This window comes from Phaeodactylibacter sp. (genome assembly GCF_040219495.1).
In the GTDB taxonomy this organism is placed as follows: Bacteria; Bacteroidota; Bacteroidia; order Chitinophagales; family Saprospiraceae; genus Phaeodactylibacter.
In genome coordinates this window covers 1-49,356 of sequence record NZ_JAVJSK010000122.1, presented here as the reverse complement: position 1 = coordinate 49,356, position 49,356 = coordinate 1, and the positions used below count along the sequence as shown (strand labels likewise).

Here is a 49,356-nt window from a genome sequence, read left to right as displayed (position 1 = left end):
AAAGACTACCGTATAACTGCCCGGGGGCAAGCCCGTGAAATTAAATTGGCCATTCGCGTCGGTCATCATAACGGCGCCAGACCCTGTATAGGGGGCTCCCTGCACGCCATTTACGCAAGTGAACAGGGAAACCGTTACATTCGGTACTCCCACTTCGCCACCATCTAACTGTCCATTACCATTGGTGTCTTCCCATACGGTACTGCCTAAGCTGGCGGGCAGATAGATGCCTGCATCAATGGTGTAGTTTGTTTCACCGCTACCCAGTGTAATGATGTCAGTCTGCCCGTCATCGCCGGCGTCGCTGTCTACCGTGTCATCCATGCCCGCATTATCAGCAGGGGTGATTTCGTAGCCACCAGGAGTAATGAACTCTACGATAAAGTTAGCAGGGCCGAGGCTGTCAAACAGGTACAAGCCATTTGCATCCGTCATAGTGGTCTCGATCAGGTCGCCGTTTTCTGTCAGCAGGTTCACGGTTACGTTTGCTACCGGCGGCTCGCCCATTTCCTGAATACCGTTGCCATTGAGGTCTTCCCAAACGTAGTCGCCCAGCTCACCGAGAGGTGGGTTAGGGTCACACTGCGGTGTAACCGATGGGTAAGTCACAACAGTAGAGTCTAAAACCTCTGCCTCAAAGCGGAGGCGAAGCGAAGGCCGCAGTCCATCATCGACCAGCTCCCAAACACCATCAACCAGCTCCCAGCCCGGCCAGTCAACAGGAGTACTGTTATCCAGAATGGTGCCTGGCCAAAGCAGGGTACCAGACAGTGGCTGATTCATTAGTACGCTGACTACGGTATCAACATCCGGATCTACCCAAGTGACGGTAACCCCGGTTCCGGGCGTAAAGCCAATAGGAGAAATCTCGTAGTTGACGTTGATGTAGCCATCTACGCAAACCTCTTCCGTTTGAATATCAATAGCCGGAATAAAGAAGCCTGCATCCACGTCCGGGTTGTTGTCTCCGGCATTTAAAGTATAAGTGATGGTATTGCCGGTACCCGCATCGGCGTCGCTATCGAGGGTATCATCGCCACCTGCGCCCTGTGTGGTAGGTACCAGTTCGTTAGGTGTTGTAAAGTTGAGCATGTAATCGCCAGGGAACAGGCCGGAGAACATATACATGCCTGAACCGGTGGTGGTCGTACTTGCCGTGAATGGATTGCTATTCAGGTCTATACCAGAGATACTCACTTCGGCACCTGCAATACCCGGCTCTCCGGTATCCTGAATACCATCGTAGTTGAGATCTTCCCAGACAAAGTCACCGATTTTGGCGAAAGCCAGGTAGTAGTCTTCCACCTCCCCGTCATTGGCGGGGCCGGTAGCACTTAAGCCCCCAGCCGAACTCAGCCGAACGCGTACGAAGGTTTCCAGGTTGGGGAAGGTAGCGGAAGCGGGCACATCAAAACAGTAGTTTGTGGTATTCGTTCCAGTTCCAACAATTGGCTCGGTAAAGGCTACTTCTTCGCCGCTGCTAAAGCTGCCGTTGCCGTCAAAGTCGACCCACATCTGCAGCGCGGCAAGGCTGCCGGTATTATTGGTTGCGGTAACTTCCACGCAGGCTTCGTTGCCCGGCACCATTGGAGTAATGAAACGGATGCCGTCTTCGTCATCGTTGACACACTCACTGAAAGAGGCTTCGCCCATTTCGGTTTCCACCCCGCTGCCATCGTCACCTCCTGTTCCGGCACCAGCGGAAGGCGTACCGTCCACGCCTGCTTGTGCCTCAGGCGAACCATCCAACTCGGAGTCAACGCAATCTCCCAGGAACAGGTCGTCATGAATGATATGGAAAGCGCCATTCTGACCCAGTGTCGTACCGTAGGTATCCGGCACATCTCCGAAGTCCCGGTCGCGCGGGCCTTCGAAGCTGCTCATATCCATGCAGCTGTTGTTGAAGGAAGCAGTCACTTCGTGTAATTGCCCATCGCAGGTTTTCGTGAAGGATGCCAGGGTCTGCGCTACCCCATCCGCCCGGTTGGGCAGGTTTAGCGTTTGAGTAGCCGGGTCAAATGCGGAGTTGCCGGAAATACTAATATTCATATTACCCGTACCGTTATAGTAGGTACCGATAACGTTGACGGTGTAGGTGCCATCGTCCCGGCAGTTGTCTTCAATTTGGATATCGGTAATCTCCAGGTAGCAAGGTTCATTGAAGCGGCGCTCACCGGCGCAGGTACCATCGATCATATCGCCCATAGGGTTAATGAAGCGGGCTTCGATATCAAAAGACTCGCCGTTGCAGATTAGTCCGTTGAAAGTGAAGTTGTAAGTGCCATCTTCCGCAATGGGGTCAAAAATTTGACTTTGCGGCGTTCCATTGTCCATAAAGAACACCTCAAGGCGTGTTCCGGTCCCTGTGGGTGCACCGCCAATTTCCACCGTTCCGGTCAGGTCGTAGGTCAGATTGCCCATGCCATCATCTGAGCACGCTGTGGCATTGATATTCGCAAGGTTGAGGGTCGCGGGCGCTTCCACCGTACCAAAGGCTTCGCAGCTGAGATCAATATCATCTTTGACTTCAAACATCAGGTCGCCACCGGATATTGGGAACGGCCCGAATTCATCGCCTACAGGGTGTTCTACACCATAGTTCAAGTTAGGTACGATGTCAATTTCTTCTCCAGCAGCATTCATCACCTGTAGGGTAAAGGTGCCGCTGTTATCTTGCATATCAGATATTTCCTTATTGACCAAAAGTGTCCAGGTATAGCGGTCGTCATTGACCTGAGCTGTATTGCGGTTATCACAGATCACCATTACCTCTGGGAAAAGCTCACAGTCTGTTGCGGACAAGCCTAAGTCCAGGGTTGTGTCAATATTCTGTCCCACCTGTGTCAGTAATGGTGTCACGTCCGTCATAAACATGGTAGTCTGATCGGCATCGCTGTCAATCGAATCGTCACCACCAACATTAAGGAGAGTTGGCATATTAACAGGAGGGACCAGTCCTAGAGGGAAGGTCGTTTCATCAAAAACAGCATAATACTGCCCAGCGCTCAGGTTAGGGAACAAGTAGTATCCAGGCTGTTCAAAATGGTCATCAGCCGTCAGTTTTGTTCCAATAAAAACGTCATCGCCACTGCCCGGGGTGGCATCTTTAGTTCCCACCAGGCGATAGAGGCTTACTTCGACTCCATTGATGCCAAGGCCCGAGTCTTCATTTTGCAAACCATCCCCGTTATCATCAGACCAGACATAGTTGCCAACCGAAACGGTGTCAGGCTTAATAACGATGCCGACCTTATTAGGCTCTGCGATGAGGAAAAACTCTTCGCCAGGTGTATCTGTACGCCGCCCCTGATAAGCCAGGGAATTCCAGGCGATTGCATCAACCGGTGCTTCAACAGGTGACTGTGTTCTAAACTCTATTTCCACAGAGGCTCCGGGCCCCAGCGGGTCAGGCAGGAAGAACTTTAGGGCCTGCGTTTCCGTAATGTCTACAGGCGGAGTAGTGCTCCAGAACGGGCCAGTACAGCCACTGGGCTCAAATGGTGGGCTAAATCCGCCCCGGCAAGGGTTAAGCTCTATAGAATATTGTACTGTTGCATTCATCGGTACAGATACAATTTCTACAAAATTGGTTCGCCATTCACTCTCGCGGTCAGCTGGAAAGGAGATCGCTCTGTCCCCGATATAGGGCAGAATGTCAATGATGCTAATGTCTTTTACTGCTACATTACCCGTATTCTGAATAATCAGTTTCCAATCTGCGATACCGCCCTGGAAGGTCTGGCCGATACCATTAAGGTTATCTAGTGTGGGGTTGGGGCCATTGGGGTTAAAGAAAATGAAATCGGTATCACAGTCTCCTCGGACCCCTTTCCGTGAGGTGGTTTGCACCAAAGCATTAACGGTAAATGTTTCACAAGCCTGAAGTGGCAAGTCGGTTCGGATATCACCTCCGGTACCCGTAACGGTAAAGCAGTTTTGCAGTGGGCCCGGAGGGAATCCTTGTGGAATGGTTACATCATAAGTGATCTCATAAAATTCAGAATAACGGCTACCAGGGGCTGCACCGCTCAGGGTGTCCCATTCGAAGGTGAGGGTACGGTTACCGCTGTCGTATTCCATGCCATTATTATCAGCAGGAGAAAGCCCCCCACCATATTGGATGGTACCCGGCACCAAATCCAGCCCTACAGGGAGCGCATCAACAACAACAACATTATTCACATCAAGTGGCCCCTGATTACGGAAGCGCAACCGGAAGGTAATGGTATCTTGCGGGTCACCGATGGTGCCGTCCAGTGAGGCTTTTGTTAGATCAGTAGGACCCATTGGGGGGATGGTGATGTTGTCACCGCCCCCGGGCAGTGGTGCTTCAGGAGAGATATCCACATCATCGCCATCTATGTTAAAGGTATTATTGAGTGTAGAGCTTCCAGGGCCATCTGCGACCTCTGTGACCTCCACGGTATACTGTAAGGTATAAGTCTCACCACAGTCGTCACCACTCATAACATCAGAGCCTGGCAGATCAATACCGGTGAAATCCCAGGTAAGCGTATTAGCCATTTCGTTAAACGCAGGCGTTCCTATATCTGTGATATTAGAGCTATAAGCCACGGAGCCGGGCACCAGGGTGAGGCCGGCGGGCAAATTGTCTGTTACCAAGCCATTCACTAGGGGGTCAGGGCCACAAACATTAAAAGAAAGCGTATAAGTGACTTCCTGCCCGACAAAAAAGACGTTGCCGGAAGAAGACTTACTGGGCGACCCCGGTCCAACGGGAGGGATACGAGCAACGTTGGTGCCATCGTCACATACATCGCTCGGTAAGGGGTTGCCCTCGTAGTCTGCGGTGACTTCCACCTGTGGTACAATGCAGGTGTAGACCATATTGGGGCAAGATACATAGGTTGGGTTAGTGATCCTGGGGTTCGCTCCTGCTACAGCGTTGCCCTCCTGATCAATAGACAGTACCTCGTAAGCGATTTCGATCCCTCCGATGGGGCCAAACGCGGGAGGAACCGTCCCGTACTCGAAAGTCAGGTTTGTCAGGAATTCTCCTCCTCCAAGTGCGGGCGGAGCAAAGCCACCGGAAGAGCCATCCAGGGTGGTGTTGAAAGTACCCAGCGTATTTGGGCCTCCAAGGTTGGTTTCGTAGGTAACTGTTACCGGAATACCCGCGAATAAATAAGTGGAAGGCGCGATATTCGTTATGTCTATTTCCTTTGGAATAGTAATACTAGCTGTGAAATTGTCTACTTCCACGTTACCGGTCACATTCGCGTTAGCAACATAAACCCCCTCTTCCTCAATTTCAAAGGTACTCATGCTTACACCGCACTGTATGAGCGGATTAGGAGACGGCAAACTACCATTGAAGGTATCGGTATCATCGACATCAACCGGGCAATCGGAGATGGTTGTCCCATTCAGTTCTGCATCAATAGAAAAATTATCACTAAAGTCATAAGGAGGAGCGAGGAATTCCAACACTAAGGGAAAGGAAGTTGTCCCCGAGGCATTGCTCACGTCCCAAGTCAGGGTAGTACCAGACTGCATACAGCCGGAGCAATTAACCACATTAGTACTAATCGGAATCTCTGCTGTGAGCGTGGCATTATCCAACGCGATAAAGCCTGTCATCATGGAAGGGCTGATTGCCACCTGAAACAATGAAGTGGCCCCTGGCACACCAATAGTCACGGCATTCACATTCACATTCCATTCCTCATTCGGTGCACTTACCGTAATAGGCACCTCGTCATTGACCGGGCTATTGTCAGCGTCGTCAGCTGAGAAGGTCACCGAAGCCGGAATGACGGTACCATCACATACCTGGCCCGGAGGAATAATTAGTTCTAACGTCAATATCCCTGAAGCTCCTGCTTCCAGCGGATTTTTCATATTTATGCGAAAAGTAGGGGTCCCCATGACATCTACAATTTCGGTACTTAAGACTTCGGTATTGCCAAAAAAGCTAAGTACCTCAATACCGTTAGGCAGAGGTATATCGATAACGGGGTTGTCCGCATCTTCCACCAGGCTTTGGGTCGCGTAGGTAATGGTGTACGTGAAGGCGACTCCTGTTTCGGGGGTCTCATCGCTCACCAAAATACCAATATCCAAAATCAGCCCATTGGGCATGCTAAGGTTCTCACTTTCCTGATGAGAAGCAGTATTTTTTTGTACTGCACGCTCAGAAGAAACAAAAGAAATAAGGTCTGGACTAAGCGCTAAAAGAGTGGTGGCAAGCAGGGCAATTGCTGCGAATAATGTTAGAAGTGTTTTCATGATTGCTATGATTTGTGCAATTTTTTTCAGCAAAGTTCAACTTCTGCTGGTGTAACTAGGTCGAAACATAGAAATTCCCTCCTGATCAGGGAAGGGGTATCCGATTGTAAACCTGATTGGTATCTTCATTTAACAAGGACATATAAAAGAATATACCAAAAATCATGCCAATAACACCCCATTTGATGATCGGTAGGATCATACAGGGGGCAATAAAAATTTAGTGTAGTTTTCTGAAAGCGTCTACGCACTACAATGCAGCGCGCTGTTGATTAACCCAAAATGTATAAGCTTTGAAATGACAGCAATCCTAGTATTGAAACTTATCAATAGCCCGGGAGCTTTTCGGAAAGACCACCTTTTTCGGGTCGGGCACGTCATACAGACGTCTTTTCCCAAAAATGAGATTACCGCCAAAACAAGATCGTGTTGTTCAGAAGTGTGAATACAAAGTTAGACAGTGTGGTGGATACAAACCCGACAACATAGTATACAAACCCGACAATTTGCTTTTGAGAGCGTGTTGGAGCTTTAGTAATCGGTCTGTCCCGATGCACCGGGACACTTTTTTGCTTACACTTCGTCTCGAAAATCCTTCCCGCAAACTGCGGGACAGGCTATCTAGCTCAGGCTAAACTCCGGTTTTCGTGCCTCGTATAACCAAAAAATGGTTAGTTTTCGACTAAAAGACAAAAGTCCCAACACGCTCTAAAATGATCCGTAATTCTGAGATTAAGCACAAAGTCCCCCACCATCTTGTTACTTTAGAGGCAGTAGAAGACCCAATTTACCAAACCAAGCGTTCCTTACATTGCACAAATATCAAAAAATACTATACATACTGCTGGGGCTCCCTGTGTTCTTACCTGCTCAAATCTGGTCTGACTATGATTTGCTGATTAAGTCGGTTAAAGGCGAGGACGGGTTAACGAATCTATATGTGCACCACACCCGGGAAGATAAGCAGGGGTTTGTTTGGATATCTACAAATGGGGGCTTGTTTATGTATGATGGCAAGCGTGCTCAACCGGTCATTACAAAATTGGGTGAGAATTTATTCAGAGCAGGGCGGGCTTACGAGGGGCCCGGGCAATCTATTTGGGTGATCCGGAAAGGGTACCCGATATTATCCAATCAGCCATACAATGACGACGGATTTGCGGTTTGGAGCAGCGCACAACAAAAGCTATTATCTACCGACAGTATTTTAAACCAAACCGGCTTGCCGTTCCGGCAAGCCTCCCTGGAGGCTATTGCCGGAACGGATGAAAATGACATTGTTTTTCTACTCAGCGATGGGCGGATTCTCACCTTTGATGGTCAGTCTTACCACGAGCTGTGCCAAGTTCAGCTTGATACAAGATGTACTGATTTTTATACCGTTGGCCAGACGTTGTTACTCACTACAAAGGAAAAATGCCTGGCGATTGACTTACCCGATAGAAAAGAAAGACAACCACAGATCCGGTCACTCCCCCTTCTTAATCATCAGCCCTGTAGATATCAATGCGATACAAAAGACAGTACCACCCGGATTCAGTTTTATAATTTGCCAGGCGAACCCACTATCAATATACCGAAACTTGCAGAGATGCCTTTGGCAGTGGCCTATACTCCAAAGCAGTTATTGTGGATAGTCACCTCAAATGAGATAGCCGTTTATGCTCCTGCCCCTGGTAAGCCCGCTGCCCGTTACGAAAAGGTGACCTCTTCAGCGGTGAATTTATCCGCCTCTGTATTTCAGGAACTCAGGGTAGATCACGAGCAACAGCAGGCCTGGATTGCATCCGCAGATGGGGTCATCCTTATACAGTTGAAGCTCAGATGGTTCGAACCCTTTTACAGTTTCCAAGATAGTGTCATTGATCCCAGAGGGTTTACTTCCGATCCGCACGGTGTACTGTACTTCATTGAAAACTGGCTTTTCAAGTATGATACAATGGTAACGGTCGAAAATAAAGACATCCCTACTTGCTTACACTTGCGGTATGAAGATGGGAAACTTTGGTGTAGCCATTTCTCACCAAGAATTACCCAGATCAACCTCAAGGACCAAAAGCTTACTACATTTGAATACTCCCAGCAGAAACCACTGGACGCCACGACCTGGACACACCGGTCCAGCCATAGCGGCGAGTTATTCGTTGGCTCCACCAGAGGGCTTTTACATAAGTCAGCTACCGCAGACACGCTTGCTAAGGTTACCACAAAAACACCGGCTGACGAGGCTGAAATCCGGTATATCCATGAAAACCAAGCAGGGCTTTGGCTTTGTACGACTTCAGGTCTCTTTCTTTATGACGAAGAGGCCGATACCTGCCTGAGCTACCAGTTCGTTACCGGCCAAACAGCGCTTAACCACCTTTATGAATCGCCAGACGGTAGCTTCTGGCTCGCTACATTTGGCCAGGGGCTGTACCATTGGCAACCTGATGCCTCGGGTACAGCAGATCAATACAATTACCAGAAGGGGTTCTCTGACGAACAAATACTGGCTGTTTATGCCGATCAGAAGGGCTTTCTCTGGATGCCGACCAATTATGGCTTAATTCGGTTTCACCCGGACAGACAACAGCTTTATACCTTCACAACTGCAGATGGGCTTCCGAATAACGAGTTCAATCTATATTCCCACCATCAAATGGACGATGGTACGCTTGTATTCGGCACCGTAGCAGGCATTATTAAATTTGACCCGCTGCGAATCCCGGAGGGTATTGAAAATACCGCAAAAGTACAACCCACAAGCATTGAAAAAATAAAACCAGACAACCAACTGCAATCTATCCCTTTAGAGGTATCATCCGTGCGCCTGCGCCCTTCAGGCAGACAGCTCAACATACAGTTCGTGCTTTTGGATTACAGCTCCAAAGAGATGGAACATTTCGATTACCGTTTAATCGGGCAAAGCAATCAATGGGTCCCCATGCAGCGTTCCACGCTGGAGCTTTCGAGCATACCGCCAGGGCAATTCACCCTTGAGGTAAGAGGCCGAAAGGGTAAAGAAGCTTATTCGTCTTCCGTATACCGGTTAAGCATCAACGTACCGCCGCCATTCTACCAGACTGCGTGGTTCATCCTGACTTCGGTTGCTGCTTTGGTATTGTCTTCTTTTCTATTCTTCCGGTGGCGGACTCAGCGCCTGCGCAGAGAACGCCTTGAGCTACAAAAGGAAGTCCAAAAACGCACTCAAAAAATTCAACAACAAGCGGTTGCCTTACAAAAAATGAGCCAGATCAAGACTACGCTGATCACGAATATAGCTCATGAACTCAGAACGCCTCTAACGATGTCTTCGGGGGCTCTGCAGCTCCTGAGGAGTGGGCAGCACCCCAAACCGGAAAGTGGTCTAAGAACCATAGAGCACAACAACAAAAGGCTTATACACCTTATCACTCAATTGGTAGACGTTAATAAGGAAGAAAAAGGGTTACTGAAATTACAAATCGTGCCCACCGACCTGAAAAAACTACTACAAACTATACACCTCAGCTATGAAGACAGCGCCGTTATCCAACAGATCGACTACCAAATGCACCTGGATGAACGGCTAGCTCCATCCTACCTGGCAGACCCAATCAAAGTGGAATATATCCTCCACAACCTGCTCTCCAATGCCTTCAAATTCACCCCTAAAGGCGGGTCTATTACCTGTTCGGTAGCGCCAAGTCAGAACAGGCCGGGCATCGGTATAGAGGTAAAAGATACCGGGCCGGGAATTCCGGAGGCATTGCAGCCCCGAATCTTCGAACGCTTTTTTCAGGCAGATTCAACGGCGGGAGGCATGGGCATTGGCCTTGCTATCGTGAAAGACTATGTGGCTGCTATGGATGGTGAAGTCCAACTGGAAAGCAGCTCCGGGGCAGGCACCCTGATCAGGCTTTACCTTCCGTTCCATCCTGCTACCACCGATATAACGGCAACCGCAGCCACTCAGCCAGAGAACAGCTACGTGGCCGCCGCCTCTCGCCTAGTGGACGCTGAAAAAGAAAAGCCCTACATTTTAATCGTTGAAGACAACCCGGAGGTGCAGGCACTGCTCATCCTTGTTTTCCAGCACCAGTATGAATTGGCAACTGCGAGCAATGGCCAGGAAGCTCTGGATCACCTGAGGCATTCAGGGAGAGTACCGGCACTGGTCATTACCGACCTTATGATGCCAAAAGTAGACGGTATCACTTTCATAAAAAAGCTGAAAGCCGACAAGCAACTCCAGCTGGTCCCTATTCTTGTTATTAGTGCCAAAAACGACCCCTTGTTCAAAATCAAGGTCCTACATATTGGTGTGGACGACTATGTGCAAAAGCCGTTCAATGTGGAAGAACTAAGAGCGATTGCCAGCACACTGCTAAAAAATTCAGCTGCCCGCCTGAAGGTACAGACGGTTTCGCAGGAGCAAGAAGAAGCTACGGGGGTACCCTTAAAAGATAAAGAGTCTAAACAACACGAAAAAGAGTGGCTCGGTCAAGTTGAACAGGTACTGTGGGAAATGGTAGACAAAGGCATGGAGATGAAAATCAAAGACCTCGCCCAGGAGTTACACACGAGTGAGCGGCAGCTTCAGCGGCAAATAAAGCAGCTAACCGGCCTTACGCCACTGGAATACATCAATGAAGTGCGCTTGCAAAAAGCCAGGCAGCTCATTAGCGAAGGGGCCTATTCTACTGTTTCAGAGATCGCTTATCGCTTAGGCTATGCGTACCCCAATTACTTTTCCAGAGTATTTACAAAACGTTTTGGGCAGCCTCCTTCCCACTTTTTTAAAGACTAACCCCCTGCCGGGCGGAAACAGGTGTTACTATTCGGAGACTTAACGTCTACTTTATCGGCATGCACTGGTTTGGAAGCCTTTGCTTTCCTAATTTTGTAATATTCCACTCACTTAAACAAACACCTGATGGAAAAAATGTTATTGCTCACGCTGGCGGCTTTGCTTTTTGCAACAACTGGCGTGAACGCGCAAACAACCGAAGAACTGCAAGCTGAAAAAGCGGTCAAAAGCGCAACACTCGACTCCCTGAAGAAAGACCTGAAAGCACTCGAAAAGCAGGTCAGCAAGCTGGAATCCGATGTATCGGGCCTCACAGATCAGCTCACTCCTTATCCTCGTTGGAAAAAGGGCCTGCTCGGTAATATCGGTTTAAACTTCAGTACCTTTAACGATTGGCTCCCAAAAGACCAGCCCAGTACTTCTGCCGTCAATATTGGCCTGACCTCCACTGCTTTTATCAACGGCGACTGGGAACATGCTTTCTGGCGCAACAGTGCCAACCTGACCCTGGGCTGGCTCAAGTTTGACGATCGGGATAATTCCGAGGATAATGCTAACTTTCAGGTAGCTTCAGATAACTTCAACCTGGTTTCCCTCTATGGCTTCAAACTATCGCCAAAATTTGCTATTTCGACCCTGGGGGAATACCGGACTTCCATATTAGAAGGCAAACTGAACAATCCGGGCTATCTGGATCTTGGCGTGGGTGCCACCTGGACGCCCGTCACAGACCTCGTCGTTGTTGCTCATCCTCTGAACTACAATTTTGTGTTTTCTGATGAGGAATTCGACTTTCAGTCTTCCCTCGGTGCTAAAATTGTAGCCGACTATACCAAGACGATTGTCAAGGGCCTGAACTGGAAGTCCAACTTATCTGCTTTCCTGAGCTATGAGAACCAGGACTATTCTAATTACACCTGGGTAAACACTTTGAGCACTGCCTATAAAGGTATTGGTATCGGGCTGGATATTGGCCTGCGCAATAACAAGCAGGAGGCACTGGCTGCCGGACGGACTGACAACCCTTTACAGACCTACTGGATCCTTGGCTTGAGCTATGCGATTAGCTCCAATTAAACGCTGTCCCTAACAGGTAAAGAGCAACGCCAGGTGCAAGTTTTTGCACCTGGCGTTTTTTTTTGCCCCAGTTGTACAAAACCGGACTTCCATCATTCCACCCACTTCTTGGTTCCATAAGTATGACCTCCATAAATCAGAAAAGGCAAGCCTCTTCCGAGACCTGCCTTTCCTGATTTTCATTAAAGATGTAAATGGACCGGGAGGGTAATTACTCTTCCTCCTCAGTAGCCGCTGCAGATGTTGCAGCTGCTGCAGTAGCCGCTGCGGCTGCAGTTTCAGCACCTTTGCCTTTTCCGGAGCCACCACGACGACGGCGGCGACGGCCACCACCTTCGCTTTTGCCCACAGTGTATACTTCGTTGTAGTCAACAAACTCGATCATAGCCATTTCAGCGGCATCACTGCGGCGGAAGCCTGTCTTGATAATACGAAGGTAGCCACCCGGGCGTTCTCCGACTTTCTCAGCGATTGGACCGAAAAGCTCCGTAACTGCTGTTTTGTTTTGCAAATAGCTGAACACGACGCGACGATCGTGAGCACTCCCTTTCCGTGCCTTGGTCACGAGGGGCTCAAGATATACACGAAGCGCTTTAGCTTTGGCCAGCGTCGTGTTGATACGCTTGTGCTCAATGATAGCAGAAGCGAGGTTGCGCATAAGGGCTTTACGGTGCCCTTCCTTGCGGCCGAGATGGTTGAATTTCTTACCGTGTCTCATTGTAGAGATTGATTTACATCGTGACACCTACTTTTCGGGAGCCATTTCAGGCATAGACCACAGGTCGGTCCGCTTGGAAAAGCAGTAATCACAGGGTTATAAAAAATGAGGAGCAGTGCCGGTAAGGGCACTACACCACCTGTTGAATCCTTATTACTCTTCGTCGAGCTTGTACTTGGAGAGGTCCATGCCGAAGGTCAAGCCTTTGTCCTGCAGCAATTCTTCGATCTCTACCAGAGACTTCTTACCAAAGTTACGGAACTTGAGCAGCTCGTGCGTATCGTACTTCACCAGCTCAGCCAGTGTGTTGATCTTAGCCGCCTTCAGGCAGTTGTAAGCCCGCACAGACAGGTCAAGATCTTCCAGGGAAGTCTTCAGCAACTTACGCATGTGTAAGATGTGCTCGTCGACGATATTTTCTTCACGGGTAGAAGCATCATCAAAGGTGATGTTCTCATCGGTAATCAGCATAAGGTGCTGAATGAGGATACGGGAAGCCTCTTTGATGGCATCTTCCGGATGAATAGTGCCGTCTGTCTTGACATCGATAGACAGTTTTTCGTAGTCTGTCCGCTGTCCTACACGCGTATTTTCCACACGGTAAGCAACGTTTTTGATGGGCGTGTAGATGGCATCCACAGGAATTACACCTATTGGTGCATCCTTAGGCAGGTTTTCATCCGCCGCCACATAACCGCGGCCTTTGCTAACGGTAAGTTCCACTTCCAGGTTAACGAAAGGCTCCATCTGACAGATCAGGAGGTCCGGGTTCATGATTTTGAAGACATTGGTATGCTCCTCGATATCCCCGGCCCGGAATTCTTCCTTACCGCTAATAGTCAGGTATACTTTCTCAGAGGCAATTTCCTCCTCGCTCAGCAATTGCTTCAAGCGAACCTGCTTGAGGTTGAGGATGATTTCCACCACGTCTTCAACGACACCACGGATTGTAGCAAACTCGTGCTCAACGCCCGCAATACGGACGGCAGAAATCGCAAAGCCTTCCAGGGAAGACAACAGCACACGCCGCAGGGAGTTACCTACGGTTTGGCCAAAGCCCGGTTCAAGTGGTTTGAATTCAAAAAGCCCTTCAAAGTCGTTGGCTTTTTGCATTACAATCTTGTCCGGCTTCTGGAAATTTAGGATACTCATATATTTGACCTTGGTTCTTTAAGTGGAAGAATAAAACAGGTGCAGAAACAGTTACCTATCTACGCCTAAAAAGCACCCTCCTAACGGAAGGCACTTTTTAGCTTTTTCGTATATGTTATTGCGCTGAAACAGCACAGTAGCTGTCCATTTGCAACAGGATATTACTTAGAGTACAGTTCTACAATCAACTGCTCGTTGAGTTTTTCCGGAATCTGCTCGCGCTCTGGATACTCCAGGAATTTGCCTTGCATGGTATCAGGGTTGAACTCCAGCCATGGGAATCTGCGGGTGTCACCTTTTGTAGCAACCGCATCTCTAACGATCTCCATACCCTGCGACTTACCACGGACACCAATGACATCACCGGGGCGAAGTGAACAGGATGGGATGTTAGTGATTACACCATTCACCATAACATGGCGGTGGGTAACAAGCTGACGTGCAGCGCGGCGTGTTGGAGCAAGGCCAAGACGGAAAACCGTATTGTCCAAGCGAGACTCCAGTAAGCGGAGCAGCTCTTCACCGGTAACACCTGAACCACTGCTGGCTCTTTCAAAGAGATTACGGAACTGACGCTCCAGTACTCCGTAAGTGTACTTTGCTTTTTGCTTTTCCATCAGCTGCAGGGCGTAGTCGGACTTCTGCTTGCGCCGACGACCGTTACCGTGCTGCCCGGGAGGATATTTCTTACGCTCGAATGATTTATCGGCACCGAAGATCGGCTCACCGAACGCTCTTGCTTTTTTTGTCTTTGGACCAGTATATCTCGCCATCAGAATAAACTATTTTCAATTGATTAAACCCTTCTGCGCTTAGGAGGACGACAACCGTTGTGAGGAACAGGAGTAACGTCTTTGATACGCGTTACTTTGATACCTGCCACATCAATTGCCCGGATCGCAGCCTCACGGCCCGAACCTGGTCCCTTAACGAATACTTCTACTGAACGGAGCCCTGCATCATAAGCAGTGCGAGAAGCATCAGCCGCTGCAACCTGCGCAGCATAAGGTGTATTTTTCTTGGAACCGCGGAAGCCTGCCTTACCAGCAGAAGCCCAGGAGATCACCTGACCACGCTTGTTGGTCAATGAGATGATAATATTGTTGAAGGTAGCCTGAATATAAGCCATCCCTTCAGACTCTACTTTTATAGTCCGCTTCTTAGTCTTCTTTGCGGCTCCTTTTCCTTTTCCCTTTGCCATTGGAAATTAATTTACAAGGTTTCGTATCTACAGCGGATGAACTGCTGCACGGAGCAGCCATCATGTGCCTTGACGAAAATGATTACTTAGTTACCTTCTTCTTGTTCGCGACAGTCTTACGCTTACCCTTACGGGTACGGGCATTGGTCTGTGTACGCTGCCCACGAAGAGGCAAGCCTTTACGGTGGCGCAAACCACGGTAGCAACCAATATCCATCAAACGCTTGATGTTGGATTGTACCTCAGAACGCAATTCACCTTCAACGGTGTGTTCGTTGGTGAGAATATCCGTAATAGAACGGACATTTTCATCAGTCCAATCTTCTACCTTTACGTGCTCATCGATACCTGCCTGATCAAGAATTTTAACCGCTTTGGAGCGGCCTATTCCATAGATATAAGTCAGGCTAATGACACCGCGCTTGTTACGAGGCAAATCGACACCTACAATACGAGCCATTTTACGCTATTTAAATTGATTCAGTTAATGCAGATCAGCGGGCTGAGTTACTAGCCTTGACGCTGCTTGAACTTAGGATTCTTCTTGTTGATAATGTAGATCTTGCCTTTACGGCGAACGATCTTACAATCGGCGGAGCGTTTCTTAACAGATGCTCTAACTTTCATAATGGTCGTTTTTCTGTTTAGAAAAGTAATATGCAAGATAGCATTACTTGTAACGATACGTAATCCGTCCGCGTGTCAAGTCATAGGGCGACATCTCTACAGCCACCTTATCACCTGGAAGAATACGGATATAATTCATACGCATTTTACCGGAAATTGTCGCAACAATCTCGTGGTCGTTTTCCAGCCTTACCCGAAACATAGCGTTCGACAAAGCTTCCTCAATAATACCGTCTTGCTTGATTAAGTTTTTCTTAGACATACTCTAAATTTCGGTGTGCAAAGATAATCATTTTTATCTGACTTTCATGGATATAGCCACAAAAAATCAAAATCATCCCTTAACACCGATATCAGCAAACTGTGCCCAGCAGGCTATATGGCTTCAGAGATCACCCCCACATATTGAACATTGGGGTTACGCTCTACCGCTTCTTCTATGATGCTGTGATCAGACAGCGGTTGCGGGCCTGACTTCAGCACCACGATGGAATGTTCGTAGTGTGCGGATGGTTTGCGGTCTTTAGCGTAGATCGTCCAACCATCCCGTTCGGTGCGGACTTCTTTGCGCCCAAGGTTTACCATTGGTTCAATAGCGATGACCAGACCATGTTTCAGGACCGGGCCCCGGCCACGTTTGCCGTAGTTGGGCACTTCAGGCGCTTCGTGAAGCTCCCGACCGATACCATGCCCGACTAATTCCCGGACAATACCGTAACCATGTTCTCTCTCCGCATACTGTTGCACTGCAAAGCCGATATCTCCAATACGATTGCCAATGACAGCAGCATCAATACCTTTGTAAAGTGAGGTATTGGTTACCCGGCAAAGCTCCATAACGGCTTCGTCTACTTCACCGATTGGAAAAGTATAAGCCGAGTCGCCATGAAAGCCATTCAAATGCACGCCACAGTCTACAGAAACAATATCTCCATCTTTGAAAACTTGCTCCTTAGTAGGTATGCCGTGTACGACCTGCTCGTTTACAGATACGCAAAGGCTGCCGGGGAATCCCTGATAACCTTTGAATGAGGGTACCCCACCGTGGTCCCGGATCAACTCCTCAGCTGCTTTATCAATTTCAGCACCGGTCATACCGGGGCGAAGCATACTGCCAACGTTCGCAAGCGCCATACAAACAATACGGTTGCTCTCCTTTAGCAGTTCAATCTCTTCATCTGTTTTATAAAAAACCATCTAGCTAGATCTTGCTTTTTTTAGGAATGCCCTGTTACTCTCCAGGTTGTCTCTCCAGGCACTTTATACATGCTCTGTGAATGGAAAAAAACTACATTCCTTTTAGCACCATACCGCTACAGGGCACATTGGGCTCTGCAGCGGTACGGAACATATAATCTTCTTCAATTCTTTCCCTTAACGGTAGGGACCGGCAGACTTTTAAAGGTCTTGCCTTACATATTAGCACCGATGCCCTGCATCCGGCTACGTCCCTGAATTTTACCAGACTTCACGAGTCCGTCATAACGGCGCATCAGCAAGTGGCTCTCAATTTGCTGCAGCGTATCGAGCACCACCGCTACGAGGATCAGCAGAGAAGTACCGCCGAAGAACATAGCAAATGCGATGTTGACACCGAATCCTGCTGCAAATGCAGGCAAAATAGAGATAAGCCCCAGGAAAATAGAGCCGGGCAGTGTGATACGGGTCGTTACCGCATCGATAAAATCAGCCGTTGGCTTACCTGGCTTAATCCCAGGAATAAAGGCATTCTGACGCTTGAGGTACTCTGCATATTGCTGCGGGTTAACCAACAGTGCAGTGTATACATAAGTAAACAGTACCACAAGGACAAAATAGATGATATTATATGGTGCGGAAGTAAAGTCGTTCAATGCCCGAAGAATGGGGCTTGTTGCCAGATCGCTACCTTCGCCGGCAAAGAACTGCGCAACCGTAGCTGGCAGGAACATCAGGGCCTGTGCGAAGATAATCGGCATCACACCGGAAGCATTCACCTTCAGTGGAATGTAGTCACGGGCACCCTGTGCAGGCATCTGATTGGACCCACGGCCCACCATGCGCTTAGCAAACTGAATCGGGATACGGCGGACACCCTGCACGATCAGTACAGTTGCCATTACGATTCCGAACAAGGCAGCCATTTCAAGCACAAAGATGATCAGGCCATTGTTCTCCAGTTGAGATTGGAATTCGAAAATCAGGGCCTGAGGCAATGTGGCAATGATACCAATTGTAATGAGGAGTGAGATACCGTTTCCAATTCCGCGATCTGTAATCCGCTCACCCAACCACATGGAGAATACTGTACCCGTGGAAAGGATGATGATATTGGAGATCCAGAAAACGCCAAGTGGAATGGTAGGGTCAACGGCTCCAAGACTGTTGATGTAAGTCAGATAGCCCCCACCCTGAACCAGAGTAATCGCTACAGTAAGCAGTCGGGTAATCTGATTCAGCTTCTTACGGCCGGACTCTCCCTCTTTTTGCTGAAGGCGCTGGAAATAAGGCACTGCGAAACCCAACAGCTGTATAATAATCGAAGCTGTGATGTAAGGCATGATGCCTAGCGCAAAAATAGCGGCGTTGTTGAAAGCGCCGCCAGTAAAGACGTTGATCAGCCCGAGCAGGTCATTTGGCGAGTTGTTATTCTGTGTAGCGCTATCTAACACATCCGGAATAACACCTGGCAGCACGATATAGGAGCCGAAGCGGAAAACAAAGAGCATACCTAAGGTAAAGAGGATGCGGTTGCGCAACTCTTTGATTTTCCAGATATTCTGTAAAGTAGTGATTAGCTTTTTCATCTGCGTAATTTTATAGCCTGTCTACCACATAGAAGAGCAGCTATTCGGCTCTTCTCAAAACCTCAGGGAGCGATTTTTATTGTTGCCCCCAAAAATAAAGCACCGTATAATACGGCACAATAAGCTTACTCAGCTACAGTAGCAGTGCCACCAGTTGCTTCAATAGCGGCTTTAGCCGACTTAGAGAAAGCGTGAGCAACTACTTCGAACTTACCTTTAAGTTCGCCATTACCCAGTACTTTGACCAAATCAGGTTTGTTTACCGCACCAAGCTTTACCATGGTTTCCAGATCAAACTTCTCCACGCCATACTTATCAGCCATAGCCTGAAGCGTATCCAAGTTTACAGCAACATACTCCTTGCGGTTGTGGTTATTGAAGCCAATCTTAGGCAAACGCATTTGGAGCGGCATCTGGCCACCTTCGAAGTTGCGCTTATTCTTGAAGCCGGAACGAGATTTAGCGCCTTTGTGCCCGCGGGTAGCGGTACGGCCATGCCCAGAACCTATGCCTCTTGCAATTCTCTTGCGCTTTTTTACTGCACCTTCGGCAGGCTTTAAGCTATGTAGTTCCATTACGATTATCGTTTAATCCTTTTAAAGAATGATTTGCAAAGATATCCGCTATAACGGGCTTTACAAACTTTTTCCTTAAGCTTAAAAAATGTTTAGTCCGCAGGCTCGACCGTGACTAAGTGACTAATCTTGCTCACCATCCCCTTAATCTGAGGAGTTTGCTCAACAACGACGCTTTGGCGGATTTTTTTCAATCCCAGCGCCTGCATCGTTGCTTTTTGCCTTTTGGAGCGGTCAATTACACTTTTTACCTGAGTGATCTTGATCTTACTCATTACTTCAGCTTTTTTTTCTGCTTTCGGCAGGGCCCGTTTGCAGGGCCTGCAGGCAGATGCGGATGATTATCCGTTGAATAGTTTTTCCATTGAGATATTACGCTGCTTGGCTACTGCCATTGGGCTGCGCAACTTATTGAGTGCATCGATGGTCGCCTTTACCACGTTGTGTGGGTTAGGAGAGCCCATAGACTTCGCCAGTACGTTGTGTACACCAGCAATCTCCAATACTGCACGCATCGCACCACCGGCAATTACACCGGTACCGTCAGCAGCAGGCTTAATCAGTACGCGACCTGCGCCATACTTGCCCTTCTGCTCGTGAGGGATTGTACCGTTGTGCAGCGGTACCTTAACGAGGTTCTTCTTCGCGTCATCAACTGCCTTAGAAATCGCCTCGGAAACGTCACGGGCTTTACCCAGACCATGACCAACTGTACCGTTACCATCGCCTACGACAACGATAGCGGCAAAACTGAAGGTACGACCACCTTTGGTTACTTTTGCAACGCGGTTAAGGTTGACCAGTTTTTCTTTCAGTTCGGTTTCAGCGGGCTTAACCCTGTTGGAACTTCTCTTTGCCATTACTTATGTTGTTGTAGATGATTATAAATGCAGACCACCTTCGCGTGCGCCTTCAGCAAGCGCTTTTACGCGGCCATGGTACAGGTAACCGCCACGATCAAATACGGCTCTTTCGACATTAACTGCCTTCGCACGTTCTGCCAAAAGCTTACCTACCTCTTTAGACTGCTCTGACTTCTTGACCTCCTTAGAAACGGATTCTTCACGGGAGCTTGCTGAAGCCAGCGTGTGCCCCTGAATGTCATCAACGAGCTGAGCGTAGATATACTTATTGCTACGATAAATGTTAAGACGTGGTCTTTCTGCCGTACCGGTAACTTTGTTCCGGATACGCCAGTGGATCCGCTTGCGTCGATTACGCTTTGAAAATTGCATGATTCACTTAATTTTTAGCCTTAGTGTAAGGATAAAGTTTCCAAACCCAAGACCCAATATATGATAAACAGTGAACGAGTGTTCAATTACTTGCTTGCAGACTTACCAGCCTTACGGCGAACCTCTTCGCCTGCGAAACGGATACCCTTGCCTTTGTAAGGCTCAGGCTTACGGTAAGAACGGATTTTGTTGGCGACTTCACCCAGCAGCTGCTTATCGTGCGACTCCAGGCGTACTACCGGTGCCTTACCCTTCTCCATTGCAGTGGTGACCTTCACCTCGTCCGGAAGTGCAAACATAATAGGGTGAGAATAGCCGATAGTCAGCTCTAGCAGCTGCCCGGTATTCGCTGCACGATAACCTACACCTACCAGCTCCAATTCCTTCACAAAACCATCCGTTACACCAGTTACCATATTGGCAACCAGTGAGCGACTCAGGCCGTGCATGGCACGGTGACGCTTTTGCTCAGTTGGGCGCTTGACAGTGATGGTACCATCCTCAACAGAGATTTCCATTTCCGGATCGATCTGCTGAATCAACTCACCTTTAGGTCCTTTTACCGTTACCAGATTACCTTTGCTCACGTTAATTTCAACGCCACCTGGCAAACTGATCGGTGCTTTTCCTATCCTTGACATTTTTACTGTATTTTGGAACTTTCAAACAACGATGAAAGTGGCTTAGTAAACGTAGCAGAGCACCTCTCCACCAACATGCTCAGTGCGGGCCTGCTTATCCGTCATAACGCCCTTAGAGGTAGAAATGATTGCAACACCCAGTCCGTTGATGATACGTGGGAGATCGGCTGCTTTCGAATACTTACGCAGACCACAAGTACTGATACGCCCGAGCTTGCGGATGACCGGCTGCTTGGTACGTGGATCATACTTAAGAGCTATACGGATAGTACCTTGTCCGTGGAAACCTTCTTCCTCAAACTTGTACTTGTGGATAAAACCCTGATTGTAAAGGATTTCAGTAATGCTCTTCTTCAGCTTAGATGCAGGGATATCAACGATACGGTGGCCCGCCTGCTGTGCATTGCGGATACGCGTAAGGTAGTCTGCTATTGGATCTGATACTGCCATTTTATCCTGATTATAGAAGCCGTCAAAACCCTAAATACTTTTCAGGCTTGCAGACGGCTATTGATTGACTTCGATAAAGTTACCAGCTCGCTTTTGTAACGCCAGGGATTTTACCGTCCAGCGCCATCTCACGGAACTTCACACGGCACAAGCCGAACTGACGCATATAGCCTTTAGGTCGGCCGGTCAGCTTACAGCGGTTGTGCAGACGGATTGAGTTGGAGTTACGAGGGAGCTTATCCAGCTCTTCCCAGCGTCCTTCCTCTTTAAGCTGCTTGCGCAAGGCGGCATACTTAGCCACCATTCTTTCTCTTTTCCGTTCGCGAGCGATGATTGATTTCTTAGCCATTATAAATAAATTGCTATGATTAAATGCTTAGTTGCGTTGGTTCTTGAATGGCATGCCCATCATTTTCAACAGCGCCAGTGCTTCTGCATCAGTTTTTGCTGTAGTCACGATGGTAATGTCCATACCTGTGATCTTATTTACCTTGTCCATCACAATCTCAGGGAAGATGATCTGCTCTGTGATACCCATGGAGTAGTTGCCACGGCCGTCAAAGCTTTTGTCATTTACACCCCGGAAGTCACGTACACGAGGTAGCGCAACGGTGATCAGGCGATCCAGGAATTCGTACATACGTACGTTGCGGAGGGTCGTCCGGGCGCCGATTGGCATGTCATCCCGCAGCTTAAAGTTAGAAATAGACTTACGGGCTTTAGTAGGCACTGCGCGCTGTCCGGCGATGATAGACATCTCTTCTACCGCATTATCGACCAGCTTCTTATCCTGAGTAGCTTCCCCAACACCTTGGTTCAAACTAACTTTCACGATGCGGGGCACTTCCATGATAGAGCTGTACTGAAACTGCTCCATCAGTGCAGGTACTACTTCTTCCCGATACTTTTTCTTCAGTCTTGGAGTGTAGCTCATTACTTAATAATTTCTCCGGATTTTTTAGAATAACGTACCAGCTTACCGTCTACCTCTTTACGGCCTACACGAGCAGGCTCTCCTGATTTTGGGTCTACCAGCATCAGGTTGGAAATATGAATAGGCGCAGGTACCTCGTTGATCCCGCCAGGGTTATCCTGAGACGGGCGGGTGTGCTTCTTAACCATATTGGTATCTTCCACGATAGCACGGTTTTCCTTTGGGAATACTTCGAGTACTTCCCGTACTGTTTCGCGGTCTTTATGAGCACCAGCAATCACTACTACGCGGTCGCCTTTTTTGATCTTCAGCTTAGGCGCGAACCTTTTGCCTTGATATGATTTCTTTTGCATTGTATATCGACTTATGATCGCATTCAACAATTGAATTCCTAAAGTACCTCAGGTGCCAGTGACACAATACGCATGTAGTCGCGCTCACGAAGCTCACGGGCTACAGGGCCAAAGATACGTGTACCACGGGGCTCATCCGATGCGTTCAATAACACTACCGCGTTATCATCAAAACGGATATAGGAACCGTCGCGGCGACGGATTTCTTTCTTGGTGCGTACAACAACCGCCTTCGAAACCGTACCCTTTTTAATATTTCCACTTGGTGTTGCTTCCTTTACAGAAACTACGATTTGGTCACCAATTGTGGCGTAACGACGCTTAGAACCGCCTAGCACACGGATACAGAGCACTTCTTTAGCACCGCTGTTATCCGCAACTCTCATCCTGGACTCTTGCTGGATCATCGTTGTAAGATTTAAAAAATTTCAACTGGCAGGCATAAATCTATATGACTAGCGGCCTGTCCAGGGCAATTAAAATTTACTTCGCGCGCTCGATAATCTCTACGAGCCTCCAACGCTTGCGCTTACTGAGTGGACGGGTCTCCATAATCCGGACCTTATCCCCAATATTGCACTCGTTTGTTTCGTCGTGCGCCACGAATTTGCGGCTTTTCTTCACGAACTTACCGTAGATAGGGTGCTGTAACCGACGCTGAACCGAAACGCTGATCGTTTTGTCCATCTTATTACTGGCTACAACGCCAACACGGGTTTTTCTCAGATTCCTTTCTTCCATTTTATGCGGTACTTTGAAACCTTGCTAAATCAGTTATTACTTGCGCCGTCTTCTGGCACGGATTTTTGAACGCTGGGCAATCGCTTCAGGATCTGCTGAAGCCAACTCGCGGCGGCGGATCTCCGTCTTGAGCCGAGATACATCCCGGCGCACCTCGCGCAGCACGAGCGGATTGTCCAGACCGCGGATAGCGTGGTCAAACTTAAGCTTCTGGTACTGTGCAACAGTATTGTCCAGTTCGCTTTTCAGGTCTGCGTCCGAATAATCCTGGAGCTCCAGGAATTTCTTTGTTGCCATGGTATAATCGAATTAAATAGTCCTTTCAAAAATAGATTACCCCGCATAGTCGTGGCGAACCACAAACTTGGTACGAACAGGCAGCTTCTGAGCAGCCAGGCGTAATGCTTCCTGAGCAACGTCCATTGGCACGCCATCCAGTTCAAACAGCACACGACCGGGCTTTACTTCTGCTACCCAATGGTCAAGGGCACCTTTACCCTTACCCATACGCACTTCCTGCGGCTTTGCAGTGATTGGCTTATCCGGGAAAATACGGATCCAGACTTTACCTTCACGCTTCATGTAACGAGTCATCGCAATACGTGCAGCTTCGATCTGACGGTTGGTAATGCGGGACATGTCCATCGTCTTTAAACCAAAGGAGCCAAAATCGATACGGCTGCCTTTATAGGAAAGCCCTTTGTTCCGACCTTTCTGCTGCTTACGATATTTCGTTCTTTTTGGCTGTAACATCTTACACTAAATTTAAGCGTATTAACCTCTTATAAATGGTATACCTTACCGCGCTCCCGAAAAGCTCGGCAAAGGTACAGCGTTTTTCTGAATTATTCTAACGGCGGCGCTGATTTCTTCCGCCACCGCCACCACGACGGCCACCACCACGACGGTCACCACCTGGCTTACCACCGCGCTCCTGCACGCCTGAGTGTGGAGACAAGTCTGGCTTGCCAAGGATTTCTCCTTTGCAAATCCATACTTTAATACCAATCTTACCATAGACGGTCATCGCCTCTTTCAACGAGTAGTCGATATTGGCACGGAAAGTGTGCAGTGGCGTACGGCCTTCCTTGAACTCTTCACGGCGAGCCATATCTGAACCATTCAAACGACCAGCGATACGAACTTTGATACCTTCGGCACCGGCACGCATGCTAGACTGAATAGCCATCTTGGTGGCACGGCGATAGTTGATACGGGCTTCCAGCTGCTTTGCAATAGACTCTGCAACGATAGCCGCATCAAGCTCAGGCTTGCGGATCTCAATGATGTTGATCTGAACGTCCTTGCCAGTCAGCTTCTTGAGCTCTTCGCGAATACGGTCGACCTCAGAGCCTCCTTTACCAATAATGATACCCGGGCGAGAGGTATGGATAGTAACCGTAATACGCTTCAGCGTACGTTCGATAATAATTCGGGCAATACCGCCTTTGGCAACACGAGCTTGGAGGTACGTGCGGATTTTTTCGTCTTCTACTACTTTATCAGCGTAGTCACGACCGCCAAACCAGTTGGAGTCCCAACCGCGGATGATGCCCAGGCGATTACCAATCGGATTTGTCTTTTGACCCATATCTATGGTATTACAATTTTATTAAAGCTTATTCTTCTACTGCTGCGTCTTCCACTTCTTCCACTTCAACAGCATCACCTGCTGCTGCGTTGTCCGCAAGAGAAACCGCGTTTTCTACCACGATAGTTACGTGGCAGGTACGCTTCCGAATCCGGTGTGCACGGCCGTGTGGGGCCGGCTGGAAACGCTTCAACATAGTGGCATCGTCAGCGTAAATGGTTTTAATGAAAAGATCGTAATTATCTGCATTTTCCATACCGCCTTGCCGGTCTTCCCAGTTTGCGATAGCAGAAAGTACGAGTTTATCAAGCCATACAGCGGCCTCTTTCTTGGTAAAGCGCAGAATATCCAATGCATCCTCCACATTTTTACCACGAATCAGGTCCACAACCAACCGCATTTTGCGGGCTGACATCGGGACACTTTTGAGTTTAGCTACTGCTTCCATTATTCTTTATTTTGCGTTGCCTGCTAATAGGGCGACGTTAAGGTTTACTTCTTACGGTTTCCAGTGTGGCCTTTGAAGGTCCGGGTAGGTGAAAATTCACCCAGCTTGTGACCTACCATGTTCTCAGTAACAAACACAGGCACAAAGGTCTTACCGTTATGTACTGCGATCGTCTCCCCTACCATTTCGGGGTAGATCATAGAAGCGCGTGACCAAGTCTTGATCACCTTTTTCTTCTTTGATTCTTTGGACTTCTCAACTTTGTCCACCAACTTGTGGAAAACGTAAGGCCCTTTTTTGATCGATCTTGCCATTGTCTGATATATTTATGAGCAGACGCTTGAGGCGAAGATCAGGCGGCGTACTTGGGTACGCAGCCTGATCATGCACTCTTAGCGGCGCTTGCCTGATTTACGTTTAGTAATAATAAGCTTGTTGGAGTGCTTCTTAGGTTTCCGCGTTTTCAAGCCCTTCGCAGCCTGACCATTACGGGAACGTGGATGACCACCTGAAGCACGGCCTTCACCACCACCCATCGGGTGATCTACCGGGTTCATCGCTACACCACGTGTACGTGGGCGGCGGCCTCTCCAGCGGCTACGGCCTGCTTTCCCATCAATGATGAGGTTGTGATCCGGGTTGGAAGTGGTACCGATCGTTGCCTTGCAAGAAGACAAGACCCGGCGAACTTCACCAGAAGGCAGCTTCACAACAGCGTACTTGCCTTCCCGGCCCATCAGCGTGCAGTAAGTACCTGCAGAACGCGCCATAGCGGCACCGTGGCTTGGGCGGAGTTCAATGGCGTGAATCGTAGAACCCAATGGAATATCCTTCAGGTAAAGCGTATTGCCAGTAACAGGAGTAGCAGACTCGCCGGACATTACTTCTGAACCGACCTGCAAACCGTTAGGTGCAATAATATAACGCTTCTCTCCATCAGTATACTCCAGCAACGCGATGTAAGCACTGCGGTTTGGATCATACTCGATCGTCTTCACGGTTGCGCTCATACCTTCCTTATCGCGCTTAAAGTCGATCACACGGTAACGGCGCTTGTGCCCTCCACCGCGGTAGCGGGAAGTCATGCGGCCCTGATTGTTACGGCCACCTTTGCTCTTTAAAGGAGCGAGCAAGCTTTTTTCAGGCTTATCCGTCGTCACTTCCGCAAACGTATTCGTCATCAGGAAGCGGGTACCAGGACTAGCCGGCTTGTGTTTCTTAATACCCATTATTTCTGTTTTTCAGCTCCAGAGATACATGCCTAGCAAAACCTGATCTGTCAGTACGGGTCCACGGATGAACAGAGGAACCGTCCTCCCGCACGTTTAGAGACAGAAGATTTTACCGGAGGCTTTGCCCCTGGATAATGATAAAATTAAATGTCGCCGAAGAAATCGATGTCTTCGCCCTCAGCAAGGGTAACGACTGCTTTTTTGTATGCAGGCTTACGGCCTGAGAGAATGCCGGCGCGCGTAGAGCGGTTCTTCGCTTTCGCTGGCATAATCATCGTATTGACACTTTCCACTGTTACCTGGTACATGTCCTCAACCGCCTTTTTGATTTCAATCTTGTTGCAATCTTTATTGACGATGAAGGTGTACTTGCCGCGATCCTCAGAGAGCATCTCCGACTTCTCCGTAATCAGTGGCTTTACCAGAATAGTCTTTGCCATGGTTACTTATAGTTATGGAAAGGGTATCCTTTCGGACAGCGCTTCCTCTTAGTTAGCGAATGCTTCTTTGATCTTCTCTACTGCACCTTCGGAAAGGACCAGTGCACCGGCGTTCATCACTTCGTAAGTGTTGAGATCGCTGGCACGAACGACCTTAACCTTTGGCAGGTTGCGGCTGGAAAGGTAAACTTCCCGTTCGTAGTCAGAAGTCACAAAGACCGGCTTCTTATCGGCTACGTTCAACGCAGCGAGGATATCTGCAAAAGCTTTGGTCTTAGGCGCTTCAAAAGAGAAGTCCTCGACGATATAAAGCGTCCCTGCATTTGCCTTGGAAGAAAGAGCTGACTTACGGGCCAGCAACTTCACCTTTTTGTTCAGGCTAATGTTGTACTTACGGGGGCGTGGGCCAAAAATACGGCCACCACCGCGAAAAATAGGGTTCTTAATATCACCGAAACGAGCGGTACCAGTACCTTTCTGACGCTTCAGCTTCTTAGTAGAACCTGCAATTTCGTTACGCTCTTTTGCTTTGTGCGTACCCTGACGTTGAGCAGCCAGGTATTGCTTTACGGCCAGATACACTACATGTTCATTCGGTTCTACACCGAACACATCTTCCGGAAGCTCAATCGCGCGACCGGTCTGCTGACCTTGAATATTTAAAACTTCGAGTTTCATTGCTTTGTGTGTTTAAGCACGCTCCGGCGCTGCTCTCTTTCAAGAAGTTACAGGCAGGCGATACGACGCACGAATGAATTACTTTTCAATGATTACCGTTGAACCCTTGTGACCAGGTACGGCACCTCTTACGAGGATGAGATTCTCCTCAGGGAATAGCTTCACTACCCGCAGGTTTTTCACTTTGATGCGATCACCGCCCGTACGGCCGGCCATACGCATCCCCTTGAAAACCCGTGCAGGATAAGAAGCGGCTCCGATAGAACCTGGTGCACGCTGACGGTTGTGCTGACCGTGGGTCGCATCATTCACACCAGCGAATCCGTGGCGTTTAACAACACCCTGGAATCCCTTACCCTTAGAGGTACCTACTGCGTTGACCAGATCACCTTCACGGAAAACTTCATCAACTTTCAGCAAGTCGCCAATGGCTTTCTCAACGACATCAAAATCGCGAAATTCTACGAGGTCCCGCTTAGGACCAGTTTTGGCTTTTTCGTAGTGCCCTTGAAGTGCTTGAGATGTATTCTTGACCTTTGCCTCGCCGAAACCCAGCTGCACAGCGCTATAGCCGTCACTCTCAGCGGTCTTAACCTGTGTTACGACACAGGGTCCCGCCTCAATGACAGTGCAAGCAATATTGCGGCCCAGCTCATCGAAGATGCTGGTCATTCCTATTTTTTTACCGATAATACCGTTCATCAGTACTTGGTTTTTAAAACTCGTCTTTTACAGGCTAATACATACAGAAGGGTAAAACGGCGTAAGCCATTTGCCCATTCTGCTAACCTAAAGCTGAGTGTTGGTACCCGAAGGCACTTTCAAATCAGCCCTTTACAGTAAGTATCATTAATCGCCTGTGGAGACGGGTCGATGATACTTTCTTACGTTAGTTTAACCTGAATGTCAACCCCACTCGGCAGCTCCAGTTTGGACAGGGCATCTACTGTCTTCTGGGTGGGCGTGTAAATTTCAATGAGGCGTTTGTGGGTGCGTAACTGGAACTGCTCACGAGCTTTCTTGTTGACGTGCGGCGAACGGAGCACGGTAAAGATTTTCTTTTTCGTGGGCAGCGGAATCGGTCCAGTAACTACGGCGCCACTGTTCCTCACCGTCTTTACGATCTTTTCTGTAGACTTGTCTACCAGGTTGTGATCGTAGGAGCGGAGCTTGATTCTGATCTTTTGATTCATGCCTTCAATTCAGCTAAATAAGTGATAATATTAGTGCAGCCCCGTTGGGCCACACCTGTTTTAACTCTACTTTACAAATTTATGCGTTAACTTCTCCTTTCGCGCTGGCGATAATGTCCTTTGCGATACCAGAAGGTGCTTCTGCATAGTGCGAGAACTCCATCGTTGAGTTCGCACGGCCAGAAGTAATGGTACGCAGAGAAGTTACATATCCAAACATTTCAGACAGTGGGGCATCACCTTTGATGCTAACTGCTCCGCCTGCTCTTGGCTCCTGCCCTTTAGGCAAGCCACGGCGACGGTTGAGGTCACCGATTACGGCACCAACAAACTCCTCAGGCGTAACAATCTCGAGCTTCATAATAGGCTCAAGGATAACCGGATTTGTCTTTGGTGCAGCCTCGCGGAAGCCATCCTTCGCACAAAGTTCGAAGGCGATAGGCTTAGAATCCACTGCGTGCATAGAACCATCATAGACGCGGACCTTCATGCTGTCGATGTTGTACCCGGCAAGAATGCCGTTGTCCATCATCTGCAGGAAACCGTCTCTGATAGGCTTCTGATAGTTCTTATCAATCGAGCCACCAACGATGTCCCAAATGAACTGCAGCTTTTCCTTGCCGTCCTTGAACTCATCGCTATCCAGGAACTCCTGGTCGGCCGGACCAATCTCAAATTGCATATCTGCAAAGAGACCGGAACCACCAGACTGCTTCTTGAGGCGCTCGCGGTGTTCTACAGTATTGGTCAGTGCCTCTTTGTAGTTCACCTGTGGTGCCCCCTGGCTTACTTCAACGTTGAATTCACGGCGCAGGCGGTCAACGATAATTTCCAGGTGAAGTTCACCCATACCGCTAATGACTGTTTGGTTCGTGTCTTCGTTGTAGTTTACACGGAAGGTTGGATCTTCCTCTGAGAGCTTAGCCAATGCCATACCGAGCTTATCCAAGTCTTTTTGAGACTTAGGCTCAATGGCCAGGCCGATTACCGGCTCAGGGAAAGTCATACTTTCCAGTACGATTGGTGCTTTCTCATCACAGAGTGTATCCCCGGTACGCAAGTCTTTCAGACCTACCGCAGCAGCGATATCCCCCGCTTCGACGAAGTCGATTGAGTTCTGCTTATTAGAGTGCATCTGGTACAGACGGGAAATCCGTTCTCTTTTACCAGAGCGTGTATTCAGTACATAAGAACCAGCATCCAGGCGGCCAGAATACGCACGGAAGAAAGTCAGGCGGCCCACAAAGGGGTCGGTAGCGATCTTAAATGCCAGTGCGGAAAAAGGCTCATTTACATTTGGCTTACGAGACTCTTCTGCTTCTGTTTCCGGGTTAGTACCCGTGATGGCTTCCACATCAACCGGAGATGGCATGAATGCACAAACGGCATCCAAAACAGCCTGAACGCCTTTGTTCTTAAAGGCAGAGCCGCACATCATCGGTATAATGCTCATATCGATCACCGCAGCGCGAATTGCAGCACGGATTTCGTCAGCAGAGATACTATTGGGGTCTTCAAAGAACTTCTCCAGAAGTTTTTCGTCATATTCCGCGACTGCTTCAAGCAGATTCTCACGGTACTCCGCAACGGTATCAACAAGGTTTTCCGGAATAGGCACCACTTCATAGGTCATGCCCATGTCGTCGTCATTCCAGATACGTGCTTCGTTGGTGATCAGGTCAACAACCCCTTCGAAGGTCTCTTCTGCACCGATAGGCACCTGCAGCGGGACTGCATTAGCACCCAGCTTTTCCTTCACGTCGTTGACTACGTTGAAGAAGTCAGCACCAGAACGGTCCATTTTATTGACGAAGCCGATACGTGGTACTTTATAGCGGTTGGCCTGACGCCATACGGTCTCAGATTGAGGCTCTACACCGGATACTGCACAGAACAAGGCAACTACACCATCCAACACACGCAGAGAGCGCTCCACCTCAACGGTAAAGTCAACGTGACCCGGCGTGTCAATGATATTGACGGTATATTGCATATCCTTCCAGTTCCAGGAAGTCTTGGTAGCAGCAGAAGTAATGGTGATACCACGCTCCTGCTCCTGCTCCATCCAGTCCATAGTAGCTGCACCATCGTGCACCTCACCAATTTTATGGCTGATACCAGTGTAGAAAAGGACACGTTCGGTAGTAGTCGTCTTACCGGCATCAATATGCGCGGCAATACCAATATTTCTAGTGTACTTAAGATCTCTTTGTGCCATGACTAATCCTCGAAAGGGATTTTATAATTATTGAAAAAGGATTAAGAAGGATTAAACGCGGAAGTGGGCAAATGCACGGTTAGACTCTGCCATACGATGCGTATCTTCTTTACGCTTCACAGCAGCTCCTTCTCCCTTACTTGCTGCGATCAGCTCTGCAGCCATCTTCTCTGCCATTCCTTTGCCGCTCCGTTGCCGGGCGAACTTAATCAACCACTTCATGCCGATAGCGATTTTACGCTTGGCAGGAATCTCGGTAGGGATTTGGAAAGTGGCACCCCCGATACGGCGGCTACGCACTTCTACCTGAGGCATCGCGTTGTTGAGGGCCTTCTTCCAGAGTGCGTGCTCATCTTGGTCAGTACGCTCCTTCATCAGGTCCATTGCGTCATAAAAGATCTGGAAGGCCGTTCCTTTCTTGCCTTGCATCATCATATTATTGACGAACTGTGTTACCATCGGATCCTTGTATCGTGGGTCCGGCTGAATAACTCTTAATTTTGGCTTTCTTTTTCTCATTGCTCTGAATTAGAGGTTTCGCAAATTCGTTGAAACATAATTACTTCTTCGGACGCTTCGCACCATAACGGGAACGCGCCTGAAGACGACCTTCAACGCCCGCTGTATCGAGTGCACCACGTACGATAGTATAACGTACACCAGGGAGGTCTTTTACACGACCGCCACGCACCAAAACAATAGAGTGCTCCTGCAGGTTGTGCCCTTCTCCGGGAATATAGCAGATAACCTCGATGCCGTTGGTCAGGCGGACCTTAGCAACCTTACGCAAGGCCGAGTTCGGCTTCTTAGGCGTTGTTGTATAAACACGCGTACATACTCCGCGCTTTTGCGGACATCCATCCAGCGCGCGAGACTTGCTCTTGGCCACAATTTTCTTTCTGCCCTTGCGTACAAGTTGATTGATTGTAGGCATAATCCTAATTAAGTTTGAGTTGTATCTAACAATACCTTATCGGCAGAGGTTAATATACCTTGCTCGAAAAGCGATTGCAAAGGTATGTCTTTTTCAGGGAAATCCAAAAGGGCCTTTTAAAATAATTCCCTGATAATAGTTCTTTTAGCTCCGTTTCATTCTAATTAGCGGGTCTTTATATTCTGCCGCCCCGTTTTTATTGCCCGCTACCCGCTATTTTCCGAATTTTTGCCCGGGCGGCCCGCCGGTGGCCGAAAGGAATCATGCCGCAGGCTTTTTCTTGAAATTTCAGTAAAAAAACAAACGGCTTCAACAAAGCTTGCCGCTGAACCCGAAGACTTTATGCCAAGCATTGAGCCATTAGGTAGGAGCTTCCTATATTTGAGTTAAAAAATGATAGATACCGATCTGCTTTACACTCAGGATTATCAGGTTAGGGCTTATGAAATTGATGCACAGCAGCGTATGACCGTACCTGCCCTCTCCCGTCTGATGCAGGAGGCGGCCCTGCAAAACGTGATCCAAATCGGTATGTCTTACTGGGACCTGGAGGCGCATCACATTTCCTGGGTCCTTACCCGGCAGCAGCTACAGGTGCAGCGGCTGCCTATGCTCAACGAGCCGATCCGGATCAACACCTACCCGGCTGGCTTCCTCCGCGCTTTTGCACTGCGCGACTTTTGGGTCGAAACCCAGGATGGGGAACCGCTGGCCCACTCTGCTTCTACCTGGCTACTAATGGATACCCGCACCCGGCGTATGGCATCCCCACCTGATTTTGTACTGGCGTTTAACAAACGGATGCCGCCCCGCGACCAATGCCTGCCGCGCATCACAGGGCAAGTGGCTAAACTCGAAAAGGCAGATTACCAAGCAAACTACACCGTGCACTGGCATGATCTGGATTTCAATCAGCACCTCAACAACACCTTATATATACAGTGGATGATGGACCCTGTCCCATCGGCCGTATTAGCAGAGCGCCAACTGGCCTTTCTTGATATTGAATACCGGGCGGAAAGCAAGCTGGCGGACGAACTGCAAGCTGAAGTGCAGGAAATGGAAACGGACACGTACTGCCATCGCATCCTGCGCCCGGCAGATGGGAAGGTGCTGGCGAATGCTTATACCCGCTGGCAGTAAGTTCCTCAAGTTTTAGACTGTGTTTGGACTTAGCTATTGCGCGATCCCTTAGGCCCGTTATAAGGCGCCACTTCATCCAGCAACAGGGCTTCCTGAATGACCTCCAACAGTGCAGCCTCTGGTATGTCATCTACAGCATAGAATACCACCCCGGTCACCATCTTCCGACCCCGGGCTTGGAGCAGGCCCTGCTCATTCGACAGCTCAGCGCCCTGAATGAAGGCCAGCTCAATACCTCCATCCCGTGGATTGGTATAGCACACCCAGCTTTTCCGGCTGTAGAAGGGGATCTTGTACCGGATGTTACAGGTGACCTCCGGATTGGCCATCAGGAGTTGGTGCAAGTATTCCAAAATCCCCCGCTGTGGCTCTTCCAAGTTGAGTATATAAGTTTCGACAGCCGTCATGCTAAACCGGTGTTTCTTCTGCCGGCGGGGAGTCTGCCCCGGTATACCCCTCCATAGCGTAAAGTACGCCCCGGATCGGTATGCGCAGCCACTCCGGCCGGGCATTCATTTCGTACCCTACTTCGTAGATGGCCTTTTCGAGGATGTAAGTACGCAGCAACAGCTCCATCGATTTCTTGTCCTCTGGCACAAAACTATGCCCTTGGGCAGTATCCAGATAGGCTGTCAGGAAATACTGGCTGACGTAATGGAACCACTGATTGGCCCATTCTTCGAGCTGAGGCATATCGGCTTTGCGGTAGTTTTGGTTGAGCACCAATTGTCCGTAGGCGGCGTAGTGCAGCGAACGAATCATCCCCGCCACATCCTTGAAAGGCGTGCGCTTCAACCGGCGTTCGCTAATAGAATACATCGGTTCCCCTTCAAAGTCGATGATGAAGAAATCACGGCCGTTGAACAAGACCTGCCCCAGGTGGTAATCCCCGTGCACCCGGGTTTTGGTCGCTTCGATTTTGCGGGCATAAATCTGGCTGAAGCAATCCATGATATCATCTTTGATCTCCAGAATACGGCGTGCCTCCGTCGCAATATGTTCTGGCAGGGAGGGCAGTCTGCGCTCCAGGGCGGTCAGCTTTTCATTCACCAGCTTGCGGTGCTGAGAATAGACCGACCGTTGGTAGTGCTGCGAGAACCGTTCTGGCTTAAAGTCGGGGTCAGTAGTTTCGGAAGCTAGGGCGATGTGCATTTCTGCAGTACGTTTACCGAGCAGGGCTGCCCGTTCGTAGATGACACTTCCGATGAGGCGTTGGAGGCGCTCAGGCGTATCTTCAAAGTAAAAACGATCGGAGCGGACCAGAGCCGGAGCAGGATTGTCCCGTTCAACTTTAGTCAGTACCTTCTCGTAATAGCGGCTAAGCACCTCGAGCATCATGGTCCAGGCTTCTCCCTGATTGGGGATTTTATTCTGGAGGAGCCCCAGAATGGTGAAGGTCTGTTCTACGGTATCCTGGAATTGCACCCCTCCGCCATAACGGGGCGAGTTTACAAATGGCGTTTGTTCTGACAAATAGCGGACGACCTCCAGGTCGGGATTGATGTCGATATCGAGCTTGCGGTATATCTTGAAGAAAAACTGACTGTTGTAGATGACAGAGGTATTGCTTTGTTCGGCACGGAGGACCTCAGAGCTGACATCCTCCCGCTCCACGTGCAGCTCATCCAGGATTTTACCAGACTCAAAAGACAGCTGCCCACCTTTCACATTGATACTTGCATTGGTTTTTATGCGCCAAAACAGCTCATTCCTGAAAGCTTCGTGGTAGATCGCATCGATCAGAATACCTTCCTGATCCGGTGTTTTGCAATAGCTTACAACGCTCTGCGGTTCGTTTTTGAGGAAGTGTACCATTTCTTCGGCACTGCTCAGGAAGGTCAACGGCAGGAAGTAAGTCTCCGGCAGCCCATCGGTATAGCGTACACGGATGCTTAGGAAGTAGGCGGCAGACCCCTCCACTTCGATCTTGGGGAAATGGCTGACTTCAAGGGAAACCATTTTTTTGGACTTGCCACCAAACCATCGGCAAGACTGCAAATAACCAGGCAGGACTTTCTTTTCGAACCGGCGCTTGGTCGTGTAGTTTTCGAAAAAATCGTTCCAGTGCACCTCTGACTCCACTTCTGGTATTGTCCGCTCTTTAGGCAGTTCATCTACCTCTTCGGTTTGCTCCATCAGGAACCAAAAGTACCCATAAGGCCCAATGGTAAACTTATAGGGCTCTTTACCGATTTCAAAAAACTTATTCTGGCTGAAGATTTCCACCGGCTGTATCCCGCCAAATTGAGAAAGGCTCAGCTCAACGGATTGGGAAAACTTGGACAAATTGGCCACAACCAGGATGCTTTCGCCTTCATAAGAACGGATGAAGGACAACACCTTGCCATTCATAGAGTCCAGGAACTCGGTAGAGCCATGGCTAAAGGCCTTCAGCCGCTTACGCATGCTGATGATGTTCTTCATCCACCAAAGCAGGGAGGAGGAGTTGCGGTTTTGGATTTCCACATTGATGGCCTCGTACCGGTACAGGGGGTCCCGGATGACCGGCAGGAAGAGTTTTTGTGGATTAGCTGCCGAGAAACCGGCATTCCGGTCGGAGTTCCATTGCATGGGGGTGCGGACCCCGTTACGGTCGCCCAGGTAGATATTATCCCCCATACCGATCTCATCCCCGTAGTAAATGACCGGCGTACCGGGCAGGCTGAACAACAGGCTGTTGAGCAATTCTATTTTGCGGCGGTCGTTGAGCAGCAAGGGGGCAAGGCGGCGGCGGATACCCTGATTGATCTTGGCACCGTGGTCCTGCGCAAACACCTTATATAAGTAGTCGCGCTCTTCCTCCGTGACCATGGAAAGCATAAGGTCATCGTGATTGCGCAGGAAAAGGGCCCACTGACTATTTTCAGGAATAGGGGGCGTTTGCTCCAGGATATCCATAATGGGATAGCGGTCTTCCGTTTGCAAGGCCATGTAGAGGCGTGGCATAAGCGGGAAGTGGTAATTCATGTGGCACTCATCGCCCTCCCCGTAGTACTCTGCAGCTTCCTCCGGCCAGAGGTTAGTCTCGGCCATCAGGATTTTGCCCGGGTGCTTGCGTTCTATGTAGCTGCGGAGTTCACGAAGGTACTCGTGTACCTGCGGCAGGTTCTCGCAATTGGTGCCCTCCTCCCGAAACAGGAACATGATAGAAGTGAGGCGGACTCCATCCACTCCGAGGTTATACCAAAAGTCAATAACGGAACGCATTTCCTCCCGCACGCGCTCATTGTTGTAATTCAGGTCGGCCTGATGACTGTAAAAGCGGTGCCAGTAATAGGCCTTTGCCACGTTGTCCCACTCCCAGTTAGACGTTTCATAGTCGCTGAAGATAATGCCAGCTTCTGCATAAGGCTCCGGGGTGTCGCTCCAAATATAAAAGTCTCGCTCCGGTGAGCCTTTAGGGGCCTGCCGGGCCCGCTGAAACCACTCGTGCTCTGTAGAGGTGTGGTTCATGATCAGATCAATGACGACCTCAAGCCCCCGTTTGTGCGCTTCTTCCAGAAATCGCTCGAAGTCTTCGATATTCCCATAGTTGGAGTTCACACTTTTGAAGTCGGAAACATCATAGCCGTCATCCTTGAGGGGCGACTCATAGAAGGGCAGTAAGGAGATGCAGGTCACGCCCAGGTCCTCGAGGTAATCCAGCTTTTCAACCAAACCATTGATATCGCCGACCCCACTACCATTACTATCGTAAAACGCATGAATCGGGAGGGCGTAGATGATACTGTCTTTATACCAGAAGCGGTTGCTTTTGTCAGTCATACCAGGTTTATTGGTTGTCAGGCTCGTTTTGAAGGATAAAATTGCTGCATCTAAAGAAAGTAAAAAAAATGAGCACTGCCAACGGTGCACTGAAAATTATCATCTACGGCCTTCTTTCACCCCGGAACAAAGCACATCATTGTCCCATTGTACATGGTAGTCGTGCTTCTGCCCAAATGGCGACAAACCTATCCGGCCTAACTTTGTATTAGTTACAGACTTAATCTAAACCCTCGGACAGATGGCTCCACGTTACGCGTTAATTGTACAGACTGCCGCTCTAATGGCCCTTTTCCTGCTTCCTACCCTGCTCAAAGGCCAGGGGTGCAACATCACCGATGTAGTGGTGTCTAATGAACAGTGCAATCCTGGTTTTGCCCCCGTTGGTTTTCAAATTAATGTGAGCGGCACGGGTACCAGCACTACCTTCCTGGTATCTTCTTCCGATGGACTAATAGATGACCCCGGGCCCTACGACTATGCCTTCGGCGCCTTTATCAACCTGACCCCCAGTGACCCAAACCAGCCTATCTACAGTTTTACAGTTACGGATGCCAATAACCCTTCCTGCACTTTTACCTTTACCATTTTCAATCCCTGTAACAGCACCCCCTGTAATTTATCCGTTACCGGAGGGAGCATCACTTGCGATAACGGCGGCACCCCAAATGACCCCAGCGACGATACCTTTTTTCAAAATGTCTTTGTGGAGAACGATGGTGCTACAGGCAGCTGGTCATCCAACGGTCCGGATAATGCCTCGGGCAACTACGGAGACCTCGTTTTTCTGGGGCCGTACCCGGCAAGTGGTGGCGATGTGACGTTCACTATTACGGATGATAATGACCCCAGTTGCAGTACGGTATACACGGTGGAAAATGTGTGCGATGACATTTGTAATATCACCGACGCCCTGGTGTCTGGTCCCAATTGCAATGACAACGGCACACCAAATGATACCAGCGATGATTTTATCTTTTTTTCCCTGGCACCGCAGGGGCAGGGGCTGGCAAATGGGTCTTACACGGTGACGACCTCTCTCGGGTCACCGGCTCAAAATACGGGTGCTTATGGAGGCTTTACGCAGTTTTCGATTACGCCAGACCCCGGCAGCCCCAGTACTTTTACCATTACGATCACTGACCTGGATGACCCCAGCTGTACTTTCACGCTGACGCTTACCAACCCCTGTTTCACCAACTGTGCCATTATAGATGCCGGCTTCGCAGGGCTGGCCTGTTCCAATGGTGATTTTTCCTTTTCCCTCTCACCGAGTGGCGATGGTTTAGGGGGTAGTTATACGGTAACCTCCCCCAGCGGTACGATCAGCCCGGGCATTGCTTTTTACGGCGGGCCCACTACTTTTGGCTTCACCACTTCCGGCCCTCCACCCGCCAACGATGAATACACCATCATCATCACCGACGGCAACGACCCGAATTGCACCTTTGAACTTACTTTCCTTTCACCATGTACCTGCGGGCTGACCAACGGGTTAGTCAATTCGCTCATTAGTTGCGATGACCAGGGGACCTCTGATCCCAACGACGATGTGTTCATCATTGAATTGCAGCCTGAAGGGACTAATTTGTCTGGCAGCTATACCTTGGTGCCCTCCGTCGGCACCCTAACGCCTGCCGGGCCACAGCCCTATGGTGTATTCACCACCTTTGAGCTGTCGATAAGCAGTACCAACGGGCAGCCGACAACGCTGACCATCGTTGATAGCAATGACCCCAGTTGTACGGTTGAGGTCATTACCACCACGACGGCCCCCTGCTCACCACCTGCCTGCGACATCACGGACCCCGGCGTGATCAGCGTCACTTGCGATGACTTTAATTCGCCCACTTCACCTGGTGACGATTTTGCGGTTGTGGAGTTAAATCCAATTGGCACAGGCCTGAGTGGCACCTATATTGTGACCTCTCCCGAAGTATCTGCGTCGCCGGGAATCGGCACCTACGGTACTCTCTCAACACAGCAATTATTCGATGCTGCGCAGGCTGGAGATGAAATCACCCTAATCCTTACCGATAGCGATGACCCCAGCTGTAGCATTACCTTTACCATCCCCAACCCTGCGCCTTGTGCAACAACCGTCAACTGTGATTTAACAAACCCGGGGCTGGGCTTTACCCTTTGCAATGACAATGGCACACCCAGTGACCCCAGCGATGATTTTTATACTTTTCCATTAAATCCTGTAGGAACGGGGTTGGGTGGCGGATATACCGTTTCAGTCGGTGGCGGTACAGTAAGCCCTCCGGGAGGAAATTATGGGAGTGAAACTACTTTTACCCTGACTAATATTGCGCCCCCTGCTGGTATAAGTGTTATTGTTACAGACAACGACGATCCGAATTGTACAACCAATACGATCATAAATTTACCTCCTCCCTGTTCTACGACTCCACCCTGCGAGCTCACCCAATCCACAGTAGTCACCAATCAGTGCGTAAATGGCAGCCCCGTCTTTGAGCTGCTGGTAGATGGCGTTGGCCTCGGGGCAAACTACACCATTAATGTTAACAATGCCGTTATTCCTGGGAATAATGCTGGGAATTATGGACAGATAACGTCCTTTACCATTGTCCCCACCGGACCGAATGTAACTGAGTTTATTGTAACGATCACAGATGCTGATGACCCAACCTGTACGGCTACAACGGTAGTCTCCAATCCCTGCCCCAGCTGCACCATCAACCCCGTCCTCAACAACATCACCTGTAATGACAACGGCACGCCCGGCAACCCCAACGATGATGTCTTTTTTGCCAGCGTAACCGTCAACGGTACTGGCAGCCCTTCCGGGTGGGCGGTATCACCGGTCTTTGGGCCCGCAACCGGGGCATATGGGAGCACAATTGATTTCGGGCCTATCCCCATCAGCGGCGGGCTGGCTACTCTGACTTTTACGGACCAAAGTGACCCTACCTGCTCTGAGAGTCTGACGCTCACGCCCCCTGCGCCCTGCTCCGTGGAGCCTTGCAACCTGGGCTTGCCTACCGTTATCACTCCAATTTGCGATAACGGCGCTATTGACTTTGAGCTGCTGGTAGACGGGACTGGTACCGGCATCAACTACCAAGTCAGCACCCCGGAAGGCGTACTGACCGCCGGGACAACAGGGAACTACGGGCAGGTTACCCTGTTTACTTTTTTGCCGAACAGCCTCTCCGCAGATAACTTTACCCTCACAGTTACGGACAGCGATGACCCCACCTGCACCCAAACGTTCAGCCTCGACAACCCCTGCGATGCCTGCCTGATTACTTCCGCAGCTGTTTCCAATGTGCAGTGTGCGGACAACGGTACGCCGGGCGACCCCACGGATGACCTGATTACCTTTTCCATTCTGGCCGATGGTGTTAGCACTGCTGGCAGTTATACCATTTCAGCGCCCGGGCAGGCCGTGCAGCCCTCCACCGGCACGTTTGGCAGCCTGAGCAGCTTTGCCCTGCTCCCGGGCAGTGCAGGCAGCGGGCTAATCACCCTCACCCTGACTGATGCCTCCGACAGCAACTGCACCACCACCGTGCAGCTGAGCGACCCCGGCACCTGCTCGGATGCCTGTGCCATCAACGCCTTCGTAACGGAAACAAACTGCATACCCACAGGCGTGCCGGAGGATGACTTTTTCCAGGCCACCATTCAGGCCATCAACCCGGTTGGCACGGCAGGGTGGACCGCACAAACGCCCCTGGGACCGGTAACCGGCAATTACAACCAAAGTGTGGACATTGGGCCCTTCCTGATCAGCCAGGGGAGCTTCAGCCTGACCATTACCGACCAGTTCAACCCGGGCTGTAGCACCAACCTGCTGATTGTACCTCCCGACCCCTGCAGCGTGGTTTGTGAAGCCGATACTACCCTATTTGATTTACAGTCCTGCAACCCTTTGGACACCGGCACAGTAATACAAAACCTCACCGGGCAGGAAGGCTGCGACTCTATTGTGATAACGTCGACTAGCCTGCTGCCTTCGGATTCTATTTTTTTGGTAGAGACCAGCTGTAGCCCCGCTGATACGGGGGCAGTTGAACAAAACTTCACCAACCAGTTCGGGTGCGACTCTATTGTAGTCACGAATACAGTCCTCGTAGACAGCGATACCACACTCATTGATTTGCAGTCCTGTAACCCAGCTGATACAGGTACAGTCGTGCAAAATCTTACCGGGCAAACTGGGTGTGACTCCATCATCATCACCAGCACCACGCTACTGCCTTCAGATTCCACTTTGCTGACGCAGAGCAGCTGCAATCCCGCTGATACCGGTACCGTTTCACAAATTCTAACCAATCAATTTGGGTGTGATTCGGTCGTTGTCACCAATACCCTGCTCGTGGACAGCGACACCACGCTCATTGATTTGCAGTCGTGCAATCCATCGGATACGGGCACTGTGGTGCAGAACCTTACCGGGCAGACCGGGTGTGACTCTATCGTTATTACTGCGACTACACTGCTGCCCTCCGATTCTATTTTCCTAGTGGAAAGCAGCTGTAACCCCGCGGATACCGGAACAGCCACGCAAGTGCTAGTTAATCAGTTTGGATGTGATTCGGTCGTGGTCACCAATATTCTGCTTGTGGACAGCGACACCACGCTCATTGACCTGCAGTCGTGCAATCCAGTGGATACGGGCACGGTGGTGCAGAACCTTACCGGGCAGACCGGGTGTGATTCTATCGTTATTACTGCGACTACACTTTTGCCCTCCGATTCCATTTTCCTCGTGGAAAGCAGCTGCAACCCCGCGGATACAGGATCGACCACGCAAGTGCTGGTCAATCAGTTTGGGTGTGATTCGGTCGTGGTCACCAATATTCTGCTTGTGGACAGCGATACCACGCTCATTGACCTGCAGTCGTGCAATCCAGTGGATACGGGCACGGTGGTGCAGAACTTCACCGGGCAGACCGGGTGTGACTCTATCGTTATTACAGCGACTACACTTTTGCCCTCGGACACCATTTTCCTAGCGGAAACGAGCTGTAGCCCTGTGGATACGGGGACAGTCACCCAGGTGCTGGTCAATCAGTTTGGGTGTGACTCGACCATTATCACCACGACAACGCTGCTGCCTAGCGATACCACGCTGCTCTTTAGCGAAAGCTGTAATCCACAGGATACCGGAACGGTTTCTCAGGTACTGACCAATCAGTTTGGATGTGATTCCACCATTATTACTACCACTTCGCTACTGCCCAGCGATACCACGCTGCTCTTTAGCGAAAGCTGCAACCCGCAGGATACCGGAACGGTTTCACAGTTACTGACCAATCAGTTTGGGTGCGATTCCACCATCATTACCACGACCACCTTGTTGCCCAGCGATACCACGCTGCTCTTTAGCGAAAGCTGCAACCCGCAGGATACCGGAACGGTTTCACAGTTACTGACCAATCAGTTCGGCTGCGATTCCACCATTATTACAACGACCACCTTGTTGCCCAGCGATACGATTCTGCTCTTCAGCGAAAGCTGCAATCCCGCTGATACCGGTACGGTGTCCCAGGTACTCGCCAATCAGTTTGGGTGCGACTCTACCATTATCACAACGACTACGCTATTGCCCAGTGATACCACGCTGCTGACCGAGACAAGTTGCAATCCGCTTGATACCGGCACCGTCACACAGGTTCTTGCTAATCAGTTTGGGTGTGACTCCACCGTCATTACCACGACAACGCTATTGCCCAGTGATACCACGCTGCTGACCGAGACCAGTTGCAATCCGCTTGATACCGGCACCGTCACGCAAATTCTTGCTAATCAGTTTGGGTGTGATTCCACCGTCATTACCACGACTACCCTACTGCCCAGCGATACCACGCTGCTGACCGAGACCAGCTGCAATCCGCTTGATACTGGCACCGTCACGCAGGTCCTTGCTAATCAGTTTGGGTGTGACTCCACCGTCATTACCACGACAACGCTATTGCCCAGTGATACCACGCTGCTGGCCGAGACCAGTTGCAACCCGCTAGATACTGGCACCGTCACGCAGGTTCTTGCTAATCAGTTTGGGTGTGACTCCACCGTCATTACCACGACTACGCTATTGCCCAGTGATACTACTCTGCTCTTCAATGAAAGTTGCAACCCCGCAGATACCGGCACCTTGGTGCTAAATCTTGACAATCAATTTGGGTGCGATTCCACCGTCATCACCACGACTACGCTGTTGCCCAGTGATACCACGCTGCTATTTAGCGAAAGCTGTAATCCTGCAGACACCGGCACGACAACACAAATCCTCACGTCCTCTTTAGGCTGTGATTCAGTGGTGATCACGCAAATACAACTACAGAATGACCCAGACTTCGAGCTCATTACTGACACTCTATGTGCGGGTGAATTCTTAACCATCAATGGAACTGTTTATGACGAGGAACGCCCGATCGGGCAGGAGATCATTCAAAGTGTAACCAATGGCTGTGACTCGGTGATTATTGACATCGCGATCGGTTTTTCAGATCTGGAAACCAGCATCAGTGCAACGCCCCCGCCCTGTGCAGGCTTGACCGGAGCGGTACAGATTGGTATTCCTGAAAACGGATTCTCCCCCTACCGCATTTTTGTGGATGGGCTGCCCATTGAAAGCAGCAGTCCTCTGCCTGTATCTCTGGAAGTCGCCCCTGGTATGTACACAATCACAGTGGAAGACCAGCTAGGTTGTTCTGAAGCCCGGCAAGTGACTGTTCCGGAAGGGCTGGTTCCGGAGTTAACGCTCGACAGCCCGATCAATGCTCAGGCAGGCGATACGATTGTGTTAGCGCCCATCCTGAACTTCGACCCGGATCAGCTCCTTTGGACACCTGCCGGCCAGTTGAGTTGCACAGATTGCCTGAACCCCACGCTGACCGCTTTTGAGAGTGGCACCTATCAACTGATTGCTGGTATTGGAGGAGGATGTGAGGCAAGGGCTACCGTACAAGTGATTGTAGACCAACGCTCAAAGGTGTATGCGCCAAACATTTTCAGCCCCAATGAAGACGGCAGGAACGACCGGTTTACGCTGTTTGGGGATCCGACGGAAATCGATTTGATAGAACAGCTGGGCATCTACGACCGCTGGGGCAATCAGGTATTCCTCAAAACGGCATTTCCAGTCAACGTTGAAGCAGAAGGTTGGGACGGGACATTCAGAGGGCAATCTCTGGACCCAGCGGTATTCACCTACTATGCCAGATTGAGGCTGATCAACGGCCGTCAGTTGATACAACAAGGCGACGTTACGCTAATCAGGTAACCCTGCCTGTTCCGTAGCAAGGTGGCCATCAGGGATAAGCAATCCTGATGGACACCTTGCTTTCTTCCATATCTGTATCTAATCTTCTTTCCAGATTGTAAAGTTTCCAACTGGTATTTTACCTTTGTGGTTCCTTTTTGCATCTTTTTGCGATGCACAACGTATTACCCCCTAGTTAAGCTCCCTTTTTCGGGGGCGGCCTGCTAAACTACCAGAGTATAACCCAAAACAATAAACTTCCTTTCACCAGACTCTGACCGGTCTGTCTTTCGTGGTTAATGAAAGATAAGACTTTCTGCTGCTTAAAGCTTGGTAAGACCAGAATATCTAAACACTAAGACTAGCCCCCCGTTAGAAGTCGTAATCACGCGATAAGCAACACAAGTACAACAACACTAAGTTGATCCAGACAGCTTTGGGTACGTGTTGCCAAAATGTCTAGTTTCTGTCAAACAAACACGTGATGAAAGGTAAGATCTATAAAATTTGCTGTCGGGCGGCTTTGCTACTCGTGCTTCTCCCTTGCTTCACACTGTGCTGGGGAAGTCCAGTGGCCGAAGCTTCTCATCCAGAATTCTGCGGTATCACCAGCGCAGGTTTAGGGGGGGTTGTATGCCTGGATAACGATACACCCGCCGACCCCAGTGATGACCGGCTCACGTTATTCATGAGCCCTTCTGGCAATAATCTCGGAAGTGGTTACACGGTCACTTTTACTTCAGGGACGATCTTTCCAGCTACAGCAGTGTACGGTTTCCCGAATGGGTTTGTAATTGACCCTAACGACCCCACCGTGCCTTTCTATCAAATTGTCCTGACTGATTCCAATAATCCTGCCTGTACTTTTACTCTGACTTTTGACAATCCCTGCTACTCTAATTGCGACATTCAGGAGGTTAATATATTAGACGTAAGCTGTGCCGATAATAATACCCCAAGCTTTGCCGGAGATGACTACATCACCATGGAAATCGAGGCCTCGGGTATAGCGGTAGCGCTTCAATACAATCTGGTTGCTTCACCGGGGCTGGTACTGCCCGGCAGTGGGTTCTATAACACCTCTGCGTTTTTCCAGCTCACCCCAGGCTCCGCAGGCGATGGGCCGGTTTCTTTCATTCTCACTGACCAGCAAGACCCGGCCTGCCAGTTTCTTTTTACCATTCAGGACCCCGGCACTTGTGTGTCACCCTGCGCGCTAACTTCAGCAAATTTACTGGGCGTTCAGTGTACGGACATGGATACACCGAACGATCCGAGTGATGACGAACTCCTGATTACCCTAAATCCAGAAGGTACCAGTATAGGAAACAGCTACAGCATTAGTGCTCCGGGGCTTACGTTCGCAGATAATACCGCTACCTATGGCAGCCCTTCGACCTTCAGATTGATCAATGCCTCCTCCGTGCCGGGCTCTTTCACCCTGACCCTTACCGACAATCAGGACCCCACCTGCACCATTCAGGTGTTTGTCAACAACACCGCTCCCTGTTCAACGCCCTTGCCCTGTGACATTTCAAATATCACCCCCTCAAATATAAATTGCACCAACGGGGACGTGATCAACTTTACCCTGGGCCCCAGCAGCAGCGGTACACAATATAACCTGACCATACCGGATGGTACGATTCTAGGTCAAAACTCTGGTTTGTTTGGGGTGCCCACCACTTTCAGCTTTTTGCCCAACACCCCACAAAGCTCCACTTATAACGTAACGATCAGGGATACAGATAACGATGCCTGTACTTCTATTTTCACTCTAAACAACCCTTGTGACGACTGTAACCTGACCGACATTAACATCCTGGACGTACAGTGCGGGGACAATGGTACAGGCATTATCCCCTCAGACGATCAGATGGTGATCACCCTTCAGCCCTCGGGCATCAACCTGGGAAGCGGGTATACAGTCATCGCCAATGGCCTGAGTGCCGTCCCTGCAGGTGGCAGCTACAACAACCCAACGACTTTTACGCTCTCTGCCGGGACGGCCAACAGCAACAGCGTGAGCATCACTATTATCGACAATGACGATCCTGCCTGTACCTATACCTTTGCAGTGCCCGGGCCAGGCAGTTGTTCGGATGCGTGCGAGATCTTTGACCAAGGCCTTGTTAGTATCGACTGTGACAACAATGAGACGATTAGTGATTCAAATGATGACTTCATCACTTTCACGTTGAACGTTCCGGCGATCAGCAGCTCCGCCGGGTACACCATTTCAGCCAACGGGACTACGGTAACTCCGGCGAGCGGGTTGTACAATACCATGCAATCCTTCTCACTACCTATTGGCTCAGCTGGCAACGGGGGCACCACCATCACCCTGACGGACCAGAACAACCCCAGCTGTAGCTTTTCATTTTTCCTGATTGACCCCGGCGACTGTTCAGCCATTTGTAACATCGGAGCGACTGAAGTCAACCTATTCTGCCAAGATGGTGGCACGCCCGGTATTTTTGATGATGACACCTACCAGGTCGAATACGAGATTACCAACCCGACAGCCGCTTCGGGCAGCAGCTGGTCCTCTGATACACCCGCCGGTGATATGGCTGGCGACTACGATGATATTGCCAGTCTGGGCCCCTTTCTGATCAGTGACGGCCCCGTAACCGTTACCTTTAATGACGAGGTCTCCCCCGGCTGTTCCATTTCTGTAGACCTGACGCCGCCGCCCCCGTGTTCGGATACTTGCATTATTCAGTCGGCAGGGCTGAGCAACCTGATTTGCGATAACGACACCCTTGAATTTGACCTGGCACCAATAGGTAATGCCCTGGATATGACCTACGGTATTCAAATAGGAGGGGGAACCCTTGCGGGCAGTGCTCTTGGCTCCTACGGAATGACCACCACCTTCCGTTTTCTACCGGATCTGCCCCTGCCGGATCAATACGAGGTCACGCTTACCGACCAGGCCGTAGCAGATTGCCAATACGTGATCACTATTGACAACGTATGCAAGTCTTGCGAAATCACCACTATTGACTTGATTAGCGCAACCTGTAATGATGCAGGAACGCCCTCTGCAGGAGCAGACGATTATATTGACTTTGAGCTTTTGGTGGAGTCACTATATGGCACGAGCTACCGGGTAGAGCTGGCGAACGGGAATCCGTTACCGGGCATAGGCACCTACGGGCAAGTGGTCTCCTTTAGTATGCCGGCAGGTAGTGCAGGAGATGGGAATACCCCTCTCGTTGTAAGAGACATCAGTGATCCTAACTGTAGTCAGTTTTTTGTTATTCCGGACCCCGGAACCTGTTCAAATGAATGCCTTTTGACCCAACCCACCCCCACTGATATTGCCTGCGATGACAACGGTACACCGGGCGACCCAACAGATGACTATGTCACCTTCAATTTAGTAGTCGACGGGCTGAACACCGCGAACAGTTATACCCTGAGCACTACAACAGGCACCACAACACCCGCACAGGGCACCTACGGCACACCTGCTACTTTCAGCCTCTCCTCCGGCAGTACAGGTACTGATATTTCGACTGTGACCATAACCGATGACAGCTCCAGCACCTGTAGTACTTCAATCAATATCTCGAGCCCGGGTAGTTGTTCAGACTCCTGTGCCATAGAGGCAACTCTGGTAGATATCCAATGCCTGAACAATGGGACTGCCAGTGATCCTACTGATGACCTCTTCGAATTCACCGTGGAGGTCAGTAACCCTGCAGGTACAGAGGGCTGGTTTACCATTCCGCCTACAGGTTTAGAGACCAACGATTTTAATACGCCCACCGTAATTGGGCCCTACCCAATATCATCGGGGAACATCAACCTGGCCTTTATTGATCAGAATCTGACCAGCTGTTTTTCGATCTTAATGGTGAGCCCGCCTGCCAGTTGTTCTGACTCTTGCACACTTCAGGCAACAGTCGAAGTGCTAGCCTGTGAAGACGGAGGCACGCCAGGGACCACGATGGATGATGTTTTCTTCACTGAGCTTACTGTTTCCGGCACAAATAACGGTAGCGGCTGGGCTATTAACAGCCCGATTGATACGAACGGCTTGTATGATAGCACCTATGTCATTGGGCCATTCCCGGCTAATGCGCCCTCTGTGGTACTGCCTATTTCCGACCTGGATAGCGCCGCCTGTTTACTAGAGGTAGAAATCCTTAGCCCCGGCACCTGTTCGGCCGGCTGCAGTAGCTCAGATACCACTTACCTCTTTGCCGAGACCTGTAATCCTGTTGATACCGGCGCCTCAACAGTTGTGCTGACCAATCAGTTGGCTTGTGATTCTTTTATCATTACCACGACTACGCTACTGCCCAACGATACCACACTGCTCTTCAGCGAAAGCTGCAACCCCGTGGATACCGGTACCGTCGTGCAAAATCTCGCCAATCAGTTCGGCTGCGATTCTACTGTCATCACAACGACTACCCTCCTGCCCAGCGACACCACTTTACTCTTCAGCGAAAGTTGTAGCCCCACGGATACCGGTACCGTCGTGCAAAATCTGGCCAATCAGTTCGGGTGCGACTCTACCGTCATTACCACCACGACGCTACTGCCTAGCGACACCACACTGCTATTCAGCGAAAGCTGCAGCTCCTTGGATACCGGTACCGTAGTGCAAAATCTCAATAATCAATTCGGGTGCGACTCTACCGTCATTACCACCACGACGCTGTTGCCTAGCGACACCACGCTGCTATTTAGCGAAAGCTGCAACCCCGTGGATACCGGTACCGTAGTGCAAAATCTCGCCAATCAGTTTGGGTGCGACTCTACCGTCATTACCACCACGACGCTGTTGCCTAGCGACACCACACTGCTATTCAGCGAAAGCTGCAACCCCGTGGATACCGGTACCGTAGTGCAAAATCTCGCCAATCAGTTTGGGTGCGACTCTACCGTCATTACCACCACGACGCTGTTGCCTAGCGACACCACACTGCTATTCAGCGAAAGCTGCA

The 49,356-nt window shown here is 49.9% G+C and carries 41 protein-coding genes; 5 read left to right on the top strand and 36 right to left on the bottom strand.

Annotated features, from left to right (window positions below; translation table 11 throughout):
- The coding region (locus tag RIC19_RS19565; protein ID WP_350180050.1) for an SdrD B-like domain-containing protein at nucleotides 1–6,249 on the bottom strand (6,249 nt) is incomplete at its 3' end.
- An 811-nt stretch (nucleotides 6,250–7,060) separates the two neighbouring features.
- Here RIC19_RS19565 and RIC19_RS19560 point away from each other — a divergent pair.
- Nucleotides 7,061–11,020, top strand: coding sequence for an ATP-binding protein (locus RIC19_RS19560; RefSeq protein ID WP_350180049.1), 3,960 nt, complete (start codon nucleotides 7,061–7,063; stop codon nucleotides 11,018–11,020).
- Between the two features lie 126 nt (nucleotides 11,021–11,146).
- Nucleotides 11,147–12,097: a DUF3078 domain-containing protein gene (locus tag RIC19_RS19555; protein ID WP_350180048.1), complete on the top strand. Its 951-nt coding sequence runs from the start codon at nucleotides 11,147–11,149 to the stop codon at nucleotides 12,095–12,097.
- A 211-nt stretch (nucleotides 12,098–12,308) separates the two neighbouring features.
- Here RIC19_RS19555 and rplQ read toward each other — a convergent pair whose 3' ends face one another.
- The 33 genes from rplQ to rpsL all read right to left on the bottom strand — a co-directional run bounded on the left by rplQ (nucleotide 12,309) and on the right by rpsL (nucleotide 32,244).
- A complete protein-coding gene (rplQ, locus tag RIC19_RS19550; RefSeq protein ID WP_350180047.1) occupies nucleotides 12,309–12,815 on the bottom strand; it encodes a 50S ribosomal protein L17 in 507 nt (168 codons plus the stop codon).
- Nucleotides 12,816–12,968: 153 nt separating this feature from the next.
- Entirely contained in the window at nucleotides 12,969–13,967 is a 999-nt protein-coding gene (locus RIC19_RS19545; RefSeq protein WP_350180046.1) for a DNA-directed RNA polymerase subunit alpha, read from the bottom strand.
- Nucleotides 13,968–14,128: 161 nt separating this feature from the next.
- A complete protein-coding gene (gene rpsD, locus RIC19_RS19540; RefSeq protein WP_350180045.1) occupies nucleotides 14,129–14,740 on the bottom strand; it encodes a 30S ribosomal protein S4 in 612 nt (203 codons plus the stop codon).
- A 23-nt stretch (nucleotides 14,741–14,763) separates the two neighbouring features.
- Nucleotides 14,764–15,168 (bottom strand): 30S ribosomal protein S11, encoded by a 405-nt coding sequence (gene rpsK, locus RIC19_RS19535; RefSeq protein ID WP_350180044.1) that lies wholly within the window; start codon nucleotides 15,166–15,168, stop codon nucleotides 14,764–14,766.
- An 82-nt stretch (nucleotides 15,169–15,250) separates the two neighbouring features.
- A complete protein-coding gene (gene rpsM / locus RIC19_RS19530; RefSeq protein WP_350180043.1) occupies nucleotides 15,251–15,628 on the bottom strand; it encodes a 30S ribosomal protein S13 in 378 nt (125 codons plus the stop codon).
- Nucleotides 15,629–15,678: 50 nt separating this feature from the next.
- Nucleotides 15,679–15,795, bottom strand: a complete 117-nt coding sequence (gene ykgO, locus RIC19_RS19525; protein WP_044221860.1) for a type B 50S ribosomal protein L36 — start codon at nucleotides 15,793–15,795, stop codon at nucleotides 15,679–15,681.
- Nucleotides 15,796–15,838: 43 nt separating this feature from the next.
- On the bottom strand, nucleotides 15,839–16,057 hold the full coding sequence (gene infA / locus RIC19_RS19520) for a translation initiation factor IF-1 (RefSeq protein WP_350180042.1): 219 nt from the start codon (nucleotides 16,055–16,057) through the stop codon (nucleotides 15,839–15,841).
- 113 nt (nucleotides 16,058–16,170) lie between these two features.
- A complete protein-coding gene (map, locus tag RIC19_RS19515) occupies nucleotides 16,171–16,992 on the bottom strand; it encodes a type I methionyl aminopeptidase (protein WP_350180041.1) in 822 nt (273 codons plus the stop codon).
- 215 nt (nucleotides 16,993–17,207) lie between these two features.
- Nucleotides 17,208–18,581: a preprotein translocase subunit SecY gene (gene secY / locus RIC19_RS19510; RefSeq protein ID WP_350180040.1), complete on the bottom strand. Its 1,374-nt coding sequence runs from the start codon at nucleotides 18,579–18,581 to the stop codon at nucleotides 17,208–17,210.
- 125 nt (nucleotides 18,582–18,706) lie between these two features.
- The gene (gene rplO / locus RIC19_RS19505) at nucleotides 18,707–19,156 is read right to left on the bottom strand and encodes a 50S ribosomal protein L15 (protein WP_350180039.1); all 450 of its coding nucleotides are present in this window, start codon (nucleotides 19,154–19,156) and stop codon (nucleotides 18,707–18,709) included.
- A 92-nt stretch (nucleotides 19,157–19,248) separates the two neighbouring features.
- Nucleotides 19,249–19,431, bottom strand: a complete 183-nt coding sequence (gene rpmD / locus RIC19_RS19500; protein WP_350180038.1) for a 50S ribosomal protein L30 — start codon at nucleotides 19,429–19,431, stop codon at nucleotides 19,249–19,251.
- Nucleotides 19,432–19,497: 66 nt separating this feature from the next.
- Nucleotides 19,498–20,016 (bottom strand): 30S ribosomal protein S5, encoded by a 519-nt coding sequence (gene rpsE / locus RIC19_RS19495; RefSeq protein WP_350180037.1) that lies wholly within the window; start codon nucleotides 20,014–20,016, stop codon nucleotides 19,498–19,500.
- 21 nt (nucleotides 20,017–20,037) lie between these two features.
- Nucleotides 20,038–20,391 carry a 50S ribosomal protein L18 gene (gene rplR, locus RIC19_RS19490; RefSeq protein WP_350180036.1) on the bottom strand — a complete coding sequence of 118 codons (354 nt, stop codon included), beginning with the start codon at nucleotides 20,389–20,391 and terminating at the stop codon, nucleotides 20,038–20,040.
- Nucleotides 20,392–20,477: 86 nt separating this feature from the next.
- Nucleotides 20,478–21,032 carry a 50S ribosomal protein L6 gene (gene rplF / locus RIC19_RS19485; protein ID WP_350180035.1) on the bottom strand — a complete coding sequence of 185 codons (555 nt, stop codon included), beginning with the start codon at nucleotides 21,030–21,032 and terminating at the stop codon, nucleotides 20,478–20,480.
- Between the two features lie 42 nt (nucleotides 21,033–21,074).
- Nucleotides 21,075–21,482, bottom strand: coding sequence for a 30S ribosomal protein S8 (gene rpsH / locus RIC19_RS19480; RefSeq protein WP_350180034.1), 408 nt, complete (start codon nucleotides 21,480–21,482; stop codon nucleotides 21,075–21,077).
- 79 nt (nucleotides 21,483–21,561) lie between these two features.
- The gene (gene rpsN, locus RIC19_RS19475) at nucleotides 21,562–21,831 is read right to left on the bottom strand and encodes a 30S ribosomal protein S14 (protein ID WP_350180033.1); all 270 of its coding nucleotides are present in this window, start codon (nucleotides 21,829–21,831) and stop codon (nucleotides 21,562–21,564) included.
- 27 nt (nucleotides 21,832–21,858) lie between these two features.
- Nucleotides 21,859–22,416, bottom strand: coding sequence for a 50S ribosomal protein L5 (gene rplE, locus RIC19_RS19470; protein ID WP_350180032.1), 558 nt, complete (start codon nucleotides 22,414–22,416; stop codon nucleotides 21,859–21,861).
- The gene (gene rplX / locus RIC19_RS19465) at nucleotides 22,416–22,769 is read right to left on the bottom strand and encodes a 50S ribosomal protein L24 (protein WP_502930849.1); all 354 of its coding nucleotides are present in this window, start codon (nucleotides 22,767–22,769) and stop codon (nucleotides 22,416–22,418) included. The genes rplE and rplX overlap by 1 nt, the downstream gene beginning before the upstream one ends.
- 38 nt (nucleotides 22,770–22,807) lie before the next feature.
- Nucleotides 22,808–23,176: a 50S ribosomal protein L14 gene (rplN, locus tag RIC19_RS19460; protein ID WP_350180031.1), complete on the bottom strand. Its 369-nt coding sequence runs from the start codon at nucleotides 23,174–23,176 to the stop codon at nucleotides 22,808–22,810.
- A 76-nt stretch (nucleotides 23,177–23,252) separates the two neighbouring features.
- Nucleotides 23,253–23,510: a 30S ribosomal protein S17 gene (rpsQ, locus tag RIC19_RS19455; protein WP_350180030.1), complete on the bottom strand. Its 258-nt coding sequence runs from the start codon at nucleotides 23,508–23,510 to the stop codon at nucleotides 23,253–23,255.
- Between the two features lie 36 nt (nucleotides 23,511–23,546).
- Nucleotides 23,547–23,807: a 50S ribosomal protein L29 gene (gene rpmC / locus RIC19_RS19450; RefSeq protein WP_350180029.1), complete on the bottom strand. Its 261-nt coding sequence runs from the start codon at nucleotides 23,805–23,807 to the stop codon at nucleotides 23,547–23,549.
- A 36-nt stretch (nucleotides 23,808–23,843) separates the two neighbouring features.
- Complete coding sequence (gene rplP, locus RIC19_RS19445) at nucleotides 23,844–24,263, bottom strand: 50S ribosomal protein L16 (RefSeq protein WP_350180028.1); 420 nt, start codon at nucleotides 24,261–24,263, stop codon at nucleotides 23,844–23,846.
- Nucleotides 24,264–24,360: 97 nt separating this feature from the next.
- Nucleotides 24,361–25,101, bottom strand: coding sequence for a 30S ribosomal protein S3 (gene rpsC, locus RIC19_RS19440; RefSeq protein ID WP_350180027.1), 741 nt, complete (start codon nucleotides 25,099–25,101; stop codon nucleotides 24,361–24,363).
- Between the two features lie 28 nt (nucleotides 25,102–25,129).
- Nucleotides 25,130–25,549: a 50S ribosomal protein L22 gene (gene rplV / locus RIC19_RS19435; RefSeq protein ID WP_350180026.1), complete on the bottom strand. Its 420-nt coding sequence runs from the start codon at nucleotides 25,547–25,549 to the stop codon at nucleotides 25,130–25,132.
- A 44-nt stretch (nucleotides 25,550–25,593) separates the two neighbouring features.
- Entirely contained in the window at nucleotides 25,594–25,863 is a 270-nt protein-coding gene (rpsS, locus tag RIC19_RS19430) for a 30S ribosomal protein S19 (protein WP_350180025.1), read from the bottom strand.
- A gap of 78 nt (nucleotides 25,864–25,941) precedes the next feature.
- Nucleotides 25,942–26,778 carry a 50S ribosomal protein L2 gene (gene rplB / locus RIC19_RS19425; RefSeq protein WP_350180024.1) on the bottom strand — a complete coding sequence of 279 codons (837 nt, stop codon included), beginning with the start codon at nucleotides 26,776–26,778 and terminating at the stop codon, nucleotides 25,942–25,944.
- A 146-nt stretch (nucleotides 26,779–26,924) separates the two neighbouring features.
- Nucleotides 26,925–27,221: a 50S ribosomal protein L23 gene (gene rplW, locus RIC19_RS19420; RefSeq protein ID WP_350180023.1), complete on the bottom strand. Its 297-nt coding sequence runs from the start codon at nucleotides 27,219–27,221 to the stop codon at nucleotides 26,925–26,927.
- Between the two features lie 48 nt (nucleotides 27,222–27,269).
- Nucleotides 27,270–27,899 (bottom strand): 50S ribosomal protein L4, encoded by a 630-nt coding sequence (rplD, locus tag RIC19_RS19415; RefSeq protein ID WP_350180022.1) that lies wholly within the window; start codon nucleotides 27,897–27,899, stop codon nucleotides 27,270–27,272.
- A 78-nt stretch (nucleotides 27,900–27,977) separates the two neighbouring features.
- On the bottom strand, nucleotides 27,978–28,601 hold the full coding sequence (gene rplC, locus RIC19_RS19410; RefSeq protein WP_350180021.1) for a 50S ribosomal protein L3: 624 nt from the start codon (nucleotides 28,599–28,601) through the stop codon (nucleotides 27,978–27,980).
- 182 nt (nucleotides 28,602–28,783) lie between these two features.
- Complete coding sequence (gene rpsJ, locus RIC19_RS19405; protein WP_044221801.1) at nucleotides 28,784–29,092, bottom strand: 30S ribosomal protein S10; 309 nt, start codon at nucleotides 29,090–29,092, stop codon at nucleotides 28,784–28,786.
- A 79-nt stretch (nucleotides 29,093–29,171) separates the two neighbouring features.
- The gene (fusA, locus tag RIC19_RS19400; protein WP_350180020.1) at nucleotides 29,172–31,310 is read right to left on the bottom strand and encodes an elongation factor G; all 2,139 of its coding nucleotides are present in this window, start codon (nucleotides 31,308–31,310) and stop codon (nucleotides 29,172–29,174) included.
- 51 nt (nucleotides 31,311–31,361) lie between these two features.
- Nucleotides 31,362–31,829 carry a 30S ribosomal protein S7 gene (gene rpsG / locus RIC19_RS19395; protein ID WP_350180019.1) on the bottom strand — a complete coding sequence of 156 codons (468 nt, stop codon included), beginning with the start codon at nucleotides 31,827–31,829 and terminating at the stop codon, nucleotides 31,362–31,364.
- Between the two features lie 40 nt (nucleotides 31,830–31,869).
- Nucleotides 31,870–32,244, bottom strand: coding sequence for a 30S ribosomal protein S12 (gene rpsL / locus RIC19_RS19390; protein WP_044146964.1), 375 nt, complete (start codon nucleotides 32,242–32,244; stop codon nucleotides 31,870–31,872).
- A gap of 393 nt (nucleotides 32,245–32,637) precedes the next feature.
- Between rpsL and RIC19_RS19385 the strand changes: the two genes are divergently transcribed.
- Complete coding sequence (locus RIC19_RS19385; protein ID WP_350180018.1) at nucleotides 32,638–33,387, top strand: acyl-[acyl-carrier-protein] thioesterase; 750 nt, start codon at nucleotides 32,638–32,640, stop codon at nucleotides 33,385–33,387.
- Between the two features lie 29 nt (nucleotides 33,388–33,416).
- On the opposite strand, the gene RIC19_RS19380 is transcribed toward RIC19_RS19385, so the two are convergent.
- Both RIC19_RS19380 and treS read right to left on the bottom strand, forming a co-directional pair.
- Nucleotides 33,417–33,794 carry a DUF1801 domain-containing protein gene (locus tag RIC19_RS19380; RefSeq protein ID WP_350180017.1) on the bottom strand — a complete coding sequence of 126 codons (378 nt, stop codon included), beginning with the start codon at nucleotides 33,792–33,794 and terminating at the stop codon, nucleotides 33,417–33,419.
- A gap of 1 nt (nucleotide 33,795) precedes the next feature.
- Entirely contained in the window at nucleotides 33,796–37,152 is a 3,357-nt protein-coding gene (gene treS, locus RIC19_RS19375; protein WP_350180016.1) for a maltose alpha-D-glucosyltransferase, read from the bottom strand.
- Between the two features lie 241 nt (nucleotides 37,153–37,393).
- Here treS and RIC19_RS19370 point away from each other — a divergent pair, with 241 nt between their 5' ends.
- Both RIC19_RS19370 and RIC19_RS19365 read left to right on the top strand, forming a co-directional pair.
- The gene (locus RIC19_RS19370; protein ID WP_350180015.1) at nucleotides 37,394–44,413 is read left to right on the top strand and encodes a T9SS type B sorting domain-containing protein; all 7,020 of its coding nucleotides are present in this window, start codon (nucleotides 37,394–37,396) and stop codon (nucleotides 44,411–44,413) included.
- Nucleotides 44,414–44,876: 463 nt separating this feature from the next.
- Nucleotides 44,877–49,356, top strand: a 4,480-nt coding sequence (locus RIC19_RS19365; RefSeq protein WP_350180014.1) for a hypothetical protein, incomplete at its 3' end; no start/stop codon positions are given.

Bases quoted from the DNA above. Each gene is read 5' to 3' on its own strand.
- map (WP_350180041.1), bottom strand. From the start codon at position 16,992: ATGGTTTTTTATAAAACAGATGAAGAGATTGAACTGCTAAAGGAGAGC.
- rpsN (WP_350180033.1), bottom strand. From the start codon at position 21,831: ATGGCTAAGAAATCAATCATCGCTCGCGAACGGAAAAGAGAAAGAATG.
- fusA (WP_350180020.1), bottom strand. From the start codon at position 31,310: ATGGCACAAAGAGATCTTAAGTACACTAGAAATATTGGTATTGCCGCG.
- rpsG (WP_350180019.1), bottom strand. From the start codon at position 31,829: ATGAGAAAAAGAAAGCCAAAATTAAGAGTTATTCAGCCGGACCCACGA.
- rplX (WP_502930849.1), bottom strand. From the start codon at position 22,769: ATGCAAAAGAAATCATATCAAGGCAAAAGGTTCGCGCCTAAGCTGAAG.
- rplF (WP_350180035.1), bottom strand. From the start codon at position 21,032: ATGTCAAGGATAGGAAAAGCACCGATCAGTTTGCCAGGTGGCGTTGAA.
- rpsM (WP_350180043.1), bottom strand. From the start codon at position 15,628: ATGGCTCGTATTGTAGGTGTCGATTTGCCTCGTAACAAGCGCGGTGTC.
- infA (WP_350180042.1), bottom strand. From the start codon at position 16,057: ATGTCTAAGAAAAACTTAATCAAGCAAGACGGTATTATTGAGGAAGCT.
- RIC19_RS19380 (WP_350180017.1), bottom strand. From the start codon at position 33,794: ATGACGGCTGTCGAAACTTATATACTCAACTTGGAAGAGCCACAGCGG.
- RIC19_RS19555 (WP_350180048.1), top strand. From the start codon at position 11,147: ATGGAAAAAATGTTATTGCTCACGCTGGCGGCTTTGCTTTTTGCAACA.
- rplP (WP_350180028.1), bottom strand. From the start codon at position 24,263: ATGTTACAGCCAAAAAGAACGAAATATCGTAAGCAGCAGAAAGGTCGG.
- RIC19_RS19545 (WP_350180046.1), bottom strand. From the start codon at position 13,967: ATGAGTATCCTAAATTTCCAGAAGCCGGACAAGATTGTAATGCAAAAA.
- rplW (WP_350180023.1), bottom strand. From the start codon at position 27,221: ATGGCAAAGACTATTCTGGTAAAGCCACTGATTACGGAGAAGTCGGAG.
- ykgO (WP_044221860.1), bottom strand. From the start codon at position 15,795: ATGAAAGTTAGAGCATCTGTTAAGAAACGCTCCGCCGATTGTAAGATC.
- treS (WP_350180016.1), bottom strand. From the start codon at position 37,152: ATGACTGACAAAAGCAACCGCTTCTGGTATAAAGACAGTATCATCTAC.
- rplO (WP_350180039.1), bottom strand. From the start codon at position 19,156: ATGGAACTACATAGCTTAAAGCCTGCCGAAGGTGCAGTAAAAAAGCGC.
- rplD (WP_350180022.1), bottom strand. From the start codon at position 27,899: ATGAAACTCGAAGTTTTAAATATTCAAGGTCAGCAGACCGGTCGCGCG.
- rplR (WP_350180036.1), bottom strand. From the start codon at position 20,391: ATGCAATTTTCAAAGCGTAATCGACGCAAGCGGATCCACTGGCGTATC.
- rpsE (WP_350180037.1), bottom strand. From the start codon at position 20,016: ATGGCAAAGAGAAGTTCCAACAGGGTTAAGCCCGCTGAAACCGAACTG.
- rpsJ (WP_044221801.1), bottom strand. From the start codon at position 29,092: ATGAATCAAAAGATCAGAATCAAGCTCCGCTCCTACGATCACAACCTG.
- secY (WP_350180040.1), bottom strand. From the start codon at position 18,581: ATGAAAAAGCTAATCACTACTTTACAGAATATCTGGAAAATCAAAGAG.
- rpsL (WP_044146964.1), bottom strand. From the start codon at position 32,244: ATGCCTACAATCAATCAACTTGTACGCAAGGGCAGAAAGAAAATTGTG.
- rpsS (WP_350180025.1), bottom strand. From the start codon at position 25,863: ATGGCAAGATCGATCAAAAAAGGGCCTTACGTTTTCCACAAGTTGGTG.
- rpmC (WP_350180029.1), bottom strand. From the start codon at position 23,807: ATGGCAACAAAGAAATTCCTGGAGCTCCAGGATTATTCGGACGCAGAC.
- rplC (WP_350180021.1), bottom strand. From the start codon at position 28,601: ATGAACGGTATTATCGGTAAAAAAATAGGAATGACCAGCATCTTCGAT.
- rplB (WP_350180024.1), bottom strand. From the start codon at position 26,778: ATGGGTATTAAGAAACACAAGCCGGCTAGTCCTGGTACCCGCTTCCTG.
- rpsK (WP_350180044.1), bottom strand. From the start codon at position 15,168: ATGGCAAAGGGAAAAGGAAAAGGAGCCGCAAAGAAGACTAAGAAGCGG.
- RIC19_RS19370 (WP_350180015.1), top strand. From the start codon at position 37,394: ATGGCTCCACGTTACGCGTTAATTGTACAGACTGCCGCTCTAATGGCC.
- rpsC (WP_350180027.1), bottom strand. From the start codon at position 25,101: ATGGGTCAAAAGACAAATCCGATTGGTAATCGCCTGGGCATCATCCGC.
- rpmD (WP_350180038.1), bottom strand. From the start codon at position 19,431: ATGAGTAAGATCAAGATCACTCAGGTAAAAAGTGTAATTGACCGCTCC.
- rplN (WP_350180031.1), bottom strand. From the start codon at position 23,176: ATGATCCAGCAAGAGTCCAGGATGAGAGTTGCGGATAACAGCGGTGCT.
- RIC19_RS19385 (WP_350180018.1), top strand. From the start codon at position 32,638: ATGATAGATACCGATCTGCTTTACACTCAGGATTATCAGGTTAGGGCT.
- rplV (WP_350180026.1), bottom strand. From the start codon at position 25,549: ATGGAAGCAGTAGCTAAACTCAAAAGTGTCCCGATGTCAGCCCGCAAA.
- rpsD (WP_350180045.1), bottom strand. From the start codon at position 14,740: ATGGCGAGATATACTGGTCCAAAGACAAAAAAAGCAAGAGCGTTCGGT.
- rplE (WP_350180032.1), bottom strand. From the start codon at position 22,416: ATGAGCTACACTCCAAGACTGAAGAAAAAGTATCGGGAAGAAGTAGTA.
- rpsH (WP_350180034.1), bottom strand. From the start codon at position 21,482: ATGGCAGTATCAGATCCAATAGCAGACTACCTTACGCGTATCCGCAAT.
- rpsQ (WP_350180030.1), bottom strand. From the start codon at position 23,510: ATGGAAGAAAGGAATCTGAGAAAAACCCGTGTTGGCGTTGTAGCCAGT.
- rplQ (WP_350180047.1), bottom strand. From the start codon at position 12,815: ATGAGACACGGTAAGAAATTCAACCATCTCGGCCGCAAGGAAGGGCAC.